The organism is Enterobacter sp. MGH119, from assembly GCF_001037675.1.
GTDB lineage: Bacteria > Pseudomonadota > Gammaproteobacteria > Enterobacterales > Enterobacteriaceae > Enterobacter > Enterobacter hormaechei_C.
The window spans coordinates 1-57,671 of sequence record NZ_KQ089934.1 but is presented as its reverse complement, the minus strand read 5'-3'; the positions used below and the strand labels follow the sequence as shown (position 1 = coordinate 57,671).

General features: G+C 55.9%; 48 protein-coding genes, 1 rRNA gene and 1 riboswitch. Of the genes, 27 read left to right on the top strand and 22 right to left on the bottom strand.

All coding sequences use genetic code 11. The features are described 5' to 3' along the window. The first annotated feature begins 75 nt into the window (after nt 1-75). The 5 genes from fieF (at nt 76) to SK53_RS20395 (ending at nt 5,561) form a co-directional block, all read left to right on the top strand. The gene (gene fieF, locus SK53_RS20415) at nt 76-960 is read left to right on the top strand and encodes a CDF family cation-efflux transporter FieF (protein WP_022652064.1); all 885 of its coding nucleotides are present in this window, start codon (nt 76-78) and stop codon (nt 958-960) included. A gap of 184 nt (nt 961-1,144) precedes the next feature. After that, nucleotides 1,145-2,107 (top strand): 6-phosphofructokinase, encoded by a 963-nt coding sequence (pfkA, locus tag SK53_RS20410; RefSeq protein WP_003862009.1) that lies wholly within the window; start codon nt 1,145-1,147, stop codon nt 2,105-2,107. A 231-nt stretch (nt 2,108-2,338) separates the two neighbouring features. Continuing rightward, nucleotides 2,339-3,328: a sulfate ABC transporter substrate-binding protein gene (locus SK53_RS20405; protein ID WP_003862012.1), complete on the top strand. Its 990-nt coding sequence runs from the start codon at nt 2,339-2,341 to the stop codon at nt 3,326-3,328. Between the two features lie 111 nt (nt 3,329-3,439). After that, complete coding sequence (locus SK53_RS20400) at nt 3,440-4,183, top strand: CDP-diacylglycerol diphosphatase (protein ID WP_048209937.1); 744 nt, start codon at nt 3,440-3,442, stop codon at nt 4,181-4,183. 73 nt (nt 4,184-4,256) lie between these two features. After that, nucleotides 4,257-5,561, top strand: a complete 1,305-nt coding sequence (locus SK53_RS20395) for an SLC13 family permease (RefSeq protein WP_048209936.1) — start codon at nt 4,257-4,259, stop codon at nt 5,559-5,561. 47 nt (nt 5,562-5,608) lie between these two features. Here the strand turns inward: SK53_RS20395 and tpiA are convergent, their stop codons facing one another. Next, on the bottom strand, nt 5,609-6,376 hold the full coding sequence (gene tpiA / locus SK53_RS20390; protein ID WP_003862019.1) for a triose-phosphate isomerase: 768 nt from the start codon (nt 6,374-6,376) through the stop codon (nt 5,609-5,611). Between the two features lie 111 nt (nt 6,377-6,487). Continuing rightward, nucleotides 6,488-7,084, bottom strand: coding sequence for a DUF1454 family protein (locus SK53_RS20385; RefSeq protein ID WP_003862020.1), 597 nt, complete (start codon nt 7,082-7,084; stop codon nt 6,488-6,490). 112 nt (nt 7,085-7,196) lie between these two features. Between SK53_RS20385 and SK53_RS20380 the strand changes: the two genes are divergently transcribed. Then, the gene (locus tag SK53_RS20380) at nt 7,197-7,616 is read left to right on the top strand and encodes a DUF805 domain-containing protein (RefSeq protein WP_003862022.1); all 420 of its coding nucleotides are present in this window, start codon (nt 7,197-7,199) and stop codon (nt 7,614-7,616) included. Here SK53_RS20380 and fpr read toward each other — a convergent pair whose 3' ends face one another. The 4 genes from fpr to SK53_RS20360 all read right to left on the bottom strand — a co-directional run bounded on the left by fpr (nt 7,617) and on the right by SK53_RS20360 (nt 11,969). Then, nucleotides 7,617-8,363, bottom strand: coding sequence for a ferredoxin--NADP(+) reductase (gene fpr, locus SK53_RS20375; RefSeq protein WP_003862024.1), 747 nt, complete (start codon nt 8,361-8,363; stop codon nt 7,617-7,619). 96 nt (nt 8,364-8,459) lie between these two features. Beyond that, complete coding sequence (glpX, locus tag SK53_RS20370; RefSeq protein ID WP_023315041.1) at nt 8,460-9,470, bottom strand: class II fructose-bisphosphatase; 1,011 nt, start codon at nt 9,468-9,470, stop codon at nt 8,460-8,462. Between the two features lie 123 nt (nt 9,471-9,593). Beyond that, complete coding sequence (gene glpK / locus SK53_RS20365; protein ID WP_003862028.1) at nt 9,594-11,102, bottom strand: glycerol kinase GlpK; 1,509 nt, start codon at nt 11,100-11,102, stop codon at nt 9,594-9,596. 21 nt (nt 11,103-11,123) lie between these two features. Beyond that, nucleotides 11,124-11,969: an MIP/aquaporin family protein gene (locus SK53_RS20360; protein ID WP_003862030.1), complete on the bottom strand. Its 846-nt coding sequence runs from the start codon at nt 11,967-11,969 to the stop codon at nt 11,124-11,126. 399 nt (nt 11,970-12,368) lie between these two features. Between SK53_RS20360 and zapB the strand changes: the two genes are divergently transcribed. Continuing rightward, entirely contained in the window at nt 12,369-12,608 is a 240-nt protein-coding gene (gene zapB / locus SK53_RS20355) for a septal ring assembly protein ZapB (protein ID WP_003862031.1), read from the top strand. Nucleotides 12,609-12,688: 80 nt separating this feature from the next. On the opposite strand, the gene rraA is transcribed toward zapB, so the two are convergent. The 7 genes from rraA to priA form a co-directional block, all read right to left on the bottom strand. Beyond that, complete coding sequence (rraA, locus tag SK53_RS20350; RefSeq protein WP_003862032.1) at nt 12,689-13,174, bottom strand: ribonuclease E activity regulator RraA; 486 nt, start codon at nt 13,172-13,174, stop codon at nt 12,689-12,691. A gap of 92 nt (nt 13,175-13,266) precedes the next feature. Then, complete coding sequence (menA, locus tag SK53_RS20345; protein WP_022652060.1) at nt 13,267-14,187, bottom strand: 1,4-dihydroxy-2-naphthoate polyprenyltransferase; 921 nt, start codon at nt 14,185-14,187, stop codon at nt 13,267-13,269. A 68-nt stretch (nt 14,188-14,255) separates the two neighbouring features. Continuing rightward, nucleotides 14,256-15,587: an HslU--HslV peptidase ATPase subunit gene (gene hslU, locus SK53_RS20340; RefSeq protein WP_003862035.1), complete on the bottom strand. Its 1,332-nt coding sequence runs from the start codon at nt 15,585-15,587 to the stop codon at nt 14,256-14,258. A 9-nt stretch (nt 15,588-15,596) separates the two neighbouring features. Continuing rightward, nucleotides 15,597-16,127, bottom strand: a complete 531-nt coding sequence (gene hslV / locus SK53_RS20335) for an ATP-dependent protease subunit HslV (protein ID WP_003862036.1) — start codon at nt 16,125-16,127, stop codon at nt 15,597-15,599. A 94-nt stretch (nt 16,128-16,221) separates the two neighbouring features. Then, nucleotides 16,222-17,190: a cell division protein FtsN gene (ftsN, locus tag SK53_RS20330; RefSeq protein WP_003862037.1), complete on the bottom strand. Its 969-nt coding sequence runs from the start codon at nt 17,188-17,190 to the stop codon at nt 16,222-16,224. Nucleotides 17,191-17,282: 92 nt separating this feature from the next. After that, complete coding sequence (cytR, locus tag SK53_RS20325) at nt 17,283-18,308, bottom strand: DNA-binding transcriptional regulator CytR (protein WP_003862038.1); 1,026 nt, start codon at nt 18,306-18,308, stop codon at nt 17,283-17,285. 119 nt (nt 18,309-18,427) lie between these two features. Then, complete coding sequence (priA, locus tag SK53_RS20320; protein ID WP_023315037.1) at nt 18,428-20,623, bottom strand: primosomal protein N'; 2,196 nt, start codon at nt 20,621-20,623, stop codon at nt 18,428-18,430. 200 nt (nt 20,624-20,823) lie between these two features. Here priA and rpmE point away from each other — a divergent pair, with 200 nt between their 5' ends. Continuing rightward, nucleotides 20,824-21,036 carry a 50S ribosomal protein L31 gene (gene rpmE, locus SK53_RS20315; RefSeq protein WP_003862040.1) on the top strand — a complete coding sequence of 71 codons (213 nt, stop codon included), beginning with the start codon at nt 20,824-20,826 and terminating at the stop codon, nt 21,034-21,036. A 321-nt stretch (nt 21,037-21,357) separates the two neighbouring features. Then, nucleotides 21,358-22,038: an oligogalacturonate-specific porin KdgM family protein gene (locus SK53_RS20310; RefSeq protein ID WP_048209935.1), complete on the top strand. Its 681-nt coding sequence runs from the start codon at nt 21,358-21,360 to the stop codon at nt 22,036-22,038. A 42-nt stretch (nt 22,039-22,080) separates the two neighbouring features. Here the strand turns inward: SK53_RS20310 and metJ are convergent, their stop codons facing one another. Beyond that, entirely contained in the window at nt 22,081-22,398 is a 318-nt protein-coding gene (gene metJ / locus SK53_RS20305) for a met regulon transcriptional regulator MetJ (RefSeq protein WP_003862042.1), read from the bottom strand. Nucleotides 22,399-22,673: 275 nt separating this feature from the next. Between metJ and metB the strand changes: the two genes are divergently transcribed. The 4 genes from metB (at nt 22,674) to katG (ending at nt 29,711) form a co-directional block, all read left to right on the top strand. Beyond that, nucleotides 22,674-23,834 carry a cystathionine gamma-synthase gene (metB, locus tag SK53_RS20300; RefSeq protein ID WP_023323886.1) on the top strand — a complete coding sequence of 387 codons (1,161 nt, stop codon included), beginning with the start codon at nt 22,674-22,676 and terminating at the stop codon, nt 23,832-23,834. Nucleotides 23,835-23,836: 2 nt separating this feature from the next. After that, nucleotides 23,837-26,269 carry a bifunctional aspartate kinase/homoserine dehydrogenase II gene (locus tag SK53_RS20295; RefSeq protein ID WP_003862044.1) on the top strand — a complete coding sequence of 811 codons (2,433 nt, stop codon included), beginning with the start codon at nt 23,837-23,839 and terminating at the stop codon, nt 26,267-26,269. A 226-nt stretch (nt 26,270-26,495) separates the two neighbouring features. Next, complete coding sequence (gene metF / locus SK53_RS20290) at nt 26,496-27,386, top strand: methylenetetrahydrofolate reductase (protein ID WP_003862045.1); 891 nt, start codon at nt 26,496-26,498, stop codon at nt 27,384-27,386. A 144-nt stretch (nt 27,387-27,530) separates the two neighbouring features. Beyond that, complete coding sequence (gene katG / locus SK53_RS20285; RefSeq protein ID WP_003862046.1) at nt 27,531-29,711, top strand: catalase/peroxidase HPI; 2,181 nt, start codon at nt 27,531-27,533, stop codon at nt 29,709-29,711. 92 nt (nt 29,712-29,803) lie between these two features. Here katG and SK53_RS20280 read toward each other — a convergent pair whose 3' ends face one another. Genes SK53_RS20280 through ptsP form a run of 3 tightly spaced genes read right to left on the bottom strand, consistent with a single transcriptional unit; the run spans nt 29,804 to nt 34,098 of the window. After that, on the bottom strand, nt 29,804-30,907 hold the full coding sequence (locus SK53_RS20280) for a bifunctional L-1,2-propanediol dehydrogenase/glycerol dehydrogenase (protein WP_023315034.1): 1,104 nt from the start codon (nt 30,905-30,907) through the stop codon (nt 29,804-29,806). 12 nt (nt 30,908-30,919) lie between these two features. Beyond that, nucleotides 30,920-31,582 (bottom strand): fructose-6-phosphate aldolase, encoded by a 663-nt coding sequence (gene fsa / locus SK53_RS20275; protein ID WP_023315033.1) that lies wholly within the window; start codon nt 31,580-31,582, stop codon nt 30,920-30,922. A gap of 14 nt (nt 31,583-31,596) precedes the next feature. Further along, nucleotides 31,597-34,098 carry a phosphoenolpyruvate--protein phosphotransferase gene (gene ptsP, locus SK53_RS20270; RefSeq protein ID WP_048209934.1) on the bottom strand — a complete coding sequence of 834 codons (2,502 nt, stop codon included), beginning with the start codon at nt 34,096-34,098 and terminating at the stop codon, nt 31,597-31,599. Between the two features lie 305 nt (nt 34,099-34,403). On the opposite strand from ptsP, the gene SK53_RS20265 reads away from it, so the two are divergent. Genes SK53_RS20265 through SK53_RS20245 form a run of 5 tightly spaced genes read left to right on the top strand, consistent with a single transcriptional unit; the run spans nt 34,404 to nt 39,367 of the window. Next, a complete protein-coding gene (locus SK53_RS20265; RefSeq protein ID WP_048209933.1) occupies nt 34,404-35,483 on the top strand; it encodes a PTS fructose transporter subunit EIIC in 1,080 nt (359 codons plus the stop codon). A 14-nt stretch (nt 35,484-35,497) separates the two neighbouring features. Beyond that, nucleotides 35,498-35,818, top strand: a complete 321-nt coding sequence (locus SK53_RS20260) for a PTS fructose-like transporter subunit IIB (RefSeq protein ID WP_045346531.1) — start codon at nt 35,498-35,500, stop codon at nt 35,816-35,818. A gap of 51 nt (nt 35,819-35,869) precedes the next feature. After that, nucleotides 35,870-38,167 carry a formate C-acetyltransferase gene (locus SK53_RS20255; protein WP_048209932.1) on the top strand — a complete coding sequence of 766 codons (2,298 nt, stop codon included), beginning with the start codon at nt 35,870-35,872 and terminating at the stop codon, nt 38,165-38,167. Further along, on the top strand, nt 38,133-39,008 hold the full coding sequence (locus SK53_RS20250; RefSeq protein WP_048209931.1) for a [formate-C-acetyltransferase]-activating enzyme: 876 nt from the start codon (nt 38,133-38,135) through the stop codon (nt 39,006-39,008). Before SK53_RS20255 ends, SK53_RS20250 begins: the two co-directional genes overlap by 35 nt. Before the next feature lie 2 nt (nt 39,009-39,010). Further along, the gene (locus SK53_RS20245) at nt 39,011-39,367 is read left to right on the top strand and encodes a PTS fructose-like transporter subunit IIB (protein WP_023326308.1); all 357 of its coding nucleotides are present in this window, start codon (nt 39,011-39,013) and stop codon (nt 39,365-39,367) included. On the opposite strand, the gene SK53_RS20240 is transcribed toward SK53_RS20245, so the two are convergent. The 3 genes from SK53_RS20240 to argE all read right to left on the bottom strand — a co-directional run bounded on the left by SK53_RS20240 (nt 39,354) and on the right by argE (nt 44,379). Further along, nucleotides 39,354-40,202, bottom strand: a complete 849-nt coding sequence (locus tag SK53_RS20240; RefSeq protein WP_048209930.1) for a helix-turn-helix transcriptional regulator — start codon at nt 40,200-40,202, stop codon at nt 39,354-39,356. The two genes, SK53_RS20245 and SK53_RS20240, sit on opposite strands and share 14 nt — an antisense overlap. 102 nt (nt 40,203-40,304) lie before the next feature. Continuing rightward, nucleotides 40,305-42,956, bottom strand: a complete 2,652-nt coding sequence (ppc, locus tag SK53_RS20235; protein ID WP_017383108.1) for a phosphoenolpyruvate carboxylase — start codon at nt 42,954-42,956, stop codon at nt 40,305-40,307. A gap of 271 nt (nt 42,957-43,227) precedes the next feature. Continuing rightward, on the bottom strand, nt 43,228-44,379 hold the full coding sequence (gene argE / locus SK53_RS20230) for an acetylornithine deacetylase (RefSeq protein WP_003862050.1): 1,152 nt from the start codon (nt 44,377-44,379) through the stop codon (nt 43,228-43,230). A gap of 88 nt (nt 44,380-44,467) precedes the next feature. On the opposite strand from argE, the gene argC reads away from it, so the two are divergent. From argC to oxyR, 4 genes are all read left to right on the top strand, one after another. Beyond that, the gene (gene argC, locus SK53_RS20225; protein WP_048209929.1) at nt 44,468-45,472 is read left to right on the top strand and encodes an N-acetyl-gamma-glutamyl-phosphate reductase; all 1,005 of its coding nucleotides are present in this window, start codon (nt 44,468-44,470) and stop codon (nt 45,470-45,472) included. 6 nt (nt 45,473-45,478) lie between these two features. Further along, nucleotides 45,479-46,255: an acetylglutamate kinase gene (gene argB, locus SK53_RS20220; protein WP_086527949.1), complete on the top strand. Its 777-nt coding sequence runs from the start codon at nt 45,479-45,481 to the stop codon at nt 46,253-46,255. 105 nt (nt 46,256-46,360) lie between these two features. Beyond that, nucleotides 46,361-47,734, top strand: a complete 1,374-nt coding sequence (gene argH, locus SK53_RS20215) for an argininosuccinate lyase (protein WP_048209928.1) — start codon at nt 46,361-46,363, stop codon at nt 47,732-47,734. A gap of 305 nt (nt 47,735-48,039) precedes the next feature. After that, complete coding sequence (gene oxyR / locus SK53_RS20210; protein ID WP_003862055.1) at nt 48,040-48,957, top strand: DNA-binding transcriptional regulator OxyR; 918 nt, start codon at nt 48,040-48,042, stop codon at nt 48,955-48,957. Here the strand turns inward: oxyR and sthA are convergent. Then, entirely contained in the window at nt 48,940-50,340 is a 1,401-nt protein-coding gene (sthA, locus tag SK53_RS20205) for a Si-specific NAD(P)(+) transhydrogenase (RefSeq protein WP_003862057.1), read from the bottom strand. The two genes, oxyR and sthA, sit on opposite strands and share 18 nt — an antisense overlap. Nucleotides 50,341-50,536: 196 nt before the next feature. On the opposite strand from sthA, the gene fabR reads away from it, so the two are divergent. Both fabR and SK53_RS20195 read left to right on the top strand, forming a co-directional pair. Continuing rightward, nucleotides 50,537-51,175: an HTH-type transcriptional repressor FabR gene (gene fabR / locus SK53_RS20200; RefSeq protein WP_003862059.1), complete on the top strand. Its 639-nt coding sequence runs from the start codon at nt 50,537-50,539 to the stop codon at nt 51,173-51,175. A gap of 9 nt (nt 51,176-51,184) precedes the next feature. Beyond that, nucleotides 51,185-51,544 (top strand): YijD family membrane protein, encoded by a 360-nt coding sequence (locus SK53_RS20195; protein WP_003862061.1) that lies wholly within the window; start codon nt 51,185-51,187, stop codon nt 51,542-51,544. A gap of 90 nt (nt 51,545-51,634) precedes the next feature. Here SK53_RS20195 and trmA read toward each other — a convergent pair whose 3' ends face one another. Next, entirely contained in the window at nt 51,635-52,735 is a 1,101-nt protein-coding gene (gene trmA, locus SK53_RS20190) for a tRNA (uridine(54)-C5)-methyltransferase TrmA (RefSeq protein ID WP_003862063.1), read from the bottom strand. 104 nt (nt 52,736-52,839) lie between these two features. After that, nucleotides 52,840-53,016: riboswitch (cobalamin riboswitch) on the top strand. A 65-nt stretch (nt 53,017-53,081) separates the two neighbouring features. Between trmA and btuB the strand changes: the two genes are divergently transcribed. From btuB to SK53_RS20175, 3 genes are all read left to right on the top strand, one after another. Then, nucleotides 53,082-54,932, top strand: a complete 1,851-nt coding sequence (gene btuB, locus SK53_RS20185) for a TonB-dependent vitamin B12 receptor BtuB (protein WP_048209927.1) — start codon at nt 53,082-53,084, stop codon at nt 54,930-54,932. Beyond that, a complete protein-coding gene (gene murI / locus SK53_RS20180; RefSeq protein ID WP_032608099.1) occupies nt 54,877-55,728 on the top strand; it encodes a glutamate racemase in 852 nt (283 codons plus the stop codon). Before btuB ends, murI begins: the two co-directional genes overlap by 56 nt. A gap of 381 nt (nt 55,729-56,109) precedes the next feature. Further along, nucleotides 56,110-57,651: ribosomal RNA gene (locus tag SK53_RS20175) — 16S ribosomal RNA — on the top strand. The last annotated feature ends 20 nt before the right edge of the window (nt 57,652-57,671 follow it).

Sequence of the window (57,671 nt, the reverse complement as noted above, 5' to 3'; positions counted from 1 at the left end):
TTTGTTAACGCTTTATTCATCCTTTCACTCCACCACCATCCGTTATACTAGCGCCATGGCATGACAGGAGTGTTTATGAATCAATCCTATGGACGGCTGGTAAGCCGGGCCGCAATAGCCGCGACGGTGATGGCGTCGTGTTTACTGATCATTAAAATTTTCGCGTGGTGGTACACCGGATCGGTCAGTATTCTGGCGGCGCTGGTGGACTCACTGGTGGATATTGCCGCCTCGCTGACCAACCTGCTGGTGGTGCGCTACTCGCTGCAACCGGCGGATGAAGAGCATACGTTTGGCCACGGCAAAGCGGAATCGCTGGCCGCGCTGGCACAAAGCATGTTTATTTCGGGCTCTGCGCTTTTCCTGTTTTTGACAGGCATTCAGCATCTTGTTTCGCCGTCACCAATGAACGATCCGGGCGTTGGCGTGGTCGTAACGGTAGTTGCACTTATAAGCACACTTGTTCTTGTAACGTTCCAGCGCTGGGTTGTACGCAAAACACAAAGCCAGGCTGTACGGGCCGATATGCTTCATTATCAGTCTGATGTTATGATGAATGGGGCTATTCTTATTGCGCTTGGTCTGGCCTGGTATGGCTGGCATCGGGCCGATGCGTTGTTTGCGTTAGGGATAGGGATCTATATTTTATACAGCGCCTTGCGGATGGGGTATGACGCGGTACAGTCGCTTCTTGACCGTGCGCTTCCGGATGCAGAACGTGATGAAATTTATGCCATCGTGACCAACTGGCCCGGCGTCAGTGGTGCTCACGATCTTCGTACGCGGCAGTCAGGGCCGACCCGCTTTATTCAGATTCATTTGGAAATGGAAGACAACCTGCCACTGGTTCAGGCGCATATGGTCGCTGAACAGGTGGAGCAGGCGATTTTGCAGCGTTTCCCTGGGTCAGACGTCATTATTCACCAGGACCCATGCTCTGTCGTACCCAGGGCGTTTTGAGCTTTCGTAATTCGTTGTAAAAAAGTGAGCCAGAGCAGCATTTTGTGGATAAATTACCACCATATGGCCTGACCTGAATCAATTCAGCTGGAAGGGATTGATATACTATTTGCAGTATTCGACGGTTGAACAGTTTCTTCCGGCAGCAGATTTCAATTTTGCATTCCTAAGTTCAGAGGTAGTCATGATTAAGAAAATCGGTGTGTTGACAAGCGGCGGTGATGCGCCGGGCATGAACGCGGCAATCCGTGGGGTTGTCCGTGCAGCGCTGACGGAAGGTCTGGAAGTTTTTGGTATCTATGACGGTTACCTGGGTCTGTATGAAGACCGCATGGTTCAGCTCGACCGCTACAGCGTGTCTGACATGATCAACCGTGGCGGTACTTTCCTCGGTTCTGCACGCTTCCCGGAATTCCGTGACGAACACATCCGTGAAGTGGCTATCGAAAACATGAAAAAACGGGGTCTGGATGCGCTGGTGGTTATCGGCGGCGACGGCTCCTACATGGGTGCAAAACGTCTGACTGAAATGGGCTTCCCGTGCATCGGCCTGCCTGGCACCATCGACAACGACATTAAAGGCACCGACTACACCATCGGTTACTTCACCGCGCTGGGTACCGTTGTGGAAGCGATTGACCGCCTGCGTGACACCTCTTCCTCTCACCAGCGTATTTCCATTGTTGAAGTGATGGGCCGTTACTGCGGTGACCTGACTCTGGCAGCGGCAATTGCCGGTGGCTGTGAGTTCGTGGTGGTGCCGGAAGTGGAATTTAGCCGTGAAGATCTGGTCGCTGAAATCAAAGCCGGTATCGCGAAAGGTAAGAAACACGCCATCGTTGCTATCACCGAGCACATCTGTGACGTTGACGAGCTGGCGAAGTACATCGAAACCGAAACCAAACGCGAAACCCGCGCGACCGTTCTGGGTCACATTCAGCGTGGTGGTTCCCCAGGCCCGTACGACCGTATCCTGGCGTCCCGCATGGGCGCGTACGCGATCGAGCTACTGCTTCAGGGACACGGCGGCCGCTGCGTCGGTATCCAGAACGAGAAACTGGTTCACCATGACATCATCGATGCCATTGAAAACATGAAGCGTCCGTTCAAAGGTGACTGGCTGGACTGCGCGAAAAAACTGTACTGATTGGCTCTGTTGCCCGGTGGCGGCAAGGTAAATGCAAAACGGTAACCCTTGGGTTACCGTTTTTTATGGTTGCTCCCTCTCCTGTGGGAGAGGGTTGGGGTGAGGGCATCAGTCCGCTCATTCACTTTTTTTATTCCTCCACGTTATAGCCAATCTTTTTTTATTCTTTAATCATCGGTTAGCTTTCTGGCACGCTGCATTCATCAAAACACTACACAAGAGAGCTGGGCGATGAATAAATGGGGCGTGGGGTTAACATTATTGCTGGCATCAACCAGCGTTCTGGCAAAGGACATTCAGTTACTGAATGTGTCGTACGATCCGACGCGTGAACTGTACGACCAGTACAACAAAGCTTTCGCGGCGCACTGGAAACAGGAAACCGGCGATAACGTGGTGGTTCGCCAGTCTCACGGCGGTTCCGGTAAGCAGGCGACATCGGTGATCAACGGTATCGAAGCCGACGTGGTGACCCTGGCGCTGGCTTATGACGTGGATGCGATCGCGGAGCGTGGCCGTATCGACAAAAACTGGATCAAGCGCCTGCCGGACAACTCTGCGCCATACACCTCGACCATCGTCTTCCTGGTGCGCAAAGGCAACCCGAAACAGATTAAAGACTGGAACGACCTGATTAAGCCTGGCGTGTCTGTCATTACCCCGAACCCGAAAAGTTCCGGCGGCGCACGCTGGAACTACCTGGCGGCCTGGGGCTACGCGCTGCACCACAACAACGGCGATCAGGCCAAAGCACAGGACTTCGTCAAAGCACTGTTTAAAAACGTCGAAGTGCTGGACTCCGGCGCGCGCGGCGCAACCAACACCTTCGTCGAGCGCGGCATCGGCGACGTGCTGATCGCCTGGGAAAACGAAGCCCTGCTGGCGACCAACGAGCTGGGTAAAGACAAGTTCGAGATCGTCACCCCGAGCGAATCCATCCTCGCTGAGCCGACCGTCTCCGTCGTCGATAAGGTTGTTGATAAGAAGGGCACCAAAGCGGTGGCGGAAGCCTACCTGAAGTACCTCTACTCACCGGAAGGGCAGGAAATTGCGGCGAAAAACTTCTACCGCCCACGCGATGAGGCCGTCGCGAAGAAATACGAAAACGCCTTCCCGAAACTGAAGCTGTTTACTATCGATGACGTTTTTGGCGGCTGGACCAAAGCGCAGAAAGAGCACTTCTCTAACGGCGGCACCTTCGACCAGATCAGCAAGCGCTAAGCGTTTTACAAAGAACGACACGGTAACCCGGTGTGAGAAATCCGCCGGGTTTTTTATTTGGTCATCATTTTGCGTTACTCTTTTGCCTCTATTGAAAACAGGGAACGCGTTGTGAAAAAAATTATCTTACTGATTCTGATCGTTATCGCCCTTGCCGCAGGCGGCGTGTACTGGATGAAAGCGGGTAATCCGAATGCGTTGCGTCATATCGTTCTCGACCAGTGTGTGCCCAACCAGCTGCATAACCGTAACCCGGCACCGTGCGCGCAGGTGAAGCCAGATGCGGGCTACGTGGTGTTCAAAGACCGCAACGGATCGCTGCAATACCTGCTGATGCCCACGTACCGTATCAACGGCACTGAAAGCCCGCTGCTGACAGAGCCGCAGACACCGAATTTCTTCTGGCTGGCATGGCAGTCTCGTCATTTTATGAGCATGAAACGAGGAGCCGACGTGCCTGACAGCGCCGTTTCGCTAACCATCAACTCCCCGACCGGGCGCACGCAAAACCATTTTCATATCCACATCTCCTGTCTGCGCCCAGACGTGCGCGAGAAGCTGAACGCGTCGCAGGGGCAAATCAGCACCCAGTGGTTACCGCTTCCGGGCGGGCTGGAAGGGCATGAATATCTTGCCCGTCGGGTGACGGAGAACGAACTGGTGCAGCGCAGCCCGTTTATGATGCTGGCGGAAGAGCTGCCAGAAGCGCGCGACCATATGGGACGCTTCGCGCTGGCGATGGCGCAGCAGTCAGACGGCTCGTTTGTATTGCTGGCGACAGAGCGTAATTTGCTTACCTTTAACCGCGCGTCGGCTGAGGAATTGCAGGATCATCAATGCGATATCCTGAAGTGACCCCACCATAAATAGCGTTTACTCGCCCTGCCTGTCGCCGTAGACTTGCTGAAAAATTCTACAGGAGACAGGTATGTCGCTCTGGTTAACGCATCCTCTGCTGCTTCCCTCGCTGATCGTCGGCGTCACCATCGTGCTGTGGGCGACGTCGCTGTTGCCCGAATTTATCACCGCGCTGCTGTTTTTCACGGCGGCGATGGCCGCCAGAATCGCCCCGCCGGAAGTAATCTTCGGCGGCTTCGCCTCGTCTGCCTTCTGGCTGGTGTTCAGCGGCTTTGTGCTGGGTGTGGCGATTCGGAAAACCGGCCTGGCGGACAGGGCCGCCCGGGCGCTGTCGGCAAAGCTTACCGACTCCTGGGTGCTGATGGTGGCAAGCGTTGTGCTACTGAGCTATGCCCTGGCATTCGTGATGCCGTCGAACATGGGACGTATTGCGCTGCTGATGCCGATTGTCGCCGCGATGGCGAAGCGGGCCGGCATTCCTGATGGCTCGCGGGCCTGGTTTGGCCTGGCGCTGGCGGTCGGGTTTGGCACCTTCCAGCTCTCGGCCACTATTTTGCCCGCCAACGTGCCCAACCTGGTGATGAGCGGCGCGGCGGAAGGCTCATACGGTATCCACCTGAACTATGTTCCGTATCTGCTGCTGCACACCCCGGTGCTGGGTATTCTTAAAGGCCTGATTCTGATTGGCCTGATCTGCTGGCTGTTCCCCGGCAACCCGAAACCGGCGAAGGATCTCGCGCCATCGGAACCGATGGGGCGTGACGAAAAACGGCTCGCCTGGCTGCTGGCGGTGGTGTTGACGATGTGGGTGACGGAGAGCTGGCACGGCGTGGGCCCAGCGTGGACAGGGCTGGCGGCCTCGGTCGTCGTTATGCTGCCGCGTATAGGTTTTATCACCGGGGAGGAGTTCTCGGCGGGGGTGAATATGCGTACCTGTATTTACGTCGCGGGTATACTCGGGCTGGCCATTACGGTAACGCAGACCGGTATCGGTTCGACCGTAGGTGAAGGGTTGCTCCATATCATGCCGCTGGATGCAGACCGTCCGTTTACCAGCTTCCTGGCGCTGACGGGGATCACCACGGCGCTCAACTTCATTATGACCGCCAATGGCGTTCCGGCGCTGTACACCACGCTGGCGCAGAGCTTCTCGGACGCGACCGGCTTCCCGCTGCTGTCGGTGATCATGATCCAGGTGCTGGGGTATTCCACACCGCTGCTGCCGTATCAGGCGTCGCCAATTGTGGTGGCGATGGGCTTAGGGAAAGTGCCTGCGAAGGCGGGGATGCTGCTCTGCCTGGCGCTGGCGATTGCGACGTATCTGGTGCTGCTGCCGCTGGATTATTTGTGGTTTAGCGTATTAGGACGTTTGTAGTGGTTTTGTAGGGCGGGTTAGCGAAGCGCCACCCGCCACAAAGGCAATTACGCCTGCTTAGCCGCTTCTGCCGCTTTAACGATCACCGCGAAAGCGTCTGCTTTCAGGGATGCGCCGCCAACCAGCGCGCCATCGATGTCTGGCTGGGTGAACAGCTCAGCTGCGTTTGATGCGTTAACGGAACCGCCGTACTGGATGATGACCTGCTCAGCCACTTTCGCGTCTGCTTTTGCAATGTGGTCACGAATGAACTTGTGCACCGCCTGTGCCTGCGCTGGAGTTGCAGATTTGCCGGTACCGATCGCCCAGACTGGCTCGTAAGCGATAACCGCGCCTTCGAACGCTGCCGCGCCCTGGGTTTTCAGCACAGCGTCGATCTGACGTGCGCACACTTCTTCGGTTTTACCCGCTTCGTTTTCTGCTTCGGTTTCACCGATGCACAGAACCGGGATCAGACCCTGCTCTTTCAGCACAGCGAATTTCTTCGCGATGAACTCGTCAGATTCTTTGTGGTAGGTGCGACGCTCAGAGTGGCCGATGATGATGTATTTCGCGCCGATGTCTTTCAGCATTTCAGCGGAGGTTTCACCGGTAAACGCGCCAGACAGGTTAACGTCAACGTTCTGCGCGCCCAGAATGATGTGGCTGCCGTCAGCGGCACGTTTAGCCAGATCCAGGTACATATCCGGCGGAGCGATAGCAACCGCGCAGCCGGTCACGCCAGCCAGCTCTTTACGCAGGTTAGCAACCAGTTCGTTTACCATGTGGCGGCTGCCGTTCAGTTTCCAGTTACCCATCACTAAAGGATGTCGCATTTCAATTCTCCACGCTCAATAAGCGAATTAAGGAATATGGCCACCCTTAAGGGCAGCATGGTCTGTGAATCAGTATAGAGATTTTCCCTCGAAAGGCTTTGCTTTTTGTCATTAATTCGCCCCCTCGAGTGCGTCTGATAGTGCCAGCTTAATCGGTTCAACCGCGAAGGTCAGCCCCTTTTCGCCGTTATCTGCGACGACATAGCGAACGGCACCTTCCGTATCGGCGTAATAGCGTTTGTTTTTCCCCGCGGTAAGAAGTTTTTGCAGCTTTTGCTGGCTTTGTGCTTTCGTGAAGGTGGGGGTAAAGGCGCGCAGAATAGCGCTCATGTACTCCAGCGCTTTCGCTTTCGCCGCTTTCTGCTCTGGGCCCTGAATCGGCAGCCAGGTGATCTGCATGCTTTTGATTTTTAACGTTCCGCGCTCAAGGGCGGTAGAGGCATACAGATTCTCGTTAATTTTGCTGGCCGCGCGGGTCAGGGTCGGCGTATCGCGGGCGCTGTCAATCGCTCGGAACTCTCCCAACGGAAGTGAGGGATTTTCTTTGTTGAAGGCTTCGCGGAACTGGCTGATAGATTGATCGAAAGAGGGAGCGCCCGCCAGAAGATAGGGGGCGGTGACCGGGGAAGCCGTTTCCGTGGCGTACAGGGAAAAACTGGCGCTCAGCATCGCTAAACACAAATAAAGAGAGTGTGCCGAACTTTTCATCAACATTGCCCCTGGCCGTCATTGCCCATGATTAAAACGATATCTGGTCGGCTTGTCAAAAGGTCACAACTCCAGGGTAAAATGCGGGCTAAACAATAATAAGGAACCTTACATGACCATACAGCAGTGGCTGTTTTCATTCAAAGGGCGTATTGGGCGCCGTGACTTCTGGATCTGGATTGCAACGTGGGTTGTCGCCATGCTGCTTCTGTTTTTTGTTGCCTACAACGCATGGCTGAGCACGCAAACCGCGGCATTTGCGCTGGTCTGTTTACTGTGGCCAACCGCCGCCGTGGTGGTGAAACGTCTGCACGATCGTGGCCGCTCCGGCGCATGGGCTTTCCTGATTATCCTGGCGTGGATGCTGGTGGCGGGGAACTGGTCATTGCTGCCCTCAATCCTCCCATGGGTGGTGGGCAGACTGCTGCCGACGGTTATCTTTGTAATGATGGTTGTCGAACTGGGCGCGTTTATCGGCACCCAGAGCGAGAACAAATATGGAAAAGATACCCTTGAGGTGAAGTACCGCTGATCACCAGTAGTGTTCGGCGGTCATGTGGCCCGGCCGACGGCGAAGGTGCTTCGTCATCTGCCGGGTATCCTTCAGCAACTGCTGCGTATCGCGCACCATCTGCGGGTTGCCGCACAGCATCACGTGGCTGGTTTCGGTATTCATCGGTAAACCCACCGCCTCTTCCAGCGCGCCGCTTTCAATCAACGCCGGAACGCGACCGGTTAACGAGCCAGCTGCGGTTTCGCGGCTGACCACCGTCTGAATTTTTAACTTTCCGCCATATCGCTGTTCCAGCGCCTGCATCTGCGGCAAATAGCTCAGGTCTGCGGCGTAGCGCGCGGCGTGAACCAGCACGATATTTTTAAAGCGCTCCAGATCTTTGCCGTATTGCAGAATGGAAAGATACGGGCCGATGGCCGTGCCGGTCGCCAGCATCCAGAGCGTGTCACAGTCGGGGATTTCATCCAGCACGAAGAACCCCGCCGCGTCGGAGACAATCTGCACTTCATCGCCCGGCTTCAGCGCGGCGAGGCGTGGGCTGAGCTTACCGTCCGGGACGGTGACCAGATAGAACTCAAGGTCCGGGTTATCAGGCGCATTAACGTAAGAGTAGGCGCGCTGTACGCGTTCACCGTCGATATCCAGCCCGAGTTTGGCAAACTGCCCGGCAGTAAACGGATGAACGGGAGCGTGCAGCGTGAGGCTAAATAGCGCATCGGTCCAGAACTGTACCTTTGTGACTTTACCTGTTACCCAGTCCGCCATGATCTTCTCCTGTGCTGTTTCTCTCTTCTATCTTCCGTACTTGTGGGAAACATTTCCAGCCCATTCGGGCCGGAAAGCTCTATCGATCAAACGGTTTTACAGAATGTGCGTCTGTACGTCCGGATCTTTACGATCGAGATAATGAATGGACTTAATGCGGCGAATGGTGCGGGATTTACCGCGGATCAGCAGGGTTTCAGTGGTGGCCATGTTGCCCTTGCGGGTGATGCCGTCCAGCAGATCGCCTTTGGTGATGCCGGTTGCGGAGAAGACCACGTTATCGCTGCGGGCCATCTCGTTCAGCGCGAGCACTTTATTGGCCTCGATGCCCATCGCCGCGCAGCGCGCCAGTTCGTCTGCACCAATGCGAAGGTTCTCGTCGCTGTCGCCTTTGACCTCATGGCGTGGCAGCAGACGCGCCTGCATATCGCCGTCCAGCGCGCGGATCACTGCCGCAGAGACCACACCCTCCGGCGCGCCGCCGATGCCGTAAAGCACGTCGACTTCGCTGTCAGGCATGCAGGTAAGAATAGAGGCGGCAACGTCGCCATCCGGAATAGCAAATACGCGCACGCCAAGCGTTTGCAGGTACGCGATGGTGGCGTCGTGGCGCGGTTTCGCCAGAATGGTCACGGTGAGTTCGCTGAGCGCTTTACCCAGCGCCGCAGCGATATTGCGCAGGTTGGCGTCCAGCGGCAGACTAAGGTCGATAGCGCCTTTAGCGCCAGGACCGACGATCAGCTTTTCCATGTACATATCGGGCGCGTTGAGGAAGCAGCCCTTATCGCCCACCGCCAGTACCGCCAGCGCGTTGGCCTGGCCCATCGCCGTCATGCGCGTGCCTTCGATCGGGTCGACCGCGATATCCACCGCATCGCCTTTGCCGGTCCCGACCTTTTCACCGATGTAGAGCATCGGCGCTTCGTCGATCTCGCCTTCACCGATGACGATAGTGCCGTCGATGTTGACCTGGTTAAGCACAATGCGCATGGCGTGGACGGCTGCGCCGTCTGCGGTATTTTTGTCGCCACGGCCCAGCCACTTGTAGCCTGCGAGGGCGGCAGCTTCGGTGACGCGGGAAAACTCGATAGCAAGTTCACGTTTCATGAGGTACTCGTACAATCAAAAGGAATTGCACGAAGTTTATCACAGAGTGGGGAGGGTCGAGGGGACCGGTGCGGTTGGAGCCCCTCACCCTAACCCTCTCCCCAGGGGAGAGGGAATATAGGCTTACTCGTCGTGCTCTTCCCACGCCAGGGCACGTTTCACCGCTTTCTTCCAGCCGCTGTAGCGGTAGTTGCGCTCGGTGGTTTCGATGCCAGGACGGAATTCGCGTTCGATAACCGCTTTTTCCTGAAGCTCGTCGAGGTTTTGCCAGAAGCCAACCGCCAGACCTGCCAGATACGCCGCGCCCAGCGCCGTCACTTCTCGCACCTCAGGACGTTCAACGCGAGTGCCCAGAATGTCGGACTGGAACTGCATCAGAAAGTTGTTGGCTACTGCACCGCCGTCCACGCGCAGGGCGTGCAGACGAATGCCAGAGTCAGCCTGCATCGCTTCCAGCACGTCGCGCGTCTGGTAGGCGATGGATTCCAGCGTCGCGCGAATGATGTGGTTTGAGTTCACGCCGCGCGTCAGGCCGAAAATCGCGCCGCGGGCGTACGGATCCCAGTACGGTGCGCCCAGACCGGTGAACGCTGGCACCACGTACACGCCGTTGGTGTCTTTCACTTTGGTCGCGAAGTATTCGGAGTCAAACGCGTCGCTAATCAGCTTCATCTCGTCGCGCAGCCACTGAATGGAGGCACCCGCCATGAATACCGCGCCTTCCAGAGCATAGTTCACTTCGCCGCGCGGGCCGCAGGCGATGGTGGTCAGCAGACCGTTTTCTGATTTCACCGCTTTCTCGCCCGTGTTCATCAGCATAAAGCAGCCGGTGCCGTAGGTGTTCTTCGCCATCCCTTCTTTTACGCACAGCTGGCCGAACAGGGCTGCCTGCTGGTCACCGGCGATACCGGCGATAGGAATACGCGTGCCGCCTTTACCGCCAATGTTGGTCTGGCCGTACACTTCTGAAGATTTACGCACGTCTGGCAGCATCGCTCGCGGAATGTCCAGCGCGTCCAGCATCTTGTCATCCCACTCCAGAGTGTTGATGTTGAACAGCATGGTGCGCGAGGCGTTGGTGTAGTCGGTGACGTGAACGCGTCCCTGAGTCATCTTCCAGATAAGCCAGGTATCGACGGTACCGAAGAGCAGCTCGCCACGACGTGCGCGCTCGCGTGAACCTTCCACGTGGTCGAGGATCCACTTCACTTTGGTGCCGGAGAAATAGGGGTCAACCACCAGGCCGGTGGCGCTGCGCACGTACTCTTCCATCCCGTCGCGCTTCAGCTGTTCGCAGATCTCTGACGTACGGCGGCACTGCCAGACGATGGCGTTGTAGATGGGCTTACCGGTTTCGCGCTCCCAGACCACAGTCGTTTCACGCTGGTTGGTGATACCGATAGCGGCAATCTGGTCAGAACTGATGTCGGCTTTCGCCAGCACTTCCACCAGCGTGGAGCTTTGTGACGCCCAGATCTCCATCGGGTCGTGTTCAACCCAACCTGGACGCGGATAAATTTGCTCAAATTCGCGTTGAGACACGCTGACAATGTTCGCGTCATGATCCATTACGACAGCGCGGGAGCTGGTAGTGCCCTGGTCGAGCGCAACGATATATTTTTTTTCGGTCATGGTATGTGTCCCGTAGTCAGATTACAGCGAAGCTTTTTGTTGTGTGGTGGAAGTTGTCTCTTTTTCCTCTTCCACACAGGTGTCGCACGGTAAGTGGCGACCAATTAATTTGCGATAGCCGAATGCGCCCAGCGCCGCCCCTACAATTGGCCCGAACAGCGGAACCAGGAAGTAAGGAATGTCTTTGCCGCCCGTGAAGGCGACATCGCCCCATCCCGCAAAGAAGGCGAAGGTTTTTGGACCCAGGTCACGCGCCGGATTCATCGCAAAACCGGTCAGCGGACCCATGGATGCGCCAATCACCGCAATCAGAAGGCCAATCAGAAGTGGTGCCAGCGGGCCGCGCGGAATGCCGTTTCCGTCGTCGCCCAGCGCCATAATGACGCCCATCAGAATAGCGGTAATCACCATTTCAACTGCGAACGCCTGCACAAAATTGATATGCGGATTCGGATACGTTGAGAAAATGCCTGCCAGATCCAGACTTTCGACACTGCCACGCACCATATGATGCGTCTGTTCGAAGTCGATGAAAAGATTGTAATAAAGCCCGTAAACTAACGCCGCTGCGCAAAAGGCGCCGGCAAATTGCGAAATGATGAAAGGAACAACTTTGCGTCCGTCAAAGCACGCGAATAGCCACAACGCGATGGTCACCGCCGGGTTAAGATGTGCGCCGGAAACCCCTGCGGTCAGGTAGATGGCCATCGCCACGCCCAGACCCCAGATAATACTGATTTCCCACTGACCAAAACTGGCACCCGCCACTTTCAGTGCAGCGACACAGCCTACTCCGAAGAATATCAACAACCCGGTACCCAGGAACTCGGCAATGCACTGGCCTTTTAAGGTTGATGTCTGACTCATAATCGGAATCCTGCAAAAGAGTAATGTTTATTGTTTGCGTGACCGCCCGTGACAGTCACGATGCCCTGTAGACATAGTGTTAATTTATCGTTAACGAGCACAAACGAGAAATATCGAAATCGAAATGTGTGGTCTGTGTCAATAAAATGAGCGTTTTCGCGCCATAAAGCGCGTTTTTGCATCAGGTAATGATTGTGGGTTGAATCATTTCTTTAACTTATGGGTTAACAACTTAGGGGTATATGCGGCGAACGCACCAGGACGAGGCCGAAAAGTGTTGCAAACCGCGATCTGCGTGGCATGCCGCTGGACAGGGGCGACGGCGCTCCATACAATCGGAACATATGTTGTGCGCGTTTACGTTAAAGCGTCGCCTTGCAATTCAGGAGAGGTAGGATCATGTCTTTAGAAGTGTTTGAGAAACTGGAATCGAAAGTACAGCAGGCGATTGACACCATCACGCTGCTGCAAATGGAAATTGAAGAGCTGAAAGAGAAGAACAACTCCCTGTCTCAGGAAGTTCAGAATGCTCAGCACAGCCGCGAAGAACTGGAGCGCGAAAACAACCAGCTGCGCGAACAGCAGAACGGCTGGCAGGAACGCTTGCAGGCGCTGCTGGGACGTATGGAAGAAGTCTGATTTCCTTGGGAATGAATTGAACAGGCCGGGTAAGGCGTAGCCGCCACCCGGCTTTTTTATGCATCTCGCTTACCGATTAACTACTCAATATCCAGCGCATCCTCAGAAAGGATAATGCCGGTATTGTCAGCATAAAGGTGGTCACCCGAGAAGAAGGTCACGCCGCCGAAGTTAACGCGCACGTCGCTTTCGCCGATGCCTTCACCCGCTGCGCCAACCGGAATGGCGGCAATGGCCTGAATACCGATATCCAGATCTTCCAGATCGTCCACCTGGCGCACGGAGCCGTAGACCACAATCCCTTCCCACTCGTTTTGCACCGCAAGGCGGGCGAGGTCCGCATCGATCAGTGCACGGCGCACTGAACCGCCACCATCCACCAGCAGAACGCGGCCACGACCGTTCTCTTCGAGCAGATCGTACAGCAACCCGTTGTCCTCGAAACATTTCACCGTGATGATTTGTCCGCCAAACGACGACCGTCCACCAAAGTTGGAGAACAGGGGTTCAACGACGTTGACATCTTCCTGGTAGATGTCACAAAGCTCGGAGGTATCGTATTTCATAGGTTTAACGCTCTGTTGCTGCGAATGTGTTCAGTATATCGTGCGAAATGCGTTGTTGGCAAAATCATCAATTGTTAATTGATATTTGTCAGCTAACTCAGCGTCTGGCTTAAGACAATCCCGATGACGAACAGCAGGTTAGTCAGTAACGCGCCTTTTACCGTACGTTCCAGCATCGGTGGCATGGCGGCCGGGCTGCGTTCACGCATGACATAGCGGGCCTGCTTAATCAGCAGCGGTGCGGCGAGCACAAACAGCCAGCCCCACAGGCTGTGCAGAGAGATCAGATTGAACAGTGCCAGGCAGACCAGCGCGCCGATGAGCAGGAAGGCGTGATAGCGGCGTGCATTCACCGGACCCAGACGCACGGCCAGCGTGTTTTTACCGTTCTCGCGGTCGCTGTCGATGTCGCGCAGGTTATTGATATTCAGCACCGCCGTCGCCAGCAGACCGCAGGCGGTCGCCGGCAGGAACAGGGCAGGTATCACCGTATGCGCCTGCAAGTACCAGCTTCCCATCACGCTCAGCCAGCCGAAGAACACCAGCACGGAGATGTCGCCCAGGCCAATATACCCGTAAGGACGCGTCCCGACGGTATAGGTAATGGCTGCAATAATGGCAAGCAAGCCTAGCACCAGGAAGCCAATGAAATCACTGGTGGTTTTCGACGCGACCGTCACCAGCGCCAGCCCGGACAGGCAAATCAATACCACGGTGATAATCAGCGCCCGTTTCATCTGTGCCTGGGTAATCACCCCTTTTTGCATCCCGCGCAGCGGCCCGATACGGTCAGGCTTGTCGCTGCCCTTTACCGCATCGCCGTAATCATTGGCGAGATTAGAGAGGATTTGCAGCAGCCCGGCGGTGACAAGCGCCAGGCCTGCTACCAGCGGATCGAAATGACCCTGCCACCAGGCAAGCGTGGTACCGACAATAATGGCGGCAAAAGCCAGAGGAAGCGTTTTAGGGCGCAGACTTTCGAGCCACGCCTGTGTACGGCTGATATCAGTCATAGTTATTTAGCCAATAAAAATGGGGGCCATAGCCCCCATCAACAGTGATGAAAATGCATTGAACGCGATTATAGAATAAAACGGCTCAGATCTTCATCTGCCACTAACGCATCCAGGTGTTTGCCCACATAGTCTGCGTCAATGGTAATGCTTTGACCGTTAAGGTCGCTCGCATCATAAGAGATGTCTTCCATCAGGCGTTCCAGCACGGTGTGCAGACGACGCGCACCGATGTTCTCGGTGGTTTCGTTGACCTGCCACGCGGCCTGGGCGATGCGCTTGATACCGTCATCGGTAAATTCAATGTTCACGCCTTCGGTCGCCATCAGCGCTTTGTACTGTACGGTCACAGAAGCGTTTGGCTCAGTCAGGATACGTTCGAAATCTTCGGTGGTCAGCGCCTGCAACTCAACGCGGATTGGCAGACGACCCTGGAGTTCCGGGATCAGGTCAGACGGGCTGGCAATCTGGAACGCACCGGAGGCGATAAACAGAATGTGGTCAGTTTTAACCATGCCGTGCTTGGTGGAGACGGTGCATCCTTCCACCAGCGGCAGCAGGTCGCGCTGAACGCCTTCGCGGGAGACATCCGGGCCGGACGCGTTGCCGCGCTTACAGATTTTGTCGATTTCGTCGATAAACACGATACCGTGCTGCTCAACCGCGTCGATAGCGTCCTGTTTCAGCTCCTCCGGGTTAACCAGCTTCGCGGCTTCTTCTTCAATCAGCAGCTTCATCGCGTCTTTGATTTTCAGCTTACGCGCTTTCTGCTTCTGCCCGCCCAGGTTCTGGAACATGGACTGCAACTGGCTGGTCATCTCTTCCATGCCCGGAGGCGCCATAATTTCCACGCCCATTGGCGCGGCAGCGAGATCGATCTCAATCTCTTTATCGTCCAGCTCGCCTTCGCGCAGTTTTTTGCGGAATGCCTGACGCGCAGCAGAAGGTTCAGACTGCTGTTCAGCCTGTCCCCAGTTGTTTTTTGCCGGTGGGATCAGCACGTCGAGAATACGCTCTTCGGCCATCTCTTCGGCGCGATAGCGGTTTTTCTCAATCGCCTGGACGCGCACCATCTTAATCGCCGAATCGGTCAGATCGCGGATGATGGAGTCCACTTCTTTACCCACATAGCCCACTTCGGTGAACTTAGTGGCTTCAACTTTGATGAACGGCGCGTTAGCCAGTTTGGCCAGACGACGGGCGATTTCGGTTTTACCCACACCGGTCGGGCCGATCATCAGAATATTTTTTGGCGTCACTTCGTGGCGAAGCTCTTCGTCGAGCTGCATGCGACGCCAGCGGTTACGCAGTGCGATAGCCACGGAGCGCTTGGCATTGTCCTGGCCGATAATGTGTTTGTTCAGTTCGCTGACAATTTCGCGTGGGGTCATTTCAGACATGGGCGATCCTTACGCTTTAGACGGTAATTCTTCGATGGTGTGATTGTGGTTGGTATAGATGCAGATATCACCTGCAATATCCAACGCTTTCACCGCGATATCGCGCGCGTTCATGTCGGTATTTTCCAACAGCGCACGGGCTGCGGCCTGGGCGTACGGGCCGCCAGAGCCGATGGCAATCAGGTCGTTTTCAGGCTGAACTACGTCGCCGTTACCGGTGATGATCAGCGAGGCGTTTTCGTCAGCCACGGCCAGCAGCGCTTCGAGCTTGCGTAGCATGCGGTCGGTACGCCAGTCTTTTGCCAGCTCAACGGCGGCTTTCACCAGATGACCCTGATGCATTTCCAGTTTGCGTTCAAACAGTTCAAACAGCGTGAAGGCATCAGCCGTGCCGCCTGCGAAACCGGCGATCACTTTGTCGTTATAAAGACGACGTACTTTCTTCACGTTGCCTTTCATGACGGTATTACCCAGCGTGGCCTGGCCATCACCGGCAATTACCACCTGGCCGTTACGGCGTACACTTACTATTGTTGTCACGAGCAGACCCCCTGGTTACAGATTCGGGAAACAGAAGCCCTGAGCCTGTGCTCAGGGCTGAATTAAATGATAGATGGGGGGGATTTTGGGGGTTTCAACCCCCGGAGGCGAGTCGAATGCAGTTTGTGTGGCCAGCCACTTTCAAACGGGAAATGGTGCCGTCTGCGTTTTCTTTGCCTTTGACCGGTCCAATCACTACGCGATTCCAGCCGTTATTGGTGGTAATGCGTGAGTCAAATCCTTCAAATGCCAGCTGAGCACGCACCGTTTCTGCCTGTTCGGCGCCTTTAAACGAACCGCACTGAACCATCCAGCGGCGTTCATCTTTTTTCTCAGCCGTCTGCTTCGGCACCTCGGTCTCTTTGGTGACCGGCGCAGCCTGCTGCGTTTTTGGCTGTTGCGCAGTGGTATGCGCAGGCGTCTGCAACAGATCCTGATACGGCTGTGCCGTTTGCTTCTGCGGCTGCGCCTTCGGTTGCTGCTGGACAGGCTGAGTTTGTACGGTACGCGTCTGCTGCTGCGGTTGTGAACGCGGCTGCTGTACCGGCTGCGTCTGCGTCCACTGCTGCTGTTGCGTTTGCTGCTGAGCCTGACGCTGGCGCTGCAATGTTTGCTGACGCTGCGCCGGGGTTTGTTCGTTCCACGGCACTTCGTTCAACTGCGTAGGCTGCTGGCGCATGTCCGCCTGCATCTGAGCGAGCAATTGACGCTGTTCGTCCGTCAGCTGATCGGCATTCTTCACTTCACCCCCGGCAGAAGGCTCGGTAGGCGCACGTACGCCAGGCTGGCGGCTTTCCAGCTCTTTAATGTAGCGCCAGCGCTCTTCAGGCTTAGGAGGAAGGCCGTTGCCGACGACCTTGTTACCCTGAAGGGCTTCAGACTCTTCTTTTTTATGATGCGTAATGAAGTAGAGGCCGCCAATAAAGGCCACCAGCACGGCCGCAGCAATGGCGACCATGGCTGGGGAGACAGCAGACAGGCTACGTTGCTTGCTTTTTGAACTACTCTTTTTGCGTCGCGAAGGTGCCGGCTGGCCGCGACGTACATAATCTCGTTGTGCCACTATCGTTTCGCTGTATTTATTCGTTCGTCAGCCCGCCATGTTACTTAAGCGACGGGGCTTTGACCAGATAAGGGTGTCGAAAGGTATTTACTTTAAGTTAATGCCTGGGTAGAGCCGCGCACAATTAGCTCACAATCCAGTAGCCGTGACCCACTGCTAACTGTTTGACCGTGCAGCTGATCCAGCAAAAGCAGCATCGCTTCCCGGCCAATGTCATACCGCGGCTGTGCAACGGTCGAAAGCGGCGGATCGCAAAACTCCGAAAGCGAAATATTATCAAAACCGATTATCGACAGGTCCTGCGGCACACGCAGGCCGTGACGTTTGGCGTAGGATAACGCCCCTAGCGCCATCACGTCGCTGTGGCAGAAGACCGCGGTAGGCGGTTCTGGCAAGGCCAGCAATTTTTCCAGCGCCTGCCCGCCCGCTTCAAAGGTGAAATCACCGCGCGCAATGTAGTGCGGATCGACGATAGCCCCGGTACGGCGCAGCGCCTGAACGTAGCCCTGCAAGCGGTAATGACACAGCGGCATCTCTTCTGGTCCGGCGATACAACCGATGCGCTTATGCCCCAGTTCCTGAAGATAGTTCACGGCGTTGAACGCGGCGGTGAGGTTATCGATATGAACGGTTGGCAGCTCCAGCTCCGGCGCGAATTCGTTCGCCATGACCATCGGCGGTAAATTGCGCTGTTCTTCAATGCTGGCATCAAACGGCAGGCGTGAGCCAAGCAGCAGCATGCCATCAATCTGCTTGGTGATGATCAGGTCGATGAACGTTTTTTCCTGCTGGTTCTGGTGGGCACAATCGCCAATCAGCACCAGATAGCCCTGGGCGGCGGCCGTGACTTCAATGCCGCGGATGATTTCGCTGAAGAAGGGATCGCAGATGTCGGGCACGATCACCAGGATGGTGCGGGATTCGTTGCGTTTTACGTTACGCCCCATGGCTTGCGGAAAATAACCGACCTCAAGCGCCGCCTTTTCAACCCGGTTTCGGGTCGCCTGGGAGACTTTGTCAGGGTTCATCAATGCGCGGGACACGGTTGCTGTTGAGACTTGTGCTTTCTCGGCAACGTCTTTCATGGTCGCCGAGGCAACCTCTTTCCTGGACTTCAACGTCTTCTCCTCGCCTGAACACCGAACTGCGGACCGCACCATTTTTACAGATAGTTAATGGAATCGGTTACAGAATTTTCATAAAAAGTGTGAGGCGCATTAAATTTTTCGATCCGTCTTCAGCCTTCAATCGGATCGACGTCCAGAACCCACTTCACTTTTCGCGCTTCCGGCAGGGTATTGATCAGCGCCAGCGTGCCGCTGACGATCTGCTGTAAACGGATACGCGAGGGGTGCTGAAGTAAGAGTTGCCAGCGGAAACGGCCGCCGCGTTTCGGGGCGAGCGCGGGTACCGGGCCTAAAATCCACAGCTGATTATCCACCAGCGGGCTGGCTTGCAGGAGGTTTCTCAGCTGTTGCAGGAACAGCGGCGCCTGCTGGTTATTATGGTCTTCCGCACGGATGATAACGTGGCTGGTCCACGGGGGAAGCTGCATCGTCTGACGTTCGGCCAGCGCCTGGTCCGCGAAGGCGTCATAGCCTTTGTGCAGCAGGGTTTGCAGCAGCGGATGTTCAGGGTGGTGCGTTTGCAGCACCACCTCGCCCTGCTTACCCGCTCGACCAGCGCGACCGGCAACCTGGGTATAAAGCTGGGCGAAACGCTCGGCGGAGCGAAAATCCGCGGAGAACAGCGCGCCGTCGACGTCCAGCAGGGCGACCAGCGTCACGTCCGGGAAGTGGTGCCCTTTCGCCAGCATCTGAGTACCAATCAGGATACGCGCGCCGCCACGATGTACTTCCGCCAGTTGCTGCTCAAGCGCCCCTTTACGGCTGGTGGTATCCCTGTCGATACGGGAGATGGGCACATCCGGGAAGAAGGGCGCGAGCGCCTGTTCAAGCTGTTCCGTTCCCAGACCGACCGGCACGATGTGCGTTGAGCCGCAGGACGGGCACTGACGGGGGACCGGACGCTGGCTGTCGCAGTGGTGGCAGCGCAAATGGCGCTGAGCCTGGTGGAAGGTGTAGTAGTGATCGCAGCGCGGGCACTCCGCGATCCAGCCGCAGTCGTGGCACAGCAGCGCAGGCGCAAAGCCGCGGCGGTTCAGGAACAGGATCACCTGGTTGCCCGCCTGCAAATGCTGACGCATGCGGCTAATCAGCGCAGGCGCTAACCCGGCCTGCACCTGCTGACCTTTCAGATCCAGCACATGCTGAATGGCCGGGCGGGCATTTCCCGCGCGGCGCGTCAGGCGCAGCATGTGGTATTTACGCTGGCGAACGTTGTGCAGCGTTTCAAGCGCGGGGGTGGCAGACCCGAGAATAATGGGGATTTGCTCGCTGTGGGCGCGGTACACGGCTAAGTCGCGGGCGTGATAGCGCCAGCCTTCCTGCTGTTTATAGGAGCTGTCATGCTCTTCATCGATCACGATAACGCCGAGATTTTTAAACGGCGTAAACAGCGATGAACGGGTGCCGATCACAATCGCCGCTTCGCCGTTTTTCGCTTTCAGCCAGGCGCTGAGGCGCTCGCTGTCGTTCAGGCCGGAGTGCAGAACCTCAACGGGCGCATTAAAACGTTCACGGAAACGCGCGATGGTTTGCGGCGTCAGGCCGATTTCCGGCACCATCACCAGCGCCTGTTTGCCCTGCGCGAGCACGTTTTCCAGCACGCTCAGATACACTTCGGTTTTACCGGAGCCGGTGACGCCCGCCAGCAGCCAGGCGGAAAAACGATCGGCAGCGCTGTGAATCGCGCCTACGGCGGTGGCCTGCTCGGTATTCAGACGCAGACGATCGCCCGAGACGGAAAAGCCGTCGCGCCAGTCGTGAAGGGCAGGTGCTTCACTGGCCAGCTCGCTCAGCCCTTTCTTCCTTAATGCCTGCAACGCGGTTTCGCTTACCTCAAGCTCGTCGACCTGATGGCGCCAGATTTTTCCCTGGCGCAGCGCGGCCAACGCCTGCTGCTGTTTTTGCGAGCGCTTCAGGCTGTTAATGTCCACCGCCTGGCCCTGCTCGGTGGCAAACCAGTACCACATTGGCGCGTGGCTGGCGCTCTTACCCTGGCGCAGCATAATGGGCAGGGCATGGAACAGGACGTCGCCAATCGGATGATGATAATAATCTGCCGCCCACAGCAGCAGTCGCCAGGTGCTGGTGGAGTAAACCGGCTCGCTGTCCAGCACCTCAACAACCGATTTCAGCTCGTTTAGCGGCAGTTCGCTTTTATTACTGACGGACACCACGATCCCCACGCGCTGCTGTTTGCCAAACGGCACGGTCACGCGACAGCCCGCTTTGGCGCTCATGCTGTCGGGCAGCAGGTAGTCAAAGGTGCGGGGAAGCGGAACGGGCAGGGCAACGTGAGCGACGGGCATCGAATCTTCCTGACTTGAAAAGTGGCGCGTTAGTATACACATTAGTGAAAGCGGCGTGCGGATCAGTTTGCATACGTTGGTCAAATTCTGTATGATTCGCCGCCTTTGGTGTATTTTACGCCAAAGAACTTACATTCAACATCGCGTGGTGTCTGGCGTTAGGGCTGGAAGAGCGACGCGGCCTTAACTGAGGTTCTCCCATGAAAAAAGATATTCACCCGAAATACGAAATGATTACTGCAAACTGCTCTTGCGGTAACTCTATCCAGATCCGCTCTACCGTGGGTCACGATCTGAACCTGGACGTGTGCGGCAAATGCCACCCGTTCTACACTGGTAAGCAGCGTGATGTTGCAACCGGTGGCCGTGTTGACCGCTTCAACAAGCGTTTCAGCATCCCGGGCGCTAAATAAGCATCCAGAAGAAACCGCCTCCGGGCGGTTTTTTTGTGCCTGTAATATCTCTCCTGAATTAATTCTGTATTTATATTTTCTCTTCAAATATATATTTTAATTTTTCCGAAAAATAATCACCGTGTCTTAATATATTCCTATTTATACGGATAGTGAGCTTTATCTCTGTATTCTTGGCCTGTTTGCCATTTTATTGCCGGATATGGCAATAAATAAAAGGTTTCCCTCTGGGTGTAAAATTACACTGCGCTCGACATAAATTCTTATTTGCCATTTCAACAGCGATGGCTTTCAGGGTGTATTTACTTTGAGGGAAAAAGGATGAAACTGAAGCAACTTTTATTCGTGCTTCCATTACTATCGTGCGCGGCGCAGGCGGGATATGTTGATTACCGACACGAGTATTACGACGATAGACGTAACTATGACCGTGTGTACATGTCACACCGTTTCGGGACGGGCTTTGGTGTGGCCGTAGAGGCCGTCTCACGCTCAGACGAAAAGCAATCTAATGATGCGCTCAATAATATGGAAAGTAACAGCAACGAATATACTGCCAGCTACCAGTTTACCTGGCAGGGATTTATCTGGCAGCCGGGTATCGCGGTTGAAATGGGTGACGACATGGCTATTTATAAACCCTATTTACGCGTACAGTATAATATTAATGAAAGCTGGTGGACGGCGTTCCGTTATCGTACCGAATATACCCGCCGTAATGCAGACGGTAAAGATGACAGACTGGTATATCGCCCGGAAATGTGGCTGGGATATAATATTGATAACTGGATGTTTGAGCTGAACGGAATTTATAAATTCGCCGACAACGAAGATCTGTATAACAACAAAAAAGAGGATTACGAATATAACTTCCGCGTGGCGTATAACATCGATTCGTGGGTGCCATTCGTGGAGGTGGGTAATGTCTCTTCCGGCTATAACACTGCTACCACTGACGACCGACAAACGCGTCTGCGTGTCGGCTTAGGTTACAACTTCTGAGAAACCATCCCGCTGAGCACCCTCAGCGGGACCGCATCGCTGTTAGTATTCCCAGGTCTCCGGGTCGATACCCAGTTCACGCATGATCACCTTCGCCTCTTCCGGGATTTCGTCACTGCGTTCTTTACGCAGATCGTCATCGTTCGGCAACGGTTGGCCGGTAAACGCATGCAGGAACGCTTCGCACAGCAGTTCGCTGTTAGTGGCGTGACGCAGGTTGTTCACCTGACGACGCGTACGTTCATCGGTGAGGATCTTCAACACCTTCAGAGGAATGGACACCGTGATTTTCTTGACTTGCTCACTCTTCTTACCGTGCTCAGCGTATGGGCTGATATATTCGCCGCTCCATTCAGCCATGAGATACCTTTAATCCTCTCAGTCATTAATCTAAAGGTGCAAAACCCGTAACCATCAGTTTTGAACCGTAATCTTGCGTAGTTTACCGTAGAGACGATACCGAGGCACGGATATTGCCGCTGTAGCGTGTCCTAAAGCATATAATTTTAACGGCTATTTGCGCATTGCTCAATCTATACGCAAAGAAGTTTAGATGTCCAGATGTATTGACGTCCATACTTTCAATGTTTACTCTGGTGCCTGACTTTTCACCTCATTCGCCAGGAAGCCTCACCATGACGCGTAAACAGGCCACCATCGCAGTGCGTAGCGGATTGAATGATGACGAGCAGTACGGCTGCGTTGTCCCGCCAATTCATCTCTCCAGTACCTATAATTTCACCGGATTTAATGAACCTCGCGCGCATGACTACTCGCGTCGCGGCAATCCTACGCGCGACGTCACCCAGCGCGCGCTGGCGGAACTGGAAGGCGGCGCAGGGGCGGTATTAACCAATACCGGCATGTCTGCCATTCACCTGGTAACCACAGTGTTCCTGAAACCTGGCGATCTGCTGGTGGCGCCACACGACTGTTACGGCGGCAGCTATCGTCTGTTTGATAGCCTGGCGAAACGTGGCTGCTACCGTGTGCTGTTTGTCGATCAAAACGACGAACAGGCGCTGAAACAGGCGCTTGCCGAGCAGCCGAAGCTGGTTCTGGTGGAAAGTCCAAGCAATCCATTGTTGCGCGTAGTCGATATTGCGAAAATTTGTCAGCTCGCAAGGGATGCGGGAGCGATAAGTGTAGTGGATAATACGTTCCTCAGTCCGGCCCTTCAGAACCCACTGGCACTGGGTGCCGATCTGGTGTTGCATTCATGCACGAAATATCTGAACGGCCATTCTGACGTGGTGGCGGGCGTGGTGATTGCCAGAGATCCCGACGTTGTCACCGAACTGGCATGGTGGGCCAATAACATTGGCGTCACCGCGGGCGCGTTCGACAGCTATTTGCTGCTGCGCGGTATTCGCACGCTATCACCGCGTATGGACGTGGCGCAGCGTAATGCCCAGGCGATCGTGGATTTCCTGAAAAACCAGCCGCTGGTGAAAAAGCTTTATCACCCGTCGCTGCCGGAAAACCAGGGGCACGAGATTGCCGCGCGCCAACAGAAAGGATTTGGCGCGATGTTAAGTTTTGAACTGGACGGTGACGAGCAAACGCTGCGTCGCTTCCTGAGCGGGTTGTCATTGTTTACGCTGGCGGAATCCTTAGGGGGAGTAGAAAGCTTGATCTCCCACGCCGCAACTATGACGCACGCAGGTATGGCACCCGAAGCACGTGCCGCCGCCGGGATTTCCGAGACGCTGCTGCGTATCTCGACCGGTATTGAAGATTCTGAAGATTTAATTGCCGATCTGGAAAATGGCTTCCGGGTCGCAGCCAAGGGGTAATCATGAGTGTGATAGCGCAGGCAGGGGCGAAGGGTCGTCAGCTGCACAAGTTTGGTGGTAGTAGTCTTGCTGATGTGAAATGTTACCTGCGTGTCGCAGGGATCATGACCGAGTATTCACAGCCGGGGGACATGATGGTTGTCTCTGCGGCAGGCAGCACCACCAACCAGTTGATTAGCTGGCTGAAACTGAGCCAGACCGATCGCCTCTCTGCGCATCAGGTGCAACAGTCCTTACGTCGTTACCAGAGCGAACTGATTGCCGGTTTGCTGCCTGCGGACGTGGCGGACGGGCTGATTAGCGCTTTTACGCACGACCTTGAGCGTCTGGCCGCTCTGCTGGACAGCGGCATTACCGATGCGGTGTATGCCGAAGTGGTTGGCCACGGTGAAGTGTGGTCTGCGCGCCTGATGGCCGCCGTGCTGCAACACCTGGGTGTGGAAGCCGCCTGGCTCGACGCGCGTGATTTCCTGCGTGCCGAACGTGCCGCGCAGCCGCAGGTGGACGAAGGGTTGTCCTACCCGCTGCTGCAACAGCTGCTGGTGCAACATCCCGGTAAACGTATTGTCGTCACCGGCTTTATCAGCCGCAGCAATGCCGGCGAAACCGTTCTGCTGGGCCGTAACGGCTCTGACTACTCGGCAACACAGATTGGTGCCCTGGCGGGCGTGTCCCGCGTCACCATCTGGAGCGACGTGGCCGGTGTGTACAGCGCGGACCCGCGCAAAGTGAAAGATGCCTGCCTGCTGCCGCTGCTGCGTCTCGACGAAGCGAGCGAGCTGGCGCGTCTGGCGGCCCCGGTGCTGCACGCGCGCACGCTACAGCCGGTTTCCGGCAGCGACATCGACCTGCAACTACGCTGTAGCTACACGCCGGATCAGGGTTCCACCCGCATCGAGCGCGTGCTGGCATCCGGTACGGGCGCGCGCATTGTCACCAGCCACGATGACATCTGCCTGATTGAGTTCCAGGTGCCTGCGGGCCAGGATTTCAAACTGGCGCACAAAGATATCGACACCATCCTGAAACGTGCTCAGGTGCGTCCGCTGGCCGTTGGCGTGCATAACGATCGCCAGCTGTTGCAGTTCTGCTATACCGCCGAAGTGGTGGACAGCGCCCTGAAAATTCTGGATGAAGCGGGCCTGCCGGGCGAGCTTCGCCTGCGTCAGGGGCTGGCGCTGGTGGCGATGGTAGGCGCGGGCGTCACCCGTAACCCGCTGCACTGCCACCGCTTCTGGCAGCAGCTGAAAGGCCAGCCGGTGGAGTTCACCTGGCAATCAGAAGAGGGCATCAGCCTGGTTGCCGTTCTGCGTAAAGGGCCAACCGAAAGCCTGATTCAGGGCCTGCATACCTCCCTGTTCCGTGCGGAAAAACGCATCGGCCTGGTGCTGTTTGGTAAAGGCAACATCGGTTCCCGCTGGCTGGAGCTGTTCGCCCGCGAACAGGTCACGCTCTCGGCGCGTACCGGGTTCGAATTCATTCTCGCAGGCGTGGTGGACAGCCGCCGCAGCCTGCTGAACTACGAAGGGCTGGATGCCAGCCGCGCGCTGGCCTTCTTTAATGATGAAGCCGTCGAGCAAGATGAAGAGTCGCTGTTCCTGTGGATGCGTGCGCACCCGTATGACGATCTGGTAGTGCTGGATGTGACCGCCAGCGAGCAGCTGGCCGATCAGTATCTGGATTTCGCCAGCCACGGGTTCCACGTCATCAGCGCCAACAAGCTGGCGGGCGCGAGCAGCACTGATAAATATCGCCAGATCCACGACGCGTTCGAAAAAACGGGTCGTCACTGGCTGTATAACGCCACCGTTGGCGCAGGTCTGCCGGTTAACCATACCGTGCGCGATCTGATTGAAAGCGGCGACAGCATTCTGGCGCTGAGCGGGATCTTCTCCGGCACGCTCTCCTGGCTGTTCCTGCAATTTGACGGCACCGTGCCGTTCACCGACCTGGTGGATCAGGCGTGGCAGCAGGGTTTAACCGAGCCGGATCCGCGCGTTGACCTTGCCGGTAAAGACGTGATGCGCAAGCTGGTGATCCTGGCGCGTGAAGCCGGCTACGACATTGAGCCGGGTCAGGTACGCGTTGAGTCGCTGGTGCCTGCGGGCTGCGAGGAAGGGTCCGTCGATCACTTCTTCGAGAACGGCGACGAGCTGAACGAGCAGATGGTGCAACGTCTGGAAGCAGCTAACGAGATGGGGCTGGTGCTGCGTTACGTGGCGCGCTTCGAGGCGAACGGTAAAGCGCGCGTGGGCGTGGAGGCGGTGCGTCCTGAACATCCGCTGGCGGCGCTCCTGCCATGCGACAACGTCTTCGCCATCGAAAGCCGCTGGTACCGCGATAACCCGCTGGTGATCCGTGGCCCGGGCGCGGGACGCGATGTCACCGCCGGAGCCATTCAGTCCGACATTAATCGTCTGGCTAAGCTGCTGTAACGTCTGCATTTCCCTCTCCCTGTGGGAGAGGGACAGGGTGAGGGTATCAGACCGCACTCACCCCCATCATGAATGCCCTTCATCTTCCCTGAACAAACCTCACCGTTAATGTTGATTATTTCTGTTGACGTCATCCCGCTTTTCCGTCATTTTTACATCTGGACGTCTAAACGTATAGAAGTTCACAACACAACAGACAATGACACGCGATTGATAGGGGTAGGGTATGAGCTTTTTTCACGCCAACCAGCGGGAAGCACTGAACCAGAGCCTGGCCGAAGTAAACGGCCAGATTAACGTCTCTTTTGAATTTTTCCCGCCGCGCACCAGTGAAATGGAGCAAACCCTGTGGAGCTCTATCGATCGCCTGAGCAGCCTCAAGCCGAAGTTCGTCTCCGTGACCTACGGCGCCAACTCCGGTGAGCGTGACCGCACGCACAGCATCATTAAGGGCATTAAAGACCGAACCGGTCTGGAAGCGGCGCCGCACCTGACCTGTATCGACGCCACCCGTGATGAACTGCGCGCCATTGCCCAGGACTACTGGAATAACGGCATTCGCCACATTGTGGCCCTGCGCGGCGACCTCCCGCCAGGCAGCGGTAAGCCAGAGATGTTTGCCGCCGATCTGGTCGGCCTGCTGAAAGACGTTGCCGACTTTGATATCTCCGTGGCCGCCTACCCTGAAGTTCACCCGGAAGCCAAAAGTGCCCAGGCGGATCTGCTCAACCTGAAGCGTAAAGTGGAGGCTGGTGCTAACCGTGCGATTACTCAGTTCTTCTTTGACGTTGAAAGCTACCTGCGCTTTCGTGACCGCTGCGTCTCGGCAGGTATTGATGTCGAAATCATCCCTGGTATTCTGCCGGTCTCGAACTTCAAACAGGCGAAGAAATTCGCGGATATGACCAACGTGCGCATTCCGCTGTGGATGTCCAAAATGTATGAAGGGCTGGACGACGACCCGGAAACCCGCAAGCTGGTGGGAGCCAATATCGCGATGGACATGGTGAAGATTTTAAGCCGCGAAGGGGTGAAAGATTTCCATTTCTATACCCTGAATCGCGCGGAAATGAGCTATGCCATTTGCCATACGCTCGGTGTTCGCCCGGCGCTGTAAAGTAAAAAGCCCTCATAAAACGAGGGCTTTTTAATCGAACAGAGAGTTAAAAGGTATTAGCTATCGAATCTGTGGATTAATTCAACTATCTCTTATCGCTAGTGGTGTATATCGTAACGGTAACACTGTAAAGGGAGCATAGCGATGAGCATGTCAGACGAGACCAATAACGCGGCATCCGCCGGCAAATGTCCGTTCCACCAGGGCGGCGTCGATCACAGCGCGGGTGCAGGTACCGGCAGCAAAGATTGGTGGCCTAAACAACTCCGCATCGATCTTCTAAACCAACATTCCAACCGTTCGAACCCGCTGGGTGAAGACTTCGACTACCGCAAAGAATTCAGCAAGCTCGACTATTCCGCCCTTAAGGGCGATCTCAAAGCCCTTTTAACCGACTCACAACCGTGGTGGCCTGCCGACTGGGGAAGCTATGCGGGCCTGTTTATTCGTATGGCCTGGCACGGTGCGGGTACCTATCGCTCCGTTGACGGTCGCGGCGGCGCGGGGCGCGGCCAGCAACGTTTTGCGCCGCTGAACTCCTGGCCTGATAACGTCAGTCTGGATAAGGCTCGCCGTCTGCTGTGGCCAGTTAAGCAAAAATACGGACAAAAAATCTCCTGGGCCGACCTGTTTATCCTCGCGGGTAACGTGGCGCTGGAGAACTCCGGCTTCCGCACTTTTGGTTTCGGTGCCGGGCGTGAAGACGTCTGGGAACCGGATCTGGACGTGAACTGGGGCGATGAAAAAGCCTGGCTGACCCACCGTGACCCGGAAGCGCTGGCGAAGCGCCCGCTTGCGGCCACTGAAATGGGCCTGATTTACGTTAACCCGGAAGGGCCAAACGCCAGCGGTGAACCGCTGTCTGCGGCGGCGGCGATCCGCGCTACCTTTGGCAATATGGGCATGAACGACGAAGAGACCGTCGCGCTGATTGCAGGCGGCCATACGCTCGGTAAAACGCACGGCGCAGGCGAAGCCACGCATGTGGGCACTGACCCGGAAGCGTCGCCGATTGAAGCGCAGGGTCTGGGCTGGGCCAGCACGCACGGCACCGGTATTGGCGCTGACGCCATCACCTCCGGGCTGGAAGTTATCTGGTCTCAAACCCCGACCCAGTGGAGCAACTACTTCTTCGAGAACCTGTTCAAATACGAATGGGTGCAGACGCGTAGCCCGGCGGGCGCCATTCAGTTTGAAGCCGTGGATGCGCCAGAAATTATGCCTGACCCGTTTGACCCGTCGAAAAAACGCAAGCCAACCATGCTGGTCACCGACCTGACGCTGCGTTTTGATCCGGAATTCGAGAAAATTTCCCGTCGCTTCCTGAACGATCCGCAGGCCTTCAACGAAGCCTTTGCGCGCGCGTGGTTCAAGCTGACCCATCGCGATATGGGGCCAAAAGCGCGGTACATTGGCCCGGAAGTGCCGAAAGAAGATTTGATTTGGCAGGATCCGCTGCCTCAGCCGGTGTTCCATCCGACGCAGGAAGATATTGAAAGCCTGAAAGCGGAAATCGCGGCCTCTGGTCTCTCCGTGAGCGAGCTGGTTTCCGTGGCCTGGGCGTCGGCATCGACCTTCCGCGGCGGCGACAAGCGTGGCGGCGCTAACGGCGCGCGTCTGGCGCTGGCGCCTCAGCGCGACTGGGATGTGAACGCCGCGGCGGTACGGGCGTTACCGGCTCTGGAAGCTATTCAGCGCACCACTAATAAAGCCTCACTGGCCGATATCATCGTGCTGGCAGGTGTTGTGGGCGTTGAGCAGGCGGCGAAAGCGGCAGGCGTTTACGTCAACGTACCGTTTACCCCAGGCCGCGTAGATGCGCGTCAGGACCAGACGGACATCGAGATGTTTAACCTGCTCGAACCGGTTGCCGACGGTTTCCGCAACTACCGTGCGCAGGTGGATGTGTCCACCACCGAGTCGCTGCTGATCGACAAAGCCCAGCAGCTGACCCTGACCGCGCCGGAACTGACGGTGCTAATCGGCGGTCTGCGCGTACTGGGTGCAAACTTCGATGGCAGCAAGAATGGCGTGTTTACCAACCGCGAGGGCGTGCTGAGCAACGACTTCTTCGTTAATCTGCTGGATATGAACACCCAGTGGAAAGCGACCGATGACTCAAACGAGCTGTTTGCCGGTAGCGATCGCGCCAGCGGGGAAGTGAAATACACCGCCACCCGCGCCGATCTGGTCTTCGGTTCAAACGCCGTCCTGCGTGCGCTGGCCGAAGTTTACGCCAGCAGTGATGCACACGAGAAGTTCGTCCGTGATTTTGTTGCCGCGTGGGCGCGAGTGATGGATTTGGACCGGTTTGACGTGAAGTAACCCATGTGCCGGGTGGCGGCTACGCCTTACCCGGCCTACAAATTAAAGTGCCATGTAGGCCGGGTAAGCGCAGCGCCACCCGGCTTTTTTCGTTACTCCCACTCCTGCAAGAATCGCTGTCCATACTGGTCGGCCACCAGCAGCGCCGCATAGACCTGATCCGGCGTGACGCCGCCAGGCATGTTGTGAATGGTTTCACCTTCGGCGCAGGACGCTTCCGCGATCAGCCGCATTTTGGCCGGAATATCCTCTTTGATGTTCAGCTGCGCCAGGGTGATCGGCAGCCCAACGCTGTGGCAAAGCGCGGCGACGGTCTCAATTTCTTCAACCGGCGCGTTCTCCAGTACCAGCTGTGTCAGTGTGCCGAACGCGACCTTTTCACCATGGTAAAAATGATGCGCATCCGGCACCGCCGTCATGCCGTTGTGAATGGCGTGCGCCGCCGCCAGCCCGCCGCTTTCAAAGCCCACCCCGCTGAGATAGGTGTTGGCTTCGATAATGCGTTCCAGCGCCGGTGTGACGACATGCTGCTCTGCCGCCAGCATCGCTTTCTCGCCCTCTTCAACCAGCGTGTTGTAGCACAGCTCTGCCAGCGCTAACGCTGCCTGCGTGCACTTGCCACCCGCCATGGTCGTGGCGCCGCTGCGCGAACAGGCGCGCGCTTCAAACCAGGTTGCCAGTGCATCGCCAATCCCGGCGGCCAGCAGGCGCGCAGGTGCGCCTGCCACCACTTTGGTATCGACAATCACCATGTTCGGGTTGTGCGGCAGCATCAGGTAGCGATCGAACTCACCGCTGTCGGTATAAATCACGGAGAGGGCGCTGCACGGCGCATCGGTGGAGGCAATGGTCGGGGCAATAGCCACCGGCACGTCCATAAAGTGCGCCAGCGCTTTGGCGGTATCCAGCGTTTTTCCGCCGCCGATACCCAGCACCGCCAGGCAGTCGGCGCTGTCGGCCAGCTTTTTCAGGCGATCGATTTCATTTTGCGAACATTCGCCACCAAACGGTGCGATTTCGGCATGGAGTCCGGCTTTTTTAAAACTCTGACGCAGGGTTTCTTCAGCAAAACCCAGCACAAATTTATCGCCCACCACCAGCCAGCGATTCGCCAGCGGCTTCAGGTAGTCGCCGAGGCGAGTAAGAACATCTGCACCCTGGATGTATTTCCCCGGCGATTGAATAATACGGTCCATAACAGTTCTCCCTTAGAGGTTGAGGTTACCAAACGCGTTTTTCCAGTCCTGCTCGAACTTCTCTATGGCTGACTCTACCGCTGGTGTGTCGAGCATTTGTTGCGCTACGTCTAAGGGAAGCGTGATTGCCTCACATCCTGCCAACAGGCAATCCAGCGCCTGGCGCGGCGTTTTAAAGCTGGCAGCCAGCACCATGCTTTCCGGCGCATGCAGTTCCAGCAGGGACTGCAGCTCCTGTACCATGCCAATACCGTCGCCGCCCTGTGCGTCGACGCGGTTGACGTACGGCGCAACGTATTTCGCGCCTGCCAGCGCGGCCAGTAAACCCTGAGCGGCGCTGTAAACGGCGGTGCCCAGCGTGGTAATTCCCTCTTTCTTCAGCGCCTTAATCGCGATGAGCCCCTGTGCAGTGACGGGAATTTTTACCACGATGTCCGGCAGGGCATTGTTCAGCCGTTTTGCTTCCGCCACCATTTCTTCGGCATCGCGGCTCATGGTTTGAGCAAACAGCATGCCTTCCGGCCCAATGGCTTTTTGCAGGCGCGGCAGCACGTCCCAGATGGATTCACGGCTGGCGGCAATGATGCTCGGGTTGGTGGTAACGCCCGCAATGGGAAAAATGCGCGCCAGGCGTTCAACTTCCGCTACGTTGGCGGTATCCAGGTACAGTTCCATCACTCTTCCTCGTTTTACAGTTCTAATTCGTGTTGTAGCAGGGAAGCAATCGCCTCCCCTGAGCTGGCGTTAACCAGCGCATTGCGGAAATCCTCATGCATGATGCGGCGTGCCAGTCGGGAGAAAATACGCATATGCTGATCGCCCGCGGCGTGTTTATTCAGCGTTAGCATGATGATGAATTGTGCTTCTTCATCTCCCCACATGACGGGGGCTTTCAGGCGTGCAACGCTGATGGTGGATTGCTCAATGTGCTCCGATTTGCTGTGCGGGATAGCAAAGCTAAAGCCGAGCCCGGTGGAGAAGACCGCTTCGCGTGCCCACAGATCGGCCTCCAGCTTGCGTGGGTAGCGGCAACGTCCTGCGAGCAGCAGGTTATCGGTCATTCCCTTCATGACCTCTTCTTTGCTGTTCCAGTCATTGTCCAGTGAAATGCAGCGAGGTGTAACCAGAGGTGTGTCCTGCTGATTCATGCGGAACTGCGCCAGCAGGTGCTCCACTTCAAGCGAAGTGCGACACGCCATGGCCTGATTCAGCAACTGGCGGCAGGCGCGGCTATCAAGCTGAGCCAGACGCGCTTTGGTTGCCGGGATAGCGGGCGACCCCATGCTCAGCTCGTCCAAACCCAGACCCACCAGCAATGGCAACACCGAGCCTTTTGCACCCAGTTCGCCGCACAGGCCAATCCATTTCCCCTGTCGATGGACGGCTTGTACCGCGTAATCCAGCGCCCTCAGGAAGGCCGGGTTCAGGCTGTTGTAATGGCGTGTGACTTTGGCGTTATCGCGATCAACAGCCAGCAGATACTGCGTCAGGTCATTGCTACCGATGCTAAAGAAATCAATCTCTTCGCAGCACTGGTCGATGATAAACATCACCGAAGGGACTTCCAGCATGATGCCAAGCGGGATTTTCTCATCAAACGGAATATGCTCAGCGCGGAGCTGTTGTTTCGCTTCGGCAAGTTTCTCTTTCACCCACAGGATCTCTTCCATGGAAGAGATCATCGGGATCATGATCTTCAGGCTGCCGTGAGCAGAGGCGCGCAGGATCGCCCGAAGCTGGGTGGTGAAAAGCACTGCATACTCTTCGTAAATACGTACGGCGCGGTAACCGAGGAACGGGTTATTTTCGGCCGGGATCTTCAGGTACTCTACCGGCTTATCGCCGCCGATATCCATGGTCCGCACGATGATGCTGCGCCCGTTTGCACTTTCCAGTGCCTGACAGAAAATGTTGTAGAGCTCGTTTTCACCGGGCGCGCTGCTGCGGTCCATATAAAGCATTTCGGTGCGAAACAGGCCAACGCCCTCGGCGCCGTTCTCAAAGGCTGCCTGCGCTTCCACCGCATGGGCGATGTTCGCGGCAATCTCAACCCGCAGGCCGTCGGCGGTTCTGGCTTCCCGGTCCAGCCAGATGCCCTGCTGCTCGCGTAGTGCCTGTTGTACCCGTGCTTCCTGTCGGTAGTAGCGCGCCACCGCATCGCTGGCATCGACCACGACGGCACCAGCATTGCCATCGATAAATACGGATTGATTGCGCCACTGCAGCAGGCTTTCATTGTCGACGCCCACCAGCGTCGGAATATTAAAGGAACGTGCAAGAATAACCGTATGCGAGGTTGTTCCACCGCTTTTTAACAGCAGCCCTTTTAGCAAGGTTTTATCCAGTTCCAGGAACTGGCCGGGCGTGAGGTCGTCAGCAAGGCAGACGCTCGGCTGCGTCAGTTGCCCCGGAGACGGGAAACGCGCTTCACCGTAGATATGCTGTAAAAGCTGATAGCAGACGTCGCGTACGTCCAGCACACGCTCCTGCAAATACGTGCTGCTGGAACGAGAGAACGTATCGCAGAAATGGTTCGCCGTGGCGATGATGGCCTGAGCGCAGCTTAAGCCCCGGTTGACCCCTGACAGGAGGTGCTGGCGCAGCGAGGTATCCGTAGCCAGCGAACGATGGGCTTCAAGAATGGCGCTGGCGGTGCTGTCGCTGTCCAGCGCGCGCAGCTCAATGTTTTTCACCAGCAGGGTGAGACCATTATCCAGTGCTAACTGCTCATCTCCTTCGTCTTTCGCTTCGGCTAAATCTGACAGTGCGTTGAGATCCAGCGAGGCCAGCAAGGTCAACACGCCCTGGGCGCTACCGCTGCAAACGGGCAGGGCGCGGAAAAGCGTTGGATTAAGGCGCGCGAGGGATTCTGGCAGCGGATCGCGCTCAATATTAATGGCTTCTGCGAGCGGCGCATCACAGTGTGGGAACTCTTCCCGGAGCCATTGTTCCAGTTGCTGATAGGCGTTCTGCTCATCTTCACCTTGGATCACCAGACGACAGGCATCGCCTGCCAGCGTATCGGTGCCAATGACTGCCAGTGCGCTCTTGGCATTCCCTTTACGGTCTGTGCGCAGGTTGTGCCATTCGATTTGCGAGATAAACGTATTGCACAGCGTTTCCACATGACTTGCCGGACGCGCGTGAACACCGTTGGGTAATTCACAGGTAAATTCCACTACGAGAGCCATACACACTCCTGAAATCAATCCTCATTCATTGGGCAACAGCATACGAGTGTGTTGATGACGCGCGCCATGTGACAAATCTGCCAAAAGCTGGACAAATGTAATGTCACGTGGAAAGTGAGATTTGACTCACAGGTTGTGGTCCTTTGTCTTATGCGTAACGTCTATCAGAAATGTCGAGGCGGATCGCATTTTTATTTCGACATTACAAAAATCCAGTAAATGGCCTTTTTGTCTCCTGTCCGCCGTCTTCCTGATTGCCTATTGTTTGCCACAACATCTTTATGGTTTTAGGCCAGGAGCGACATATGAAAGAGTTGGTGCATATTCTCAAGAACACGCGGCAGCATCTGATGACTGGGGTGTCGCACATGATCCCGTTTGTGGTCTCGGGCGGCATTTTGCTGGCGGTTTCGGTCATGTTGTATGGCAAAGGCGCGGTGCCCGATGCCGCAACTGATCCCAACCTGAAAAAGCTCTTTGATATCGGCGTGGTGGGGTTAACGCTGATGGTGCCATTCCTCGCCGCCTATATCGGCTACTCCATTGCAGAACGTGCCGCGCTGGCTCCCTGTGCAATTGCCGCCTGGGTGGGCAACAGCTTCGGTGCCGGGTTCTTTGGCGCGATTATCGCCGGGATTTTCGGTGGGATTGTCGTTTGGTACTTGAAAAAACTGCCGGTCCCGAAAGTGCTGCGCTCCGTCATGCCTATCTTCATCATCCCGATTATCGGCACGTTTATCACAGCAGGCATCATGATGTGGGGGCTGGGCGAGCCTGTAGGCGCACTGACCACCGGCCTTACCCAGTGGCTGCAAGGAATGCAGCAGGGCAGCATTGTGGTACTCGCCATTATTATCGGTCTCATGCTGGCGTTCGATATGGGCGGCCCGGTCAACAAAGTGGCGTATGCCTTCATGCTGATTTGCGTTGCGCAGGGCGTCTATACCGTCGTTGCAATTGCCGCCGTGGCTATTTGCATACCACCGCTAGGATTAGGCCTGGCGACGCTGATTAATCGCAAGAATTTTACCGGTGAAGAGCGTGAAGCGGGTAAGGCTGCATTAGTGATGGGCTGCGTGGGGGTCACCGAAGGGGCCATTCCGTTCGCTGCTGCTGATCCTCTGCGCGTTATTCCCTCCATCATGCTGGGATCCGCATGTGGCGCAGTGACGGCCGCCGTGATGGGCGCACAATGCTATGCCGGTTGGGGCGGGCTCATCGTTCTCCCTGTGGTGGAGGGCAAGCTGGGCTACATCGTGGCGGTTGCCGTGGGGGCTGTTGTGACGGCCATTAGCGTTAACGTGCTGAAGAGTTTTGCCCGCAAGAATGCAAAACAGGTCGAGGAAAAAGAGGACGACCTGGATCTGGATTTCGAAATTAACTGATTGAGGAAAAGAACATGGCCCGAATTATCGCAGTAACAGCTTGTCCGTCAGGCGTTGCCCATACCTACATGGCGGCCGAAGCGCTGGAAAGTGCCGCCAAATCTAAAGGTTGGGAAGTGAAGGTTGAAACGCAGGGGTCAATTGGCCTGGAGAACGAACTGACGGCAGAAGACGTTGCCGCCGCCGATATGGTGATCCTGACCAAAGATATCGGCATTAAATTCGAAGAGCGCTTTGCCGGGAAAACCATTGTACGCGTCAATATCAGCGACGCGGTAAAACGCGCCGACGCCATCATGAACAAAATTGATGCCCACCTGGCGCAAATCGCCTGACGCTCTCCCGCCCTTCGGGGCGGGTTCGTTTTCCGTTACAGGAGTTCCCTCATGACGAATCGTATCCAACGTTTGAAAGACGCACTTTTTGCCAGTCCACGTGAAATCTCGCTTGAGCGTGCTTTGCTCTATACCGCTAGCCATCAGCAGACGGAGGGCGAGCCGGTTATCCTCAGGCGAGCAAAAGCCACGGCGTACATTCTTGACCATGTGAATATCGCGATTCGTGATGAGGAACTGATTGCCGGAAACCGGACCGTTAAACCGCGCGCGGGCATTATGTCCCCTGAGATGGATCCGTACTGGCTACTTAAGGAGCTGGACCAGTTTTCCACACGTCCGCAGGACCGCTTCGAGATCGGCGAAGCGGATAAGCAGATCTACCGCGACGTGCTGTATCCCTATTGGGAAAAACGGTCGATGAAAGATTTCATCAACAGCCAGATGACGGATGAGGTGAAAGCCGCTGTAGGGACGCAAATTTTCAGCGTCAACCAGACGGACAAAGGGCAGGGGCATATCATTATTGATTATCCGCGCCTGCTGAATAACGGGCTGGGTGCGCTGGTGGAGCAAATGCGAGAATATTGTGCCCGCGATGCTCAGAACACGTTCTATGCCGCCGCGCTGATTCTGCTTGAAGCCTCCCAGCGCCATATTCTGCGCTATGCTGCGCTGGCTGAAACGCTTGCAACCGTCTGTGATGACGCTTCACGGCGTGAAGAGCTACGAAAGATTGCCGAAATCTCGCGTCACAACGCGCAGCATAAGCCGCAAACGTTCTGGCAGGCGTGTCAGCTGTTCTGGTATATGAACGTCATTTTACAATACGAATCTAACGCCAGCTCGCTTTCTATCGGGCGCTTCGACCAGTATATGCTGCCCTTTTATCAGGCTTCGTTTTCGCAGGGGGACGATCCCGCATTTCTGAAAGAGCTACTGGAATCGCTGTGGGTGAAATGCAATGACGTGGTGCTTTTACGTTCGACGAGTAGCGCACGTTATTTTGCTGGTTTCCCGACGGGTTATACCGCGTTGTTGGGCGGTTTAACGGAGAGCGGTCGTAGCGCAGTGAATGTGCTTTCCTTCCTGTGCCTGGATGCTTACCAGAGCGTTCAGCTTCCTCAACCGAACCTTGGCGTGCGGGTTAACGAACTTATCGACCGTCCTTTTCTGCTTAAAACGGCGGAGACGATCCGCCTGGGCACCGGTATCCCGCAGATTTTCAATGATGAAGTGGTGGTACCCGCTTTCCTGAATCGGGGTGTGTCGCTGGAGGATGCGCGCGACTACGCGGTGGTTGGCTGTGTAGAACTGTCAATTCCGGGTAAAACCTATGGCCTGCACGATATCGCGATGTTTAACCTGCTGAAAGTAATGGAAATCGCGATGCAGGAGAACGAAGGTAATGCTGCGCTGAGTTATGAAGGCTTGCTGGACCATATTCGCGCCAAAATTAATCACTACATTGCGCTGATGGTTGAGGGGAGCAACATCTGCGATATCGGCCATCGAGACTGGGCACCGGTGCCGTTGCTCTCTTCATTTATCAGCGATTGTCTTGAATCAGGGAAAGATATTACCGACGGCGGGGCGCGGTATAACTTTTCTGGCGTTCAGGGGATCGGGATAGCCAATCTGAGTGATTCACTGCACGCCCTGAAAGGGCTGGTCTTTGAACAGCAGCGCTTAAGTTTTGATGAGCTCTTAGCCGTGTTAAAAGCGAACTTTGCCACCCCCGAGGGAGAAAAGGTGCGTGCAAGGTTGATCAATCGCTTCGAAAAATACGGCAATGATATCGATGATGTCGACAATATCAGCGCTGAACTGTTGCGCCATTACTGTAAAGAGGTCGAAAAATACCGGAACCCGCGCGGCGGACAGTTCACGCCAGGCTCTTATACCGTATCGGCACACGTGCCGCTGGGGGCAGTGGTGGTAGCTACACCGGATGGCCGCTTTGCCGGAGAGCAACTGGCTGACGGTGGGCTCTCGCCGATGCTTGGGCAAGATATGCAGGGCCCAACGGCGGTACTTAAATCGGTAAGCAAGCTGGATAACTATCTGTTATCTAACGGTACGCTGTTAAACGTTAAATTTACCCCTGCGACGCTGGAAGGCGATGCCGGGCTGCAAAAGCTGGCGGATTTCCTTCGCGCTTTCACCCAGCTTAAGTTGCAGCATATCCAGTTCAACGTGGTGAACGCGGAAACATTGCGTGAAGCGCAACAGCGTCCACAGGATTTTGCCGGGCTGGTGGTGCGCGTTGCCGGCTACAGCGCCTTCTTTGTTGAGTTATCGAAGGAGATCCAGGATGACATTATCCGCCGCACAGCGCATCAGCTGTGACGTGGTTGAAACGCACGCCGAGGTGGCGCGTATTTTCAATATCCAGCGCTACTCATTGAATGACGGTCGCGGCATCCGTACGGTGGTCTTTTTTAAAGGTTGTCCTCATCGCTGTCCGTGGTGTGCGAATCCGGAGTCGATTTCACCGAAAATCGAAACGGTGCGCAGAGAAAGCAAATGTCTTCACTGCGTACCCTGTTTGCGGGACGTCGATGAGTGCCCCTCCGGCGCATTTGAGCCTATTGGGCGGGATGTTACGCTGGAGGAGCTGGTAAGCGAGGTAATGAAAGACGATGTTTTCTTTCGTTCCTCGGGAGGTGGGGTGACGCTCTCGGGTGGCGAAGTGTTGCTGCATGCGCCTTTCGCGACAAAATTTCTACAGGGTTTACGCCGTTTCGGCGTGCATACGGCCATCGAAACGGCAGGCGATGCCCCTTTGTCCCGATTAATGCCGCTGGCTCGCCAGTGTGATGAAGTGTTGTTTGATTTAAAGATCATGGACGCGGATCTGGCCCAATCGATTGTGGCAATGAATCTTCCCAGAGTGCTGGATAATTTCCGCCAGCTGGTGGCTGACGGGATAAACGTGATTCCTCGTGTGCCGCTTATTCCTGGCTATACGCTTAACGAAACGAACATGGCGCGCGTGCTGGCTTTCCTGCTACCTTCAGGAATACGGCAACTGCATTTATTGCCCTTTCATCAGTATGGGGAGCCAAAATACCGTCTGCTGGGACAGGAGTGGGGAATGCGGCAAGCGACCCCTCCGACAGAAGATGAGGTGTCAGCGATGCGTCAACTGGCAGAGCGCGAAGGTTTCAATGTTACCGTGGGAGGCTGAACATGACAGTGATAACGGGACGTCATCTGGTGGCGGTGACCGCGTGTGTCAGTGGCGTCGCACATACCTATATGGCTGCCGAACGTCTGGAAAAGCTCTGCCAGCAGGAGAAGTGGAGCGTTAACATTGAGACGCAGGGAGCGCTGGGCGTTGAGAGCGAGCTTACGGAAGACGACATACGGCGAGCCGATGTCGTATTGCTCATTACCGATATCGAACTGGCGGGCAGCGAACGTTTCGAGCATGCGCGCTACGTGAAGTGCGGTATTAGCGCCTTTTTACGCGACCCACAAAAGGTGATGGGGGCGGTGCGTAAAATGTTAGCCGCTCCGCAGCATACTCAGGTCATTCTGGACTAATGACCTTCCCGGTGAGCTGGCTGTGATACTGGCGACGGTATTCTGACGGCGAACGCTCGGTGTTTTTACGAAACAACCGGCAGAAATAGTTGCTGTCGACAAATCCGCAGGCATGCGCCACCTCTTTCACTTTCAAATCATATCCTTTCAGTAACTGGCGCGCGTGTTCCAGTCGGGTGTGCGTCAGGTACTCATTGAAACCCACTGCGCCCGTTTTCTGGAACAGATGCGACAGGTAGTTTGGGGAGATATAAAACGCCTGCGCGACGGATTCCCGGGTAAGGGGAGTGGCGTAGTGTTCGTCAATATAGACCCGAATTGCTTCAAACAAAGCCTGGCTGCGGGAGGCGGTTTGGATCTGACTACCCAGCAGGTCGACGCAGTGGCTAAGCAGGCTGGCAATAATCAGCCGCGCGGTTTGTTGTTCATGCGGTTGCATCTGCATTTCATGAAGCGTCTGTAAGAGTAGCGACCCAATACGGGGACCGCGGCGGGCAACGTGCTGCTTTGTCAGGTTTCGCACGTCTATACCATTCCAGTGCAAAAGGCTAAACCCAAGCTGCTGTTTGCCAAACAGGATGCTCAGCGTTGTTGCGGGTGCTTGCCATTGTGGATTATTCCAGCCGCCAGCCGGGACGTATAAAACATCACCCTGCTGTAAAACGCAGCCAGCCTGGTCTTTCATCGAACCTTCGATCGCGATCTCCAGACGTGGAAAATCGACCTGCAAGGCAAGTTCGGGGGCGGAGGTAGCGGAGTTTGCAAAATGCACCTGACGCAGCGGCGTAGTGCTGTTGATCAGGTTAGTCAGGATGTGGGTAATGTCGTGGTGCATGGTGTGGATACCAGGGTATTGCCCGGCGGCGCTGGTGCTTGCCGGGCCTACGAAAAGCCTATTTTAGGGCGGGTAAGCGTAAGCGCCACCTGGCAAAACCGATCAACCGGTGTTACGCATACCTGCCGCAACGCCTGCTATCGTTACCATCAGCGCCTGTTCAACGCGTGGATCCGGCTCTTTACCTTCCTCTTCCGCCAGACGCGAACGGTGCAGCAGCTCTGCCTGTAAAACGTTCAGCGGGTCGGTGTAGATGTTACGCAGCTGGATAGACTCGGCGATCCACGGCAGGTCTTCCATCAGGTGGGAGTCGTTAGCGATGTCCAGCACCACTTTGATGTCGCCTTCCAGCAGTTCGCGCAGCTCTTTGCCCAGCGCCCACAGCTCCGGCTTCACCAGGCGCTGATCGTAGTATTCCGCCAGCCACAGGTCGGCCTTCGAGAAGACCATCTCCAGCATTCCCAGACGGGTAGAGAAGAATGGCCAGTCGCGGCACATGGTTTCCAGTTCGCTCTGCTTACCGTCTTCCACCACTTTTTGCAGCGCCGCACCGGCACCCAGCCAGGCTGGCAGCATTAAGCGGTTTTGCGTCCAGGCGAAGATCCATGGAATGGCGCGCAGGGATTCAACGCCACCGGTCGGGCGACGCTTTGCAGGACGCGAGCCCAGCGGCAGTTTACCCAGCTCCTGTTCAGGCGTGGCCGAGCGGAAGTAAGGGACAAAATCTTTGTTTTCACGCACGTAGCCGCGGTACAGATCGCAGGAGATGTCAGACAGTTCGTCCATAATCCGGCACCAGGATTCTTTTGGCTCCGGCGGCGGCAGCAGGTTGGCTTCGAGGATCGCGCTGGTATAAAGCGACAGGCTGCTGATGGTCACTTCCGGCAGGCCGTACTTGAAGCGGATCATCTCGCCCTGCTCGGTCACGCGCAGGCCGCCTTTCAGGCTTCCTGGTGGTTGAGAGAGCAGCGCCGCGTGTGCAGGCGCACCGCCACGACCAATTGAGCCACCGCGTCCGTGGAACAGGGTCAGCTCGATACCGGCTTTCTCACAGGTTTTGATCAGTGCATCCTGTGCCTGATACTGCGCCCAGGAGGCTGCCATCACCCCCGCATCTTTCGCGGAGTCGGAATAGCCGATCATCACCATCTGTTTGCCCTGAATAAAGCCGCGATACCAGTCGATGTTCAGCAGCTGGGTCATCACGTCGTTAGCGTTGTTCAGGTCGTCGAGAGTCTCAAACAGCGGTGCTACCGGCAGAGCATAGTCAATGCCCGCTTCTTTCAGCAGAAGGTGAACGCCCAGCACGTCGGACGGGGTCTTCGCCATGGAGATCACGTAGGCGGCCACAGATCCTTTCGGCGCATCTACAATCGCTTTACAGGTGTTGAGCACTTCGCGGGTGTCATTGCTTGGCTCCCAGTTGCGCGGCAGCAGCGGGCGCTTGGAGTTCAGCTCGCGGATCAGGAACGCCTGTTTGTCGGCTTCTGACCAGCTTTCGTAGTCGCCAATGCCGAGGTAGCGGGTCAGCTCGCCCAGCGCTTCGGTATGACGGGTACTTTCCTGACGAACGTCGATACGCACCAGCGGCACGCCGAAACACTTCACGCGGCGCAGGGTGTCGAGCAGTTCGCCGTTGGCAATGATGCCCATCCCACAAGCCTGGAGCGATTTATAGCAGGCGTATAGAGGCTCCCAGAGCTGTTCGTTCTGGCTCAGCAGACCTTCCGGCTTCGGCAGGCGCTGGCCTTTCAGGCGCGCTTCGAGCCAGGCCTGAGTGGCCATCAGCTGACCGCGCAGCTTTTTCATCAGGAAGCGGTACGGCTCGCTGGCGCCTTCTTCACCGGCCAGCGCGCGCAGTTCCGGCGTCGCTTCCACCATCGACAGCTCGGAGATCAGCACCTGAATATCTTTCAGGAACAGGTCGGTTGCTTTCCAGCGGCTCAGCAGCAGGACGTGACGGGTGATTTCCGCCGTCACGTTCGGGTTGCCGTCGCGGTCGCCGCCCATCCAGGAGGTGAAGCGAACCGGCACAAAGTCGACCGGCAGGCGATAGCCCAGATTTTCTTCCAGCTGTTCGTTCAGCTCGCGCAGGTAGTTGGGTACCCCTTCCCACAGGCTGTTTTCCACCACCGCAAAGCCCCACTTGGCTTCGTCGACCGGGCTTGGGCGATGCTTACGAATTTCATCGGTGTGCCAGGACTGGGCAATCAGCTGGCGCAGGCGGCGCATAAGCTGGTTACGTTCGTAGTCGGCGATGTCTTTGTTATCCAACTGCTTCAGACAGTTGTTCACTTCCACCATTTTGTGGATCAGCGTACGACGGGTGATTTCGGTTGGGTGTGCGGTCAGCACCAGCTCCAGCGAAAGGGATTCCACCGCTTTTTTGATGGTCGCTTCGTTGAGGTCGGGCTGGTCTTTGAGTTTACGAAGGGTGCGGGCAATGACTTCCGGGTTGCTGGCCGCTTCGCCTTTTGGCGAAATGCTGTGGTATTGCTCAGCGGTGTTTGCCAGGTTCAGGAACTGGCTGAAGGCGCGGGCAACGGGCAGCAGCTCATCGTTGGAGAGGTTCTGCAAGGTGGTAAGCAGCTCCTGACGGTTGGCCTCATTACCGGCGCGGGAAGATTTGGACAGCTTGCGGATGGTTTCAACGCGGTCGAGGATGTTCTCCCCCAGTGCGTCTTTGATGGTATCTCCAAGCACTTTGCCGAGCATACTGACATTACTACGCAACGCGGAATATTGTTCGTTCATAAAAACCCAGTCACCCCATCATTTTTGTTTATGCCCAGGCGAAAATCTTCTGGACATTATTTTGTCATCTCCCTTTATAAAGCCACGTAAAACCCCCGTCGTCAATTGCTGCGAAAACGGTTCAGCAGACGAATAAATGCGGGCAATTTACGAAATTTAATTCGCATTGCGTCAGATAAGAGATGCTTATGGAAATGTGACGGTGATCATGCGATTTGTTGCCCTCACCCTAACCCTCTCCCACAGGGAGAGGGGACTTTTCGGTGCGGTTTTAATGCCAGCAGAAGTGATGCACAACCTGGGTAATGAGTTCGCGGGTGGGCTTGATGAAGCGGGTTTCGAGATATTCGTCCGGCTGGTGTGCCTGGTTGATGGAGCCAGGGCCCAGAACCAGCGTCGGGCACAGCGTCTGAATAAACGGCGCTTCGGTGCAGTAGTTCACCACGTCGGTTTTCTCGCCGAGCAGTTTTTCCACTACCTGAACCAGCTGATGGTCAGGCGGGCATTCGTAGCCTGGAATCGGCGGATGCAGTTCGGAGACCGTCAGACGGCCCGGCCAGCGCTCGCTGACCGGTGCCAGCGCTTCGTTCAGTAAGCCATCCAGATCGCTCAGCGTCATACCCGGCAGAGGACGGATATCCATATGCAGTTCGCAGCAGGCGCAGATACGGTTGGACGCATCACCGCCGTGCAGGCTGCCGAGGTTAAGCGTTGGGTAAGGCACGGTGAACGCCTCGTAGTGATAGCGCTCTTTCAGATCGTCGCGCAGGGTCATGATGCGGCCAATCGCGTCATGCATCAGCTCAATGGCGTTCACGCCGCGCGCCGGATCGCTGGAGTGGCCAGACTGGCCCAGTACGCGCACCGCGGTAGAAATATGGCCTTTGTGCGCCCGAATCGGTTGCAGAGAGGTCGGTTCGCCGATGATCGCGCAGTCAGGACGAATCGATGTGTTTTCAGAGAAATAACGTGCGCCCGCCATGCTGGTCTCTTCATCGGCGGTCGCCAGAATGTAGAGCGGTTTTTTCAGCTTCGTCACGTCCACGTCACGCAGCGCGTCGAGGATAAAGGCGAAGAAGCCTTTCATGTCGGCGGTGCCCAGACCATAAAGCTTGTTGTCATGCTCGGTCAGCGTGAACGGATCGCGCGTCCAGCGGCCATCATCAAACGGCACGGTGTCAGTGTGCCCAGCCAGCAGCAGGCCGCCCGCGCCATGTCCGGTACTGGCGAGCAGGTTAAATTTGTGGCGTGTTCCGGGGACGGGCTGAACCTCAACGTTAAACCCAAGATCGCTAAACCAACCCGCCAGCAGATTGATTAAAGACTCATTGCTCTGATCCAGGGCTTCTTCCGTCGCGCTGATGGAGGGTGTGGCGATCAGGGCGCGGTAAATCTCGATAAATGGCGGTAAGTTCATTTTCATTGTTGACACACCTTAGGTCGTGATAGTATCAATATTCATGCAATAAATGTGAATAAAAATACATTAACGTTGAGCATAAAGGAACCCGATGTTGAATACGCTGATTGTAGGCGCTAGCGGTTATGCGGGCGCAGAGCTTGTAAGCTACGTAAATCGCCACCCTCATATGACCATAACCGCTTTGACCGTGTCAGCGCAAAGCAATGATGCCGGAAAGTTAATTTCCGATTTGCATCCACAACTTAAGGGCGTGGTTGATTTGCCTTTGCAGCCCATGTCTGACATCAGCGAGTTTACCGACGGCGTTGACGTGGTGTTTTTAGCCACCGCACACGAGGTCAGTCACGACCTGGCGCCGCAGTTCCTGGCAGCCGGATGCGTGGTGTTCGATCTCTCCGGCGCGTTCCGCGTTAACGACGGCGCGTTCTACGAAAAATATTACGGTTTCACCCACCAGCATCCGGAACTGCTTGAAAAAGCGGTGTACGGCCTGGCGGAGTGGAGCGCAGATAAACTGAAAGAAGCGAACCTGATTGCCGTTCCGGGATGCTACCCGACGGCGGCGCAGCTTTCCCTGAAGCCGCTGATCGACGCCGGGTTGCTGGATCTGAACCAGTGGCCGGTGATCAACGCCACCAGTGGCGTGAGCGGCGCCGGGCGCAAAGCGGCGATCTCCAACAGCTTCTGCGAAGTGAGCCTTCAGCCGTATGGCGTGTTTAATCACCGTCATCACCCTGAAATCACCACCCATCTGGGCGCGGACGTGATTTTCACCCCGCATCTGGGCAGCTTCCCGCGCGGGATCCTCGAAACCATTACCTGCCGCCTGAAGCCGGGTGTGAACAAAGAACAGGTGAACGAGGTCTTCACGCAGGCGTATGCGGACAAACCGCTGGTGCGCCTGTACGACAAAGGCGTGCCGGCGCTGAAAAATGTGGTCGGCCTGCCGTTCTGCGATATCGGCTTTGCCGTGCAGGGTGAGCATCTCATCGTGGTGGCAGCAGAAGATAACCTACTCAAAGGCGCTGCCGCACAGGCAATGCAGTGTGCAAATATTCGTTTCGGCTTCCCTGAAACGCAGGCTCTTATTTAAGGTGTGATGATGAACCCATTAATTATCAAACTCGGTGGTGTACTGCTGGACAGCGAAGAAGCGCTGGAGCGCCTGTTTAACGCACTGGTGAACTATCGTGAATCACACCAACGTCCGCTGGTGATTGTGCACGGCGGCGGCTGTGTGGTGGATGAGCTGATGAAAGGGCTCAACCTGCCGGTGAAAAAGAAAAATGGCCTGCGCGTCACCCCTGCTGACCAGATTGACATCATTACCGGCGCGCTGGCGGGCACGGCGAACAAAACGCTGCTGGCATGGGCGAAGAAACACCATATCGCTTCCGTTGGCCTCTGTCTGGGCGACGGTGACAGCGTAAAAGTGACCCAGCTTGACGAAGAGCTCGGCCATGTTGGACTGGCGCAGCCAGGTTCGCCTAAGCTGATTAACACCCTGCTGGAAGGCGGTTTTCTGCCGGTGGTGAGCTCAATCGGCGTGACCGAAGAGGGCGAGCTGATGAACGTTAACGCTGACCAGGCGGCAACCGCGCTGGCGGCCACGCTGGGCGCAGACCTGATCCTGCTCTCCGACGTGAGCGGCATACTGGACGGCAAAGGCCAGCGTATTGCGGAAATGACCGCCGCAAAAGCCGAGCAGCTGATCGATCAAGGCATTATTACCGACGGCATGATTGTTAAAGTGAATGCGGCGCTGGATGCGGCCCGCACGTTGGGTCGCCCGGTGGATATCGCCTCCTGGCGGCACGCGGAGCAACTCCCGGCGCTGTTTAACGGTACGCCGATTGGTACGCGTATTCTGGCTTAAGATTCTGTGCCGGATGGCGCTTCGCTTATCCGGCCTACGTGAATTTTGTAGGCCCGGTAAGCGCAGCGCCACCGGGCAAAAATATCATCATTAAGGAAATTCGTTATGGCACTTTGGGGTGGGCGTTTTACACAGGCAGCGGATCAGCGGTTCAAACAGTTCAACGACTCTTTGCGCTTCGACTACCGCCTGGCCGAACAGGATATTGTCGGCTCTGTGGCCTGGTCCAAAGCGCTGGTGACCGTTGGCGTGCTGACCGCAGACGAACAGCAGCAGCTGGAAGAGGCGCTGAACAACCTGCTGGAAGAGGTGCGTCTGGATCCGCAGCAAATCCTCCAGAGCGATGCTGAAGATATTCACAGCTGGGTGGAAGGCAAACTGATCGACAAAGTCGGCCAGTTGGGTAAAAAGCTCCATACCGGGCGTAGCCGTAATGACCAGGTGGCGACCGACCTGAAGCTGTGGTGCAAAGAGACCGTCGGCGAACTGCTGGCGGCGAATCGTCAGTTGCAGGGCGCGCTGGTGGACACCGCGCAGAACAATCAGGACGCGGTGATGCCGGGTTATACCCACCTGCAACGCGCGCAGCCGGTGACGTTCGCGCACTGGTGTCTGGCCTATGTTGAGATGCTGGCGCGTGATGAGAGCCGTTTACAGGATACCTTAAAGCGTCTGGACGTGAGCCCGCTGGGCAGCGGCGCGCTTGCCGGCACGGCTTATGAAATTGACCGTGAGCAGCTGGCAGGCTGGCTGGGCTTTGCCTCCGCCACCCGCAATAGTCTGGACAGCGTCTCTGACCGTGACCACGTGCTGGAACTGCTCTCAAATGCGTCTATCGGGATGGTGCACCTGTCGCGCTTTGCCGAAGACCTGATCTTCTTTAACTCTGGCGAAGCCGGGTTTGTGGAGCTGTCCGACCGTGTGACGTCCGGCTCCTCCCTGATGCCGCAGAAGAAAAACCCGGACGCGCTGGAGCTGATCCGCGGGAAATGTGGCCGCGTGCAGGGTGCGCTGACCGGTATGATGATGACCCTGAAAGGGCTGCCGCTGGCGTACAACAAAGACATGCAGGAAGACAAAGAGGGGCTGTTCGACGCGATCGACACCTGGCTGGACTGTCTGCATATGGGCGCGCTGGTGCTGGACGGCATTCAGGTGAAACGTCCGCGCTGCCAGGAAGCGGCGCAGCAGGGGTATGCTAACTCTACCGAACTGGCGGACTACCTGGTGGCGAAAGGCGTACCGTTCCGCGAGGCGCACCATATTGTGGGTGAAGCGGTAGTGGAAGCGATTCGTCAGGGTAAAGCCCTTGAAGAGCTGGCGCTTGCCGACCTGCAAAAATTCAGCGCGGTTATCGGGGATGATGTCTACCCGATTCTGGCCCTGCAATCCTGCCTGGATAAGCGTGCAGCGAAAGGCGGCGTGTCACCGAAGCAGGTAGCGCAGGCGATTGCGGATGCGAAAAACCGGTTGGTTTAAACCGTGCGGGCTGGTGCCCTCACCCCGTCCCTCTCCCACTGGGAGAGGGAGAAAAACGGAGCCTGGCTTAGTGCTGGGCTTTTTTTTACGCAAAAAAAAGCGGACCACGGGGTCCGCAAAAGTTCACGTTGGCTTTAGTTTTTCGAGTTTTGAGAGAAACTCGCTGACGGTGCGGGGACGTCAAGGGTCAAACACGTGCCGCCTCGTCTATGTGATGTATTATTCAACAGAATGCTTGATAGGGATAATCGTTCGTTGCTATGCTATCTATCGCCATGAACTATCGTGGCGACGGAGGATGAATAATGAATATTCGTGATCTTGAATACCTGGTAGCGTTAGCTGAGCATCGCCATTTTCGCCGCGCGGCAGACTCCTGCCATGTCAGCCAGCCAACGCTGAGCGGTCAGATCCGCAAGCTGGAAGATGAGCTGGGCGTGATGCTGCTGGAGCGCACCAGTCGTAAAGTACTGTTCACGCAGGCAGGTCTGCTGCTGGTGGATCAGGCGCGCACCGTACTGCGCGAGGTCAAAGTGCTCAAGGAAATGGCAAGCCAGCAGGGGGAAGCGATGTCCGGCCCGCTGCATATTGGCCTGATCCCAACCGTTGGCCCGTACCTGTTGCCGCAAATCATTCCGATGCTGCACCAGACGTTCCCGAAACTCGAAATGTACCTGCATGAAGCGCAAACCCATCAGCTGCTGGCGCAGTTAGACAGCGGTAAGCTCGACTGTGCGATTCTGGCGCTCGTTAAAGAGAGTGAAGCGTTTATTGAAGTACCGCTGTTCGATGAGCCGATGATGCTGGCGATCTATGAAGATCACCCGTGGGCGAACCGCGATCGCGTACCGATGGCCGATCTGGCCGGTGAAAAACTGCTGATGCTGGAAGACGGCCACTGTCTGCGCGATCAGGCGATGGGCTTCTGCTTCGAAGCGGGTGCCGATGAAGATACCCATTTTCGCGCAACCAGCCTGGAAACGCTGCGTAATATGGTGGCGGCGGGAAGCGGTATTACGCTGTTGCCGGCACTGGCGGTGCCGCACGAGCGTAAACGTGATGGCGTGGTCTATCTGCCGTGTATTAAGCCGGAGCCGCGTCGCACCATTGGTCTGGTTTATCGTCCGGGGTCACCGCTGCGCAGCCGCTATGAGCAGCTGGCAGAGGCCATCCGCGGTGCGATGGATGGCCATTTTGACAGCGCGTTAAAACAGGCGGTTTAAGCCGTTCAGCGCAGCGACCCGATAAGCTTCCGCCATGGTCGGGTAGTTAAAGGTGGTGTTAACGAAGTACTCAATGGTGTTGCCACCACCTTTTTGCTCCATGATCGCCTGGCCGATATGAATGATTTCCGCCGCGCGTTCACCGAAGCAGTGAATACCGAGGATCTCTTTCGTCTCGCGATGGAACAGGATCTTCAGTGTACCCACGCTCATTCCCACGATTTGCGCCCGCGCCAGATGTTTAAACTGGGCACGACCCACCTCGTAAGGCACCTTCATGGCCGTCAGCTGCTGCTCGGTTTTGCCGACAGAACTGATTTCCGGAATGGTGTAGATGCCCGTCGGGATATCTTCAATCAGATGCGCCGTCGCTTCACCTTTCACCAGCGCCTGTGCGGCGATGCGGCCCTGATCGTAAGCGGCGGAGGCCAGGCTTGGGTAACCAATCACGTCGCCCACCGCGTAAACGTGCGGCAGCGCAGTCTGGTACATGCTGTTGACCTTGAGCTGACCGCGGCTGTCGGTTTCAAGCCCGATATTCTCCAGCTGCAATGAATCCGTGTTGCCGGTACGGCCGTTGGCATACAGCAGGCAGTCGGCTTTCAGCTTCTTACCGGATTTCAGGTGCATGATCACACCGTCATCGCAGCCTTCGATTTTCTCGTACTCTTCGTTGTGGCGAATCACCACGCCACTGTTCCAGAAGTGGTAGGAGAGGGAATCTGACATCTCCTGATCGAGGAATGCCAGCAGCCGGTCGCGGGTGTTGATCAAATCAACTTTGACCTCCATTCCGCGGAAGATCGACGCATATTCACAGCCAATCACCCCCGCACCATAAATGATCACATGGCGTGGCTCGTGGTGCAGGCTGAGGATGGAGTCGCTGTCGTAAATGCGCGGGTGCGAGAAATCCACGTCTGCCGGATGGTAAGGACGGGAGCCGCAGGCGATCACAAATTTTTCAGCGGTGAGCGTCTCAACCGAACCGTCGTGGCACTCCAGCGCCAGGGTGTGTTCATCCACAAAATGCGCGTTCCCTTGCAGAATTTCACAGTGGTTGCGCTCATAGAAACCCTGACGCATGCGCGTCTGCTGGTTAATGACCGTGTCTGCGTGATTCAGGATATCGGCAAAGGAGGAGCGAAGAAGTCGGGAGTGGTCGCTGTAAAGAGGGTTCTGGTTAAATTCGATAATGCGGCTAACGGCGTGGCGGAGGGCTTTCGAAGGGATGGTGCCCCAGTGGGTGCAACCGCCGCCGACATTATGGTAGCGCTCAATAACCGCTACTCTGGCTCCCTGTTTTACCAGACCCATAGCAGCACCTTCGCCGCCGGGGCCGGAACCAATAACTATTGCGTCGTAATCGTAGGAATGTGGCATGGCAAGGCTTACCTGTTCTTATACATAAAAGCAACAGAATCATAACATCATTGCCAGGGTAACCCAATTATCGTTGTGCTTTTTTCGGGCAGTGGAGCACAAACCGCGCGTAAACAATCATTCACAAAGTCAGGTAAACAGATTAATTTTATTCTCTGGTATAGTGCCAACGGGCCTTTGGAAGGATTCAACTATCGTGATGGGCGTAAGAGCACAACAAAAAGAGAAAACCCGGCGTTCGCTGGTGGAAGCCGCATTCAGTCAACTGAGTGCTGAGCGGAGTTTTGCCAGTTTGAGCCTGCGTGAAGTGGCGCGCGAGGCCGGGATTGCGCCAACGTCCTTCTATCGTCATTTCCGTGATGTGGATGAACTGGGCCTGACCATGGTCGACGAGAGCGGTTTGATGCTGCGCCAGCTTATGCGTCAGGCGCGTCAGCGTATCGCCAAGGGCGGCAGCGTGATCCGCACTTCCGTGTCGACATTTATGGAATTTATCGGCAATAACCCTAACGCGTTTCGCCTGCTGTTGCGTGAGCGTTCCGGAACGTCAGCCGCGTTTCGTGCCGCCGTCGCGCGTGAAATTCAGCATTTCATCGCGGAACTTGCCGACTATCTTGAACTCGAAAACCATATGCCGCGTGCGTTTACTGAAGCACAGGCTGAGGCGATGGTGACGATTGTGTTCAGCGCGGGTGCTGAAGCGCTGGATGTCAGCATTGAACAACGTAAGCAACTCGAAGAGCGACTGGTATTGCAGCTGCGGATGATTTCTAAAGGTGCGTACTACTGGTATCGCCGTGAACAAGAGAAGTTGGCACATCAAAACGATGAGTGAAGGTGAGTAATGAAACAGTCAGGTCAGGATAAAGGAACGCTGTTGCTGGCATTGATCGCTGGCTTATCCATTAATGGTACGTTTGCGGCGGTTTTCAGCTCAATTGTACCGTTCTCGATTTTCCCGATTATCGCGCTGGTGCTGACGGTGTACTGCCTGCATCAACGTTATCTGAACCGCACGATGCCAGTTGGGTTACCGGGACTGGCCGCAGCCTGTTTTATTCTGGGTGTATTGCTTTATAGCACGGTGGTGCGCGCGGAGTATCCGGATATTGGCTCTAACTTCCTGCCTGCGGTACTGTCTGTGGCGCTGGTGTTCTGGATTGGCTCTCGCATGCGTAGCCGCAAGAGCGAGTTGCCGGAGTAGAGAAGGGTTTTGTAGTCGTTGTAGGGCAGGTAAGCGAAGCGCCACCTGCCAAAAAATGCCGGATGGCGCTACGCTTATCCGGCCTAAAGATTATCGTGCAGTAAGCAGTACGCCGCACTCCATATGGTGCGTATACGGGAACTGATCGAACAGCGCCAGACGTTCAACCTTGTGCGTCTGGCTTAATGTTTCCAGATTCTTGCACAGCGTCTCCGGGTTACAGGAGATGTACAAAATACGCGGGTACGCCTGCACCATCTTCTCGGTTTCGCTGTCCAGGCCACTGCGCGGCGGATCGACAAAAATTGTCTCACACTGGTAGCTCTTCAAATCAATCCCTTGCAGGCGGTTAAACTCGCGTACGCCGTTCATCGCCTGGGTAAACTCTTCTGCCGCCATACGAATAATTTGTACGTTATCAATATGGTTAGCGGCGATGTTGTACTGCGCGGCTGCCACCGACGGTTTGGCGATTTCCGTCGCCAGCACGCGTTCGAAGTTACGCGCCAGCGCCAGCGAGAAGTTGCCGTTACCGCAGTAGAGTTCCAGCAGATCGCCCTTAGACCCTTCCGTCGCCTTCAACGCCCACTCCAGCATCTGCACGTTCATGGCGGCATTCGGCTGGGTGAAGCTGTTCTCCACCTGACGGTAAACCATCTCTTTTCCTGCCACCGGCAGACGCTCGTCGATGTAATCCTGGTCCAGCATGATTTTGGTTTTGGTCGCGCGGCCAATCAGGTGCACGTTGATATTCTGCGCGCGCAGCGCATCGCGCAGGGCTTCTGCCTGCTCGCGCCACTCGTCAGTCAGTGCTTTGTGATAGAGCAGAGAAACAATGGCCTGATTGCTTTGGGTGGTCAGGTAGTCAATCTGGAACAGCTTGTTGCGCAGTACCGGATTGTTGCGCACACCGTCGATCATCAGCGTCATCAGCTGGTTGATAAGCTCACTCGCCGCCGGAAAACTGTCTACGCGAATACGGGATTTCGTCTGCTGATCGAAAATGATGTGGTACAGGTCATCGCCATCGTGCCAGATGCGGAACTCAGCGCGCATACGGTAGTGGCTGACCGGAGAACGAAACACCTCGGGAACGGGCGCGTTGAAAGGCGTCATCATACTTTGCAGGCGGACAACTTTTTCTGCCAGCTGTGCGTCGTACTGTTCTGTCGGGAGGTGTTCGGGGGTCATGATGCGTCCTGAGTGATAAAGAATTACGCGGGGATTGTAGGGATTGTGCAGTGGATGTCCAGATTTAATGGCTAATAGCTATCTGGACATCTATACGTGTCTAATTGTAGCATTCTGTTTCCGGTCTCCTTAGAGTGAAAAGGGAATCCAGTGCAAATCTGGAGCTGACGCGCAGCGGTAAAGACTGGCGGGATGAGAGTTGTAGACACTGTGAAAATGGGAAGTCTTCATCCGTATAACGCCACCCAGCCCGAAGACCTGCCGGGATCACGTCGCATTTGGTTTCATCATCGCGTGCTATCGGTGAGGCCTGCGGCATCCTTCTTATATTGTGGATGCTTTAACAATGATTAAAAAAGTATCGCTGTTGACGGTGTTTTCCGTCACGGCATTTTCGGGCTGGGCGCAGGAAAGCGCCGACTCGTTGGTGGTGACAGCAAACCGTTTCGAACAACCAGCAAAAACCGTTCTGGCTCCGACCTCCGTCGTGACGCGTGAGGATATTGAACGCTGGCAGGCAACGAGTGTTGTGGAAATCATGTCACGCCTGCCGGGTGTGGACATCGCACAAAGCGGCGGGATGGGGTCGACCTCTTCAACGTTTATTCGCGGTACGGAATCCCGCCATGTTCTGGTACTGATTGATGGTATCCCTCTGAATAATGCCGGGATCAGCAACGTTCCCGATTTAAGCCAAATTCCGACGTCGCTGATTCAGCGTATTGAGTACATTCGCGGCCCACGTTCGGCGCTGTATGGCTCCGACGCGATTGGCGGTGTGATTAACATCATTACCGGGCGCGACAAGCCGGGTGCGGAAATTTCTGCGGGTGTCGGTTCAAAGGGGTATCAAAACTATAACGGTGCCTTCCAGCAGGTGTTCGATAAAACCAAAATCACCATGGCCGGTGATTATACCTATACCCGTGGTTTTGATATTGCCGCAAAAGATGCCCCGCCCCAGCCAGACCGCGATGGTTTTATGAGTAAATCGCTATTTGGCTCGGTGGAGCAGCAGTTTACCGACAGCGTCAGCGGATTCGTCCGTGGCTTTGGCTACGATAACCGCTCCGCGTATGACGGTTACGATCACTATGGCGCGACCGGCATTGATGGGCGGCCGGACACGCGTCAGGTTTACAGCCAGAACTGGGACACCGGGTTGCGCTATAACCAGGGTATTTTCCAGTCACAGCTGGTGGCAGGGTATGGCCGTAGCAAAGATCAGAACTATGATCCGAAAAAAGGCCGCTACGCTGACTCCGCAACCATGGATGACGTGAAGCAGTACACCACCCAGTGGCTGAATACGGTTGAAGTGGGGCACGGCAATATCGGCGCGGGTCTGGACTGGCAGAAGCAGAAAACCCAGGCGGGTACGGGCTATCTGGAAAAAGGTTACGAACAACGTAATACCGGCGTGTTCCTTTCGGCGATGCAGCAGTTCAACAGCGTGACGCTGGAAGCGGCGGCGCGTAATGACGATAACTCTAATTTTGGCAATCACGCCACCTGGCAGACCAGCGCCGCATGGGAGTTCATCGAGGGGTATCGCATCATCGGTTCTTACGGTACAGCGTATAAAGCACCGACCATGAGCCAGATCCACAGTAAAGATTACGGTAATCCGGATCTGAAGCCAGAAGAGAGTAAGCAGTGGGAAGGCGGCTTTGAAGGTCTGACGGGGCCGGTAAACTGGCGTGTGACGGGCTATCGTAATGATATCGATAACCTCATTAATAGCGACCCGCGGACTTACCGTTATTACAACGTCGATGAAGCCCGTATTAAAGGAATCGAGGCGACGGCCCAGTTCGACACTGGCCCGTTAGGGCATCAGATTTCTTACGACTACGTCGACCCGCGTAATGCGAAAACTAACGAAGTCCTGGCTCGTCGCTCAAAGCAACAGGTTAAGTATCAGCTTGACTGGCAGGTGTGGGATCTCGACTGGAATCTGGCGTACCGTTATCTGGGCACTCGCTATGACGTTGCCGTTGATCCGAATACCTATGCAACAGAACGCGTGAAAATGGGCGGCGTCAGCCTGTGGGACGTCGCGGTTTCATATCCCGTCACCTCTCATCTCACAGTTCGTGGTAAAATAGCCAACCTGTTCGATAAAGATTACGAGACAGTTTATGGCTACCAAACTGCAGGACGGGAATACACCTTGTCTGGCAGCTACACCTTCTGATCCGCGTCCCACCGTGCTGGTGTTTGATTCCGGCGTCGGTGGGCTTTCGGTCTATGATGAGATTCGGCAGCTCCTGCCGGATCTCCATTACATCTACGCCTTCGATAACGTCGCGTTCCCGTATGGGGAAAAGAGTGAAGACTTTATTGTTGAGCGTGTGGTTGAAATCGTCACCGCGGTACAAAAGCGCTACCCCCTGGCGCTGGCGGTCATTGCCTGTAATACGGCAAGCACGGTCTCTCTTCCTGCCCTGCGCGAAAAATTCCCGTTCCCGGTTGTGGGCGTTGTGCCGGCAATTAAACCTGCGGCGCGTCTGACGGCGAACGGCATCGTGGGTTTGCTGGCGACGCGTGGTACGGTAAAACGTCCTTATACGCGCGAGCTTATTGAGCGCTTTGCCAATGAATGCCAGATCGCCATGCTCGGTTCCGCGGAGCTGGTGGAAATGGCGGAAGCGAAGCTGCACGGCGAGACGGTCTCGCTTGAAGAGCTGCGCCGCATTCTGCGTCCATGGCTGCGGATGCAGGAACCCCCGGATACGGTTGTTCTTGGATGTACCCATTTCCCGCTGTTACAGGAAGAGCTATTAAAGGTCCTGCCTGAAGGAACCCGGCTGGTGGATTCCGGTGCGGCGATTGCGCGTCGGACGGCCTGGCTGCTGGAACACGAGGCGCCGGATGCGAAATCAGCGGAAGCGAACATCGCTTTCTGTATGGCGATAACAAAAGAAACTGAACAACTTTTACCCGTTTTACAGCGTTACGGCTTCGAAACGCTCGAAAAACTGGCGCTGTAGCACGGTTTTGAGCAAAAAAGAGACGGTTGAATGTTTTTTTTCAAAGAGGGGTTGTCAACGTCTGAGAACTCCCTATAATGCGCCTCCACTGACACGGAACAACGGCTTACAAGCCGCCGGGACAGCGGGGTTCAGAGATGAATGCCAACAGAGAAAAGTAAAAATAATTGCTTGACTCTGAATGAGGAAAACGTATTATACGGGACCTCGCAACGGTGAGCTGAAAGCCCCGTTGCAACTGCTCTTTAACAATTTATCAGACAATCTGTGTGGGCACTCAAAGTGACATGGATTCTTAACGTCCTCGGACGAAAAATGAATACCAAGTCTCTGAGTGAACACGTAATTCATTACGAAGTTTAATTCAAGAGCATCAAACTTAAATTGAAGAGTTTGATCATGGCTCAGATTGAACGCTGGCGGCAGGCCTAACACATGCAAGTCGAACGGTAACAGGAAGCAGCTTGCTGCTTCGCTGACGAGTGGCGGACGGGTGAGTAATGTCTGGGAAACTGCCTGATGGAGGGGGATAACTACTGGAAACGGTAGCTAATACCGCATAACGTCGCAAGACCAAAGAGGGGGACCTTCGGGCCTCTTGCCATCGGATGTGCCCAGATGGGATTAGCTAGTAGGTGGGGTAACGGCTCACCTAGGCGACGATCCCTAGCTGGTCTGAGAGGATGACCAGCCACACTGGAACTGAGACACGGTCCAGACTCCTACGGGAGGCAGCAGTGGGGAATATTGCACAATGGGCGCAAGCCTGATGCAGCCATGCCGCGTGTATGAAGAAGGCCTTCGGGTTGTAAAGTACTTTCAGCGGGGAGGAAGGTGTTGAGGTTAATAACCTCAGCAATTGACGTTACCCGCAGAAGAAGCACCGGCTAACTCCGTGCCAGCAGCCGCGGTAATACGGAGGGTGCAAGCGTTAATCGGAATTACTGGGCGTAAAGCGCACGCAGGCGGTCTGTCAAGTCGGATGTGAAATCCCCGGGCTCAACCTAGGAACTGCATTCGAAACTGGCAGGCTAGAGTCTTGTAGAGGGGGGTAGAATTCCAGGTGTAGCGGTGAAATGCGTAGAGATCTGGAGGAATACCGGTGGCGAAGGCGGCCCCCTGGACAAAGACTGACGCTCAGGTGCGAAAGCGTGGGGAGCAAACAGGATTAGATACCCTGGTAGTCCACGCCGTAAACGATGTCGACTTGGAGGTTGTGCCCTTGAGGCGTGGCTTCCGGAGCTAACGCGTTAAGTCGACCGCCTGGGGAGTACGGCCGCAAGGTTAAAACTCAAATGAATTGACGGGGGCCCGCACAAGCGGTGGAGCATGTGGTTTAATTCGATGCAACGCGAAGAACCTTACCTACTCTTGACATCCAGAGAACTTAGCAGAGATGCTTTGGTGCCTTCGGGAACTCTGAGACAGGTGCTGCATGGCTGTCGTCAGCTCGTGTTGTGAAATGTTGGGTTAAGTCCCGCAACGAGCGCAACCCTTATCCTTTGTTGCCAGCGGTTAGGCCGGGAACTCAAAGGAGACTGCCAGTGATAAACTGGAGGAAGGTGGGGATGACGTCAAGTCATCATGGCCCTTACGAGTAGGGCTACACACGTGCTACAATGGCGCATACAAAGAGAAGCGACCTCGCGAGAGCAAGCGGACCTCATAAAGTGCGTCGTAGTCCGGATTGGAGTCTGCAACTCGACTCCATGAAGTCGGAATCGCTAGTAATCGTGGATCAGAATGCCACGGTGAATACGTTCCCGGGCCTTGTACACACCGCCCGTCACACCATGGGAGTGGGTTGCAAAAGAAGTAGGTAGCTTAACCTTCGGGAGGGCGCTTACCACTTTGTGATTCATGACTGGGGTGAAGTCGTAACAAGGTAACCGTAGGGGAACCTGCGGTTGGATCACCTCCTTACCTTAAAGAACCTGCCTTTG

Coding starts and splice junctions, on each gene's coding strand:
- fieF (WP_022652064.1), top strand. CDS start 76: ATGAATCAATCCTATGGACGGCTGGTAAGCCGGGCCGCAATAGCCGCG.
- pfkA (WP_003862009.1), top strand. CDS start 1,145: ATGATTAAGAAAATCGGTGTGTTGACAAGCGGCGGTGATGCGCCGGGC.
- SK53_RS20405 (WP_003862012.1), top strand. CDS start 2,339: ATGAATAAATGGGGCGTGGGGTTAACATTATTGCTGGCATCAACCAGC.
- SK53_RS20395 (WP_048209936.1), top strand. CDS start 4,257: ATGTCGCTCTGGTTAACGCATCCTCTGCTGCTTCCCTCGCTGATCGTC.
- tpiA (WP_003862019.1), bottom strand. CDS start 6,376: ATGCGACATCCTTTAGTGATGGGTAACTGGAAACTGAACGGCAGCCGC.
- SK53_RS20385 (WP_003862020.1), bottom strand. CDS start 7,084: ATGAAAAGTTCGGCACACTCTCTTTATTTGTGTTTAGCGATGCTGAGC.
- SK53_RS20380 (WP_003862022.1), top strand. CDS start 7,197: ATGACCATACAGCAGTGGCTGTTTTCATTCAAAGGGCGTATTGGGCGC.
- fpr (WP_003862024.1), bottom strand. CDS start 8,363: ATGGCGGACTGGGTAACAGGTAAAGTCACAAAGGTACAGTTCTGGACC.
- glpX (WP_023315041.1), bottom strand. CDS start 9,470: ATGAAACGTGAACTTGCTATCGAGTTTTCCCGCGTCACCGAAGCTGCC.
- glpK (WP_003862028.1), bottom strand. CDS start 11,102: ATGACCGAAAAAAAATATATCGTTGCGCTCGACCAGGGCACTACCAGC.
- SK53_RS20360 (WP_003862030.1), bottom strand. CDS start 11,969: ATGAGTCAGACATCAACCTTAAAAGGCCAGTGCATTGCCGAGTTCCTG.
- zapB (WP_003862031.1), top strand. CDS start 12,369: ATGTCTTTAGAAGTGTTTGAGAAACTGGAATCGAAAGTACAGCAGGCG.
- rraA (WP_003862032.1), bottom strand. CDS start 13,174: ATGAAATACGATACCTCCGAGCTTTGTGACATCTACCAGGAAGATGTC.
- menA (WP_022652060.1), bottom strand. CDS start 14,187: ATGACTGATATCAGCCGTACACAGGCGTGGCTCGAAAGTCTGCGCCCT.
- hslU (WP_003862035.1), bottom strand. CDS start 15,587: ATGTCTGAAATGACCCCACGCGAAATTGTCAGCGAACTGAACAAACAC.
- priA (WP_023315037.1), bottom strand. CDS start 20,623: ATGCCCGTCGCTCACGTTGCCCTGCCCGTTCCGCTTCCCCGCACCTTT.
- rpmE (WP_003862040.1), top strand. CDS start 20,824: ATGAAAAAAGATATTCACCCGAAATACGAAATGATTACTGCAAACTGC.
- SK53_RS20310 (WP_048209935.1), top strand. CDS start 21,358: ATGAAACTGAAGCAACTTTTATTCGTGCTTCCATTACTATCGTGCGCG.
- metJ (WP_003862042.1), bottom strand. CDS start 22,398: ATGGCTGAATGGAGCGGCGAATATATCAGCCCATACGCTGAGCACGGT.
- metB (WP_023323886.1), top strand. CDS start 22,674: ATGACGCGTAAACAGGCCACCATCGCAGTGCGTAGCGGATTGAATGAT.
- SK53_RS20295 (WP_003862044.1), top strand. CDS start 23,837: ATGAGTGTGATAGCGCAGGCAGGGGCGAAGGGTCGTCAGCTGCACAAG.
- metF (WP_003862045.1), top strand. CDS start 26,496: ATGAGCTTTTTTCACGCCAACCAGCGGGAAGCACTGAACCAGAGCCTG.
- katG (WP_003862046.1), top strand. CDS start 27,531: ATGAGCATGTCAGACGAGACCAATAACGCGGCATCCGCCGGCAAATGT.
- SK53_RS20280 (WP_023315034.1), bottom strand. CDS start 30,907: ATGGACCGTATTATTCAATCGCCGGGGAAATACATCCAGGGTGCAGAT.
- fsa (WP_023315033.1), bottom strand. CDS start 31,582: ATGGAACTGTACCTGGATACCGCCAACGTAGCGGAAGTTGAACGCCTG.
- ptsP (WP_048209934.1), bottom strand. CDS start 34,098: ATGGCTCTCGTAGTGGAATTTACCTGTGAATTACCCAACGGTGTTCAC.
- SK53_RS20265 (WP_048209933.1), top strand. CDS start 34,404: ATGAAAGAGTTGGTGCATATTCTCAAGAACACGCGGCAGCATCTGATG.
- SK53_RS20260 (WP_045346531.1), top strand. CDS start 35,498: ATGGCCCGAATTATCGCAGTAACAGCTTGTCCGTCAGGCGTTGCCCAT.
- SK53_RS20255 (WP_048209932.1), top strand. CDS start 35,870: ATGACGAATCGTATCCAACGTTTGAAAGACGCACTTTTTGCCAGTCCA.
- SK53_RS20250 (WP_048209931.1), top strand. CDS start 38,133: ATGACATTATCCGCCGCACAGCGCATCAGCTGTGACGTGGTTGAAACG.
- SK53_RS20245 (WP_023326308.1), top strand. CDS start 39,011: ATGACAGTGATAACGGGACGTCATCTGGTGGCGGTGACCGCGTGTGTC.
- SK53_RS20240 (WP_048209930.1), bottom strand. CDS start 40,202: ATGCACCACGACATTACCCACATCCTGACTAACCTGATCAACAGCACT.
- ppc (WP_017383108.1), bottom strand. CDS start 42,956: ATGAACGAACAATATTCCGCGTTGCGTAGTAATGTCAGTATGCTCGGC.
- argE (WP_003862050.1), bottom strand. CDS start 44,379: ATGAAAATGAACTTACCGCCATTTATCGAGATTTACCGCGCCCTGATC.
- argC (WP_048209929.1), top strand. CDS start 44,468: ATGTTGAATACGCTGATTGTAGGCGCTAGCGGTTATGCGGGCGCAGAG.
- argB (WP_086527949.1), top strand. CDS start 45,479: ATGATGAACCCATTAATTATCAAACTCGGTGGTGTACTGCTGGACAGC.
- argH (WP_048209928.1), top strand. CDS start 46,361: ATGGCACTTTGGGGTGGGCGTTTTACACAGGCAGCGGATCAGCGGTTC.
- oxyR (WP_003862055.1), top strand. CDS start 48,040: ATGAATATTCGTGATCTTGAATACCTGGTAGCGTTAGCTGAGCATCGC.
- sthA (WP_003862057.1), bottom strand. CDS start 50,340: ATGCCACATTCCTACGATTACGACGCAATAGTTATTGGTTCCGGCCCC.
- SK53_RS20195 (WP_003862061.1), top strand. CDS start 51,185: ATGAAACAGTCAGGTCAGGATAAAGGAACGCTGTTGCTGGCATTGATC.
- trmA (WP_003862063.1), bottom strand. CDS start 52,735: ATGACCCCCGAACACCTCCCGACAGAACAGTACGACGCACAGCTGGCA.
- btuB (WP_048209927.1), top strand. CDS start 53,082: ATGATTAAAAAAGTATCGCTGTTGACGGTGTTTTCCGTCACGGCATTT.
- murI (WP_032608099.1), top strand. CDS start 54,877: ATGGCTACCAAACTGCAGGACGGGAATACACCTTGTCTGGCAGCTACA.